Origin of the sequence: Nocardioides psychrotolerans, assembly GCF_900113685.1 — a bacterium.
Lineage (GTDB): Bacteria > Actinomycetota > Actinomycetes > Propionibacteriales > Nocardioidaceae > Nocardioides > Nocardioides psychrotolerans.
Map to the genome: position 1 here is coordinate 1 of NZ_FOQG01000018.1, position 56,024 is coordinate 56,024.

The 56,024-nt window shown below is 68.3% G+C and carries 55 protein-coding genes, 1 tRNA gene and 1 pseudogene (1 of these 57 running past the window's edge); 10 read left to right on the plus strand and 47 right to left on the minus strand.

Features of this window, described 5'->3' with window-relative positions:
• A pseudogene (locus BM204_RS18030) lies at window positions 1-692 on the minus strand (hypothetical protein); the annotation flags it as partial.
• A 562-nt stretch (window positions 693-1,254) separates the two neighbouring features.
• Window positions 1,255-1,512 (minus strand): hypothetical protein, encoded by a 258-nt coding sequence (locus tag BM204_RS22330; RefSeq protein WP_143099826.1) that lies wholly within the window; start codon window positions 1,510-1,512, stop codon window positions 1,255-1,257.
• A gap of 534 nt (window positions 1,513-2,046) precedes the next feature.
• On the opposite strand from BM204_RS22330, the gene BM204_RS18040 reads away from it, so the two are divergent.
• Together BM204_RS18040 and BM204_RS18045 are read left to right on the plus strand one after the other, a co-directional pair.
• Window positions 2,047-2,229 (plus strand): hypothetical protein, encoded by a 183-nt coding sequence (locus BM204_RS18040; protein WP_091116291.1) that lies wholly within the window; start codon window positions 2,047-2,049, stop codon window positions 2,227-2,229.
• A gap of 83 nt (window positions 2,230-2,312) precedes the next feature.
• Window positions 2,313-3,233, plus strand: coding sequence for a universal stress protein (locus BM204_RS18045; protein WP_170259241.1), 921 nt, complete (start codon window positions 2,313-2,315; stop codon window positions 3,231-3,233).
• 192 nt (window positions 3,234-3,425) lie between these two features.
• Here the strand turns inward: BM204_RS18045 and BM204_RS18055 are convergent, their stop codons facing one another.
• The 5 genes from BM204_RS18055 to BM204_RS18075 all read right to left on the minus strand — a co-directional run bounded on the left by BM204_RS18055 (window position 3,426) and on the right by BM204_RS18075 (window position 10,607).
• Window positions 3,426-4,277: a slipin family protein gene (locus BM204_RS18055; RefSeq protein ID WP_091116298.1), complete on the minus strand. Its 852-nt coding sequence runs from the start codon at window positions 4,275-4,277 to the stop codon at window positions 3,426-3,428.
• Window positions 4,278-4,376: 99 nt separating this feature from the next.
• Complete coding sequence (locus BM204_RS18060; RefSeq protein WP_091116299.1) at window positions 4,377-6,986, minus strand: cation-translocating P-type ATPase; 2,610 nt, start codon at window positions 6,984-6,986, stop codon at window positions 4,377-4,379.
• Window positions 6,983-7,981, minus strand: coding sequence for an ornithine carbamoyltransferase (gene argF, locus BM204_RS18065; RefSeq protein ID WP_091116301.1), 999 nt, complete (start codon window positions 7,979-7,981; stop codon window positions 6,983-6,985). The genes BM204_RS18060 and argF overlap by 4 nt, the downstream gene beginning before the upstream one ends.
• On the minus strand, window positions 7,981-9,207 hold the full coding sequence (locus BM204_RS18070; RefSeq protein WP_091116304.1) for an arginine deiminase: 1,227 nt from the start codon (window positions 9,205-9,207) through the stop codon (window positions 7,981-7,983). Before BM204_RS18070 ends, argF begins: the two co-directional genes overlap by 1 nt.
• Window positions 9,204-10,607 (minus strand): amino acid permease, encoded by a 1,404-nt coding sequence (locus tag BM204_RS18075; protein WP_091116306.1) that lies wholly within the window; start codon window positions 10,605-10,607, stop codon window positions 9,204-9,206. The genes BM204_RS18070 and BM204_RS18075 overlap by 4 nt, the downstream gene beginning before the upstream one ends.
• Window positions 10,608-10,778: 171 nt before the next feature.
• Between BM204_RS18075 and BM204_RS18080 the strand changes: the two genes are divergently transcribed.
• Window positions 10,779-11,279, plus strand: coding sequence for a glycosyltransferase family 2 protein (locus tag BM204_RS18080; protein WP_174813035.1), 501 nt, complete (start codon window positions 10,779-10,781; stop codon window positions 11,277-11,279).
• Window positions 11,276-11,455, plus strand: a complete 180-nt coding sequence (locus BM204_RS22800; protein ID WP_170259236.1) for a hypothetical protein — start codon at window positions 11,276-11,278, stop codon at window positions 11,453-11,455. Before BM204_RS18080 ends, BM204_RS22800 begins: the two co-directional genes overlap by 4 nt.
• Window positions 11,456-12,056: 601 nt before the next feature.
• On the opposite strand, the gene BM204_RS18090 is transcribed toward BM204_RS22800, so the two are convergent.
• Together BM204_RS18090 and BM204_RS18095 are read right to left on the minus strand one after the other, a co-directional pair.
• Window positions 12,057-12,551, minus strand: a complete 495-nt coding sequence (locus BM204_RS18090; protein WP_091116308.1) for an RNA polymerase sigma factor — start codon at window positions 12,549-12,551, stop codon at window positions 12,057-12,059.
• Window positions 12,548-13,147, minus strand: coding sequence for a hypothetical protein (locus BM204_RS18095; protein WP_091116311.1), 600 nt, complete (start codon window positions 13,145-13,147; stop codon window positions 12,548-12,550). Before BM204_RS18095 ends, BM204_RS18090 begins: the two co-directional genes overlap by 4 nt.
• 332 nt (window positions 13,148-13,479) lie before the next feature.
• On the opposite strand from BM204_RS18095, the gene BM204_RS18100 reads away from it, so the two are divergent.
• Complete coding sequence (locus BM204_RS18100) at window positions 13,480-14,406, plus strand: MerR family transcriptional regulator (protein ID WP_091116313.1); 927 nt, start codon at window positions 13,480-13,482, stop codon at window positions 14,404-14,406.
• A 134-nt stretch (window positions 14,407-14,540) separates the two neighbouring features.
• Here BM204_RS18100 and BM204_RS18105 read toward each other — a convergent pair whose 3' ends face one another.
• From BM204_RS18105 to BM204_RS18180, 16 genes are all read right to left on the minus strand, one after another.
• Window positions 14,541-15,317: a DinB family protein gene (locus BM204_RS18105; protein WP_091116316.1), complete on the minus strand. Its 777-nt coding sequence runs from the start codon at window positions 15,315-15,317 to the stop codon at window positions 14,541-14,543.
• 276 nt (window positions 15,318-15,593) lie between these two features.
• On the minus strand, window positions 15,594-17,036 hold the full coding sequence (locus BM204_RS18110; RefSeq protein WP_174813034.1) for an aldehyde dehydrogenase: 1,443 nt from the start codon (window positions 17,034-17,036) through the stop codon (window positions 15,594-15,596).
• A complete protein-coding gene (locus BM204_RS18115) occupies window positions 17,033-17,242 on the minus strand; it encodes a tautomerase family protein (RefSeq protein WP_091116319.1) in 210 nt (69 codons plus the stop codon). The genes BM204_RS18110 and BM204_RS18115 overlap by 4 nt, the downstream gene beginning before the upstream one ends.
• Before the next feature lie 4 nt (window positions 17,243-17,246).
• Window positions 17,247-18,065: a 2-keto-4-pentenoate hydratase gene (locus tag BM204_RS18120; protein WP_091116321.1), complete on the minus strand. Its 819-nt coding sequence runs from the start codon at window positions 18,063-18,065 to the stop codon at window positions 17,247-17,249.
• Complete coding sequence (gene dmpG, locus BM204_RS18125; RefSeq protein ID WP_246166421.1) at window positions 18,065-19,153, minus strand: 4-hydroxy-2-oxovalerate aldolase; 1,089 nt, start codon at window positions 19,151-19,153, stop codon at window positions 18,065-18,067. The genes BM204_RS18120 and dmpG overlap by 1 nt, the downstream gene beginning before the upstream one ends.
• Window positions 19,154-19,209: 56 nt before the next feature.
• Window positions 19,210-20,217 (minus strand): acetaldehyde dehydrogenase (acetylating), encoded by a 1,008-nt coding sequence (locus BM204_RS18130; RefSeq protein ID WP_281290207.1) that lies wholly within the window; start codon window positions 20,215-20,217, stop codon window positions 19,210-19,212.
• Window positions 20,214-21,017: a 2-keto-4-pentenoate hydratase gene (locus BM204_RS18135; RefSeq protein ID WP_091116327.1), complete on the minus strand. Its 804-nt coding sequence runs from the start codon at window positions 21,015-21,017 to the stop codon at window positions 20,214-20,216. The genes BM204_RS18130 and BM204_RS18135 overlap by 4 nt, the downstream gene beginning before the upstream one ends.
• Window positions 21,017-21,985 (minus strand): PDR/VanB family oxidoreductase, encoded by a 969-nt coding sequence (locus BM204_RS18140; protein WP_091116330.1) that lies wholly within the window; start codon window positions 21,983-21,985, stop codon window positions 21,017-21,019. Before BM204_RS18140 ends, BM204_RS18135 begins: the two co-directional genes overlap by 1 nt.
• Window positions 21,978-22,643 (minus strand): HAD-IA family hydrolase, encoded by a 666-nt coding sequence (locus BM204_RS18145; protein ID WP_091116331.1) that lies wholly within the window; start codon window positions 22,641-22,643, stop codon window positions 21,978-21,980. Before BM204_RS18145 ends, BM204_RS18140 begins: the two co-directional genes overlap by 8 nt.
• Window positions 22,643-22,939: a hypothetical protein gene (locus BM204_RS18150; protein WP_143099827.1), complete on the minus strand. Its 297-nt coding sequence runs from the start codon at window positions 22,937-22,939 to the stop codon at window positions 22,643-22,645. Before BM204_RS18150 ends, BM204_RS18145 begins: the two co-directional genes overlap by 1 nt.
• Entirely contained in the window at window positions 22,932-24,188 is a 1,257-nt protein-coding gene (locus tag BM204_RS18155) for an aromatic ring-hydroxylating oxygenase subunit alpha (RefSeq protein ID WP_091116335.1), read from the minus strand. The genes BM204_RS18150 and BM204_RS18155 overlap by 8 nt, the downstream gene beginning before the upstream one ends.
• 64 nt (window positions 24,189-24,252) lie before the next feature.
• Entirely contained in the window at window positions 24,253-26,064 is a 1,812-nt protein-coding gene (locus BM204_RS18160; protein ID WP_091116338.1) for a PEP-utilizing enzyme, read from the minus strand.
• A gap of 69 nt (window positions 26,065-26,133) precedes the next feature.
• On the minus strand, window positions 26,134-27,249 hold the full coding sequence (locus BM204_RS18165; RefSeq protein WP_091116340.1) for a PEP/pyruvate-binding domain-containing protein: 1,116 nt from the start codon (window positions 27,247-27,249) through the stop codon (window positions 26,134-26,136).
• A 5-nt stretch (window positions 27,250-27,254) separates the two neighbouring features.
• Window positions 27,255-28,313, minus strand: a complete 1,059-nt coding sequence (locus BM204_RS18170; RefSeq protein ID WP_091116342.1) for a histidine phosphatase family protein — start codon at window positions 28,311-28,313, stop codon at window positions 27,255-27,257.
• A gap of 9 nt (window positions 28,314-28,322) precedes the next feature.
• Complete coding sequence (locus BM204_RS18175; RefSeq protein WP_091116344.1) at window positions 28,323-29,234, minus strand: catechol 2,3-dioxygenase; 912 nt, start codon at window positions 29,232-29,234, stop codon at window positions 28,323-28,325.
• Window positions 29,234-30,325: a catechol 2,3-dioxygenase gene (locus BM204_RS18180; RefSeq protein ID WP_218153749.1), complete on the minus strand. Its 1,092-nt coding sequence runs from the start codon at window positions 30,323-30,325 to the stop codon at window positions 29,234-29,236. The genes BM204_RS18175 and BM204_RS18180 overlap by 1 nt, the downstream gene beginning before the upstream one ends.
• Before the next feature lie 99 nt (window positions 30,326-30,424).
• Here BM204_RS18180 and BM204_RS18185 point away from each other — a divergent pair, with 99 nt between their 5' ends.
• Genes BM204_RS18185 through BM204_RS18195 form a run of 3 tightly spaced genes read left to right on the plus strand, consistent with a single transcriptional unit; the run spans window position 30,425 to window position 33,089 of the window.
• Window positions 30,425-31,084 carry a hypothetical protein gene (locus BM204_RS18185; protein WP_143099828.1) on the plus strand — a complete coding sequence of 220 codons (660 nt, stop codon included), beginning with the start codon at window positions 30,425-30,427 and terminating at the stop codon, window positions 31,082-31,084.
• Window positions 31,081-31,860 (plus strand): IclR family transcriptional regulator, encoded by a 780-nt coding sequence (locus BM204_RS18190; RefSeq protein ID WP_091116348.1) that lies wholly within the window; start codon window positions 31,081-31,083, stop codon window positions 31,858-31,860. The genes BM204_RS18185 and BM204_RS18190 overlap by 4 nt, the downstream gene beginning before the upstream one ends.
• 5 nt (window positions 31,861-31,865) lie before the next feature.
• The gene (locus BM204_RS18195) at window positions 31,866-33,089 is read left to right on the plus strand and encodes an alpha/beta fold hydrolase (RefSeq protein WP_281290208.1); all 1,224 of its coding nucleotides are present in this window, start codon (window positions 31,866-31,868) and stop codon (window positions 33,087-33,089) included.
• Window positions 33,090-33,105: 16 nt separating this feature from the next.
• Here the strand turns inward: BM204_RS18195 and BM204_RS18200 are convergent, their stop codons facing one another.
• From BM204_RS18200 to BM204_RS18220, 5 genes are all read right to left on the minus strand, one after another.
• Window positions 33,106-33,633, minus strand: a complete 528-nt coding sequence (locus BM204_RS18200; protein ID WP_091116352.1) for a GNAT family N-acetyltransferase — start codon at window positions 33,631-33,633, stop codon at window positions 33,106-33,108.
• Window positions 33,634-33,689: 56 nt separating this feature from the next.
• A complete protein-coding gene (locus tag BM204_RS18205) occupies window positions 33,690-34,388 on the minus strand; it encodes a haloacid dehalogenase type II (protein WP_246166419.1) in 699 nt (232 codons plus the stop codon).
• A gap of 245 nt (window positions 34,389-34,633) precedes the next feature.
• Window positions 34,634-36,601: a M4 family metallopeptidase gene (locus tag BM204_RS18210; RefSeq protein ID WP_091116354.1), complete on the minus strand. Its 1,968-nt coding sequence runs from the start codon at window positions 36,599-36,601 to the stop codon at window positions 34,634-34,636.
• A 388-nt stretch (window positions 36,602-36,989) separates the two neighbouring features.
• The gene (locus tag BM204_RS18215; protein ID WP_091116357.1) at window positions 36,990-37,982 is read right to left on the minus strand and encodes a phytanoyl-CoA dioxygenase family protein; all 993 of its coding nucleotides are present in this window, start codon (window positions 37,980-37,982) and stop codon (window positions 36,990-36,992) included.
• The gene (locus tag BM204_RS18220) at window positions 37,973-38,785 is read right to left on the minus strand and encodes a class I SAM-dependent methyltransferase (RefSeq protein ID WP_143099829.1); all 813 of its coding nucleotides are present in this window, start codon (window positions 38,783-38,785) and stop codon (window positions 37,973-37,975) included. The genes BM204_RS18215 and BM204_RS18220 overlap by 10 nt, the downstream gene beginning before the upstream one ends.
• Window positions 38,786-38,904: 119 nt before the next feature.
• Here BM204_RS18220 and BM204_RS18225 point away from each other — a divergent pair, with 119 nt between their 5' ends.
• Complete coding sequence (locus tag BM204_RS18225; RefSeq protein ID WP_256215784.1) at window positions 38,905-39,714, plus strand: class I SAM-dependent methyltransferase; 810 nt, start codon at window positions 38,905-38,907, stop codon at window positions 39,712-39,714.
• A 12-nt stretch (window positions 39,715-39,726) separates the two neighbouring features.
• On the opposite strand, the gene BM204_RS18230 is transcribed toward BM204_RS18225, so the two are convergent.
• Window positions 39,727-40,032 carry a nucleotidyltransferase family protein gene (locus tag BM204_RS18230; RefSeq protein WP_174813033.1) on the minus strand — a complete coding sequence of 102 codons (306 nt, stop codon included), beginning with the start codon at window positions 40,030-40,032 and terminating at the stop codon, window positions 39,727-39,729.
• A 130-nt stretch (window positions 40,033-40,162) separates the two neighbouring features.
• Here BM204_RS18230 and BM204_RS18235 point away from each other — a divergent pair, with 130 nt between their 5' ends.
• On the plus strand, window positions 40,163-41,311 hold the full coding sequence (locus BM204_RS18235) for a tyrosine-type recombinase/integrase (protein WP_091116363.1): 1,149 nt from the start codon (window positions 40,163-40,165) through the stop codon (window positions 41,309-41,311).
• 519 nt (window positions 41,312-41,830) lie between these two features.
• On the opposite strand, the gene BM204_RS18245 is transcribed toward BM204_RS18235, so the two are convergent.
• The 16 genes from BM204_RS18245 to BM204_RS18320 all read right to left on the minus strand — a co-directional run.
• A complete protein-coding gene (locus tag BM204_RS18245; protein WP_170259238.1) occupies window positions 41,831-43,639 on the minus strand; it encodes a sensor histidine kinase in 1,809 nt (602 codons plus the stop codon).
• 834 nt (window positions 43,640-44,473) lie between these two features.
• Entirely contained in the window at window positions 44,474-45,184 is a 711-nt protein-coding gene (locus BM204_RS18250; RefSeq protein ID WP_091116457.1) for a prevent-host-death protein, read from the minus strand.
• Window positions 45,185-45,209: 25 nt separating this feature from the next.
• Complete coding sequence (locus tag BM204_RS18255; RefSeq protein WP_091116367.1) at window positions 45,210-46,226, minus strand: ArsR family transcriptional regulator; 1,017 nt, start codon at window positions 46,224-46,226, stop codon at window positions 45,210-45,212.
• 113 nt (window positions 46,227-46,339) lie between these two features.
• Complete coding sequence (locus tag BM204_RS22335; protein ID WP_143099830.1) at window positions 46,340-47,458, minus strand: hypothetical protein; 1,119 nt, start codon at window positions 47,456-47,458, stop codon at window positions 46,340-46,342.
• A gap of 408 nt (window positions 47,459-47,866) precedes the next feature.
• Window positions 47,867-47,940: transfer RNA gene (locus BM204_RS18270), tRNA-Pro, on the minus strand.
• 84 nt (window positions 47,941-48,024) lie between these two features.
• Entirely contained in the window at window positions 48,025-48,567 is a 543-nt protein-coding gene (locus tag BM204_RS18275; RefSeq protein ID WP_091116375.1) for a DinB family protein, read from the minus strand.
• Window positions 48,568-48,592: 25 nt separating this feature from the next.
• Complete coding sequence (locus tag BM204_RS18280; protein WP_091116378.1) at window positions 48,593-49,549, minus strand: hypothetical protein; 957 nt, start codon at window positions 49,547-49,549, stop codon at window positions 48,593-48,595.
• 19 nt (window positions 49,550-49,568) lie between these two features.
• A complete protein-coding gene (der, locus tag BM204_RS18285; protein ID WP_246166417.1) occupies window positions 49,569-50,924 on the minus strand; it encodes a ribosome biogenesis GTPase Der in 1,356 nt (451 codons plus the stop codon).
• Window positions 50,921-51,670, minus strand: a complete 750-nt coding sequence (locus BM204_RS18290; RefSeq protein WP_091116381.1) for a lysophospholipid acyltransferase family protein — start codon at window positions 51,668-51,670, stop codon at window positions 50,921-50,923. The genes der and BM204_RS18290 overlap by 4 nt, the downstream gene beginning before the upstream one ends.
• On the minus strand, window positions 51,667-52,311 hold the full coding sequence (cmk, locus tag BM204_RS18295; RefSeq protein WP_307725915.1) for a (d)CMP kinase: 645 nt from the start codon (window positions 52,309-52,311) through the stop codon (window positions 51,667-51,669). Before cmk ends, BM204_RS18290 begins: the two co-directional genes overlap by 4 nt.
• Before the next feature lie 41 nt (window positions 52,312-52,352).
• Window positions 52,353-53,429 carry a prephenate dehydrogenase gene (locus BM204_RS18300; RefSeq protein WP_091116386.1) on the minus strand — a complete coding sequence of 359 codons (1,077 nt, stop codon included), beginning with the start codon at window positions 53,427-53,429 and terminating at the stop codon, window positions 52,353-52,355.
• Window positions 53,422-53,805 (minus strand): chorismate mutase, encoded by a 384-nt coding sequence (gene aroH, locus BM204_RS18305; RefSeq protein WP_091116387.1) that lies wholly within the window; start codon window positions 53,803-53,805, stop codon window positions 53,422-53,424. The genes BM204_RS18300 and aroH overlap by 8 nt, the downstream gene beginning before the upstream one ends.
• Window positions 53,806-53,910: 105 nt before the next feature.
• Window positions 53,911-54,111 (minus strand): VOC family protein, encoded by a 201-nt coding sequence (locus BM204_RS22340; RefSeq protein WP_143099831.1) that lies wholly within the window; start codon window positions 54,109-54,111, stop codon window positions 53,911-53,913.
• A 21-nt stretch (window positions 54,112-54,132) separates the two neighbouring features.
• Window positions 54,133-54,897 (minus strand): pseudouridine synthase, encoded by a 765-nt coding sequence (locus BM204_RS18310; protein WP_091116390.1) that lies wholly within the window; start codon window positions 54,895-54,897, stop codon window positions 54,133-54,135.
• Window positions 54,894-55,670 (minus strand): SMC-Scp complex subunit ScpB, encoded by a 777-nt coding sequence (scpB, locus tag BM204_RS18315; protein WP_091116391.1) that lies wholly within the window; start codon window positions 55,668-55,670, stop codon window positions 54,894-54,896. Before scpB ends, BM204_RS18310 begins: the two co-directional genes overlap by 4 nt.
• Window positions 55,667-56,024, minus strand: the final stretch of a protein-coding gene (locus BM204_RS18320) for a segregation and condensation protein A (RefSeq protein WP_091116394.1). Its footprint extends 521 nt past the window's final position; 358 of the gene's 879 nt are visible here — the last part of the coding sequence; the start codon falls outside the window, past its right edge; its stop codon occupies window positions 55,667-55,669. Before BM204_RS18320 ends, scpB begins: the two co-directional genes overlap by 4 nt.

Sequence of the window (56,024 nt, forward strand, 5' to 3'; positions counted from 1 at the left end):
AGGTCGGCCCAGTCGGCGCGGATGGTCATCTCCGCGATCCCGGTATGACCGATCGACCTCTCATCGAGGGTGACGTGGCGGTGTTCGAGGGCTTCGAGGGATGCTGCCTCGACCTCTTCGGCGTGCAGGAGGAGCATCGCTTCGTCGATGAGGCGGTCGAGGGTGATCAACCCGGCGGTGCCGGCGACGGGGGCGATGGCACGGTCGACGTGGGCGATGACGTCTCTGGGTGCGCCGAGGACGGCGCCCGCGATGCGCCGGGCCCGCCACACCGCGACCTTCCCGGCCACCACCTTGGCGTAGACCCTGGGCATGCGGTGGCGGATCACGAGGCAGTCACGCAGGAACGCCTTCCCGGCTGCGGTGGACATCGCGTTAGCTGTGGCGAAGGGGGCGGCGGCGGACCAGGTGATGGGGGGGATCCCGAACCACTGCACCTCATCGAGGTCACCGGTGACCGGGGACCCGTCGCCCATCGGCTCACCCGGGACATAGGAAGCTCGTGGTGCCTTCCAGGACTGGTCGCCGGGGGTCTCGGGGTGGGCGTGGGCCCACGCGATCGCGAGGTGGAACATCCGCAACCCGGCAGCGTTCTCTGCTGCCTTCGCGGCGCGGACCTGGTCGATGAGGTCAGTGGGTGTGGGCGCATCGTCGTCGACCTCGTGGGGGTCGATGATGGCGCCGGCTGTCATGCATCTAGTGCAGTCGAAGAGACGTTCGCTTGACAAGCGCAAGTGCACAGGGTTCCCAACTTGGGCTCGACTGATTGTTGCGAGGAACCTCGCGTCGAGGGCGCCGGCTAGAGCCTGCGGCACGAGGGTCGTGCGGGGCCGGGTGCTCACCTTGCAGCGGGCACCAGACCGGCCGTCGACACCAGGTCCGGGTCGTGGAGAGCAAGTCGAGACCTTCGTGTGAGAGCTCCGGTTCTCCATGCGCTGTTTGTCGGACCTCCTCGCCGAGCGTGGAGCATCCCACTACATCGGCATGCGCCCATAGGTTGGCGAGGCCGCTCAGGGCGACACCGGCGACGAGTCCCTTGCCGTCGTCGAGCACCTCGGCGCTCACGGCGTAGGCATCAGCGGCCACCAGCACCTCGACACGCTCTGCTGCCGATTGACGGCCCACGTGCCCCGAACGGAGGCTGGACGACATGGTCATGGAGGTTGCGGGCGATCCGCTCCCGATCCTCAAGCGTGGAGGTCAGATGACCGAGGACCTGGTCGCGAACCTGGAGCGAGACCCCCAGGAAGCTTTTCATGGCCGGGTGGTGAGGAGGGAAGCCGACCGACCTGCTGTCGCCCTCCATCTTGGGATCCATGCCGTCATGGATGAACTCGTCCAGACCCCGTTGCTGCCCAGCGCCCCGATGGCGCCGTACTGCACGCCGACCTTCTCGACGGCAGCCTCCTCGATCTGGTGCAGCGCGGCGGAGAGATCGAGACGCTCCACGGCCAGGCGGTTTGCCTCGAGAAGACGTCGCAGACGCGTTGGGACGTCGGGCACGTCGGGCACGTCGTGGTCTGATCAGATCGCGGATCGTCCTTCTCCGTGGACCGTCCGTGGAGAGGTCGTTGCATGCAGAGCACTGCGGGCCCTCAAGGATGCGAAGAGCTCTCTGACAGCCCGTTCCGCAGCAGCCGGGATGAGAGGCCTCGGACACCCGCGTAGCTCCAGTGCGCGCGACCCGCACGACCGAGGCCATGACCTGTCCGGGCGGCAGCACATCGGCGTGCTCGCCGACCCGGCGCTGGTGCAGGCGGCGGGCGACGACGGCCCGCTGGAGGGCGAGGCGAGCTCCCGCGAGCTGAGCCTCGTCTCCACGCTCCCGTGCCCCGTGCCCCCGCGCCCCCGCGCCCCGTGCCCCCGCGCCCCCGCGCCCCCAGTGCCGAAAGTCCCGTGCCGGGCCGACGACCGGCCCTGTCGAGACCCGCCGCCTTCCGCGACGGTGATGCTGGAGGCACCAGGGTCGCGATCCCGCGCATCCGAGTCGAGGCATCTCGGGCTCCCTCCCCAGCAGAGGGGCTCCGCCATGACGGCCGACGTCTGATGTCCGACCCGAGACCCGCACCGCGCACCGTGGCGTCCTACACCGAGCGACACCGCGGTTGGTCCTTGACCGGCACCGTCCTGGGGCTCCTCCTCGCCGGGTCCGTCCTGGGCGGCGGAGCCGGGCTGGCGGCAACCCACGTCATCTCGCTGGCGCTGGACCAGATCAGCTCATCACCATGACCCGTCCCGGAGGTGCCGAAGGACCCGACGATGAAGGGACTTCGCCCATGGGCGGCGAAGGTCGCCACGACGATGGTGGACCCATGGACACACCAGACGTACCCGCAGGCAGCATCGTCGTCGGCATCGACGGCTCACCCTGGTCGGACGACGCCCTCGACTGGGCCATCGAGCAGGCCGCCCTCGAGCAGCGCACGCTCACGATCGTGCACGCCATCATGGCGATGGGCACTCAGGCGGTGGGCCTGTACGGCTCGAGCGGACTCGACTACGGCCGACTCCTAAACGACGCACGCGCCGATGCGCAGGCACTGCTCTCCGCCGCTGCCGCCCACGCCCACGAGCGCGACCCGCACCTGCGGGTGCATGACGTCCTGAGCGTGTCCGACCCACGGACCGTCCTGCTCGCCCTGGGCGAGCACGCCGCGATGGTCGTCGTCGGCTCGCGTGGCCGCGGACCCGTCGCCAGCCTGCTGCTGGGCTCTGTCAGCGTCTCGGTCTCCAAGCACGCCCCGTGCCCGGTCGTCGTACGTCGCGGCCGCGAGGCGGTCCGGTCCGAGCAGCGGATCGTGGTCGGCGTGGACGGGACGGAGGTCTCGCTGCCCGCCATCGAGTTCGCCTACCGCATTGCCTCGTTCCGAGGGTGCGCCCTGAGCGTTCTCCACTGCTACTCGATCGCCCCCCCGGTGGCACCCGCCCGCGGGGGTGAGCTCCTGCCCGACCTCGAGGCGGACCGCGCCCTCGTCTCGGAGTCTCTCGCGGGGATGGCCGAGAAGTTCCCCGACGTCGAGGTGACCGTGCAGCTGGTCTCCGGCTTCGCCGACCAACAGCTCCTAGCTCCCGCCCCCGACGTCGACCTCGTCGTCATCGGGCGTCGCCGCACCAGCCTCCTCGCCGACCTCGTCCATGACTCCGTGGCTCCGGCTGTCCTCGAGCATGCCCTCGTCGCTGTCGCGGTGGTGCCCGCTCCCGCACTCGGCCCACAGCTCCCGACCGCGGTGTGAGGTGCGGCCAGCACGCCGCGTCGGACGTGCCTCGTGCGGCCGACGCCTGGCCGTGGTTCGTCCAGATAGGGCAGTGCAGGGGGAGTCTCTACAGCTACGACCGGCTCGATCACCTGCTCGTCGTGCGGTTCCAGGCGGACTTCGTCTCGACGTTCCCCGGGTTGCTCGCCTACAACGACGCCCGCCACCTCGTCAGGTGGAGGAGCCACCGGGCTTGACGCCGTTGCTCACGAGCGGCGACACCTCGGGGAGGGGTGTGGCGGGCAGTGCCGCAGCCGCCTTCTCGCGGGCGAGGAACGACCCCAGCTCGGCAATCGTGGTCATCAGTGGCGCCGGGAAGACGACGGTCGTGTTCTTGTCGACGCCGATGTCCACCAGGCTCTGGAGGTTGCGGAGCTGCAGTGCGAGCGGGTGGGCCATCATGATGTCCGAGGCATCGCCGAGCGCGGCTGCCGCGAGGGACTCGCCCTCGGCGTTGATGATCTTGGCCCGCTTCTCGCGCTCGGCCTCGGCCTGCCGGGCCATGGCGCGCTTCATCGTCTCGGGAAGCTGGATGTCCTTGAGCTCGACGAGCGTGACCTCGACCCCCCACACGATGGTGGTGACGTCGAGGATCTCGCGGATGTCGAGGTTGATCCGGTCTGTTTCGGAGAGCGTCTCGTCCAGCGTGTGCTGGCCCACGACCTTGCGCAGGGTGGTCTGGGCGATCTGGTCGATGGCCGAGTAGACGTTCTCGATGGCCACGACCGACTTCACGGTGTCGACCACCCGGAAGTAGGCGACGGCCGAGACGTCGACGCTCACGTTGTCGCGGGTGATGATCCCCTGCGACTGGATCGGCATGGTCACGATCCGCCGCGACACCCGATGCATGACGTCGACGAGCGGGATGATCGCGCGCAGTCCCGGGTCAAGGGGACCACGGACCCGGCCCAGCCGGAACACCACGCCCTGCTCGTACTGCTTGACGACCTTGATGGCCATGAGCAGCCCGAGGACGACGAGGGCGAGCAGGACGACGAGCGTGGTTGCGAGGGTGGTCATGGGTGGCTCCTGCCGAGTTGTCTGTGGTTCCAGCGCACCACGCCTCGTGTCCGGAGGTCAGGGTCAGAGGTCCCGGCACTCGAGCCGAACGACCCCCCGTCAGGTCAGGTCGCCCTGGGTGACTCGCGTCCTGCGGGCATGGAGGAAACCCTTGTGTGCCGCGTCCACCACGGGGATCGTCACGAAGGCCAGGAGGCAGAACAGCCACCCGGTGACCGAGGGCCACGCCCCACCGAGCAGGTCGGCGACCCACGGGATGCCGAGGAACCCGACGAGGAGCAACGCCTCGACGGCGACGGCGCCGACGACGAAGGGGTTGCGGCGAGGATCGACGCGCCACGCCGGCCGGGTCTCGCTGCGGCACGCGAACGCGTTGGCGATCTGGGCGACCGCGATGACCGCGAACGCCGTGCCCGAGGCGACCGAGAGCAGGCCGACCGACGCGTCCTCGCCGTAGGTCCAGCCGCCCATCATCAGGACCGTGATGAACGCGCCCATCGAGAGCAGCGCCTCGGTAGGCCCCAGCACCAGCAGCGCGCGTCGCATCAGTCGAGCATCGACGACGTCGGTCGTCCGCCGGGGTCCGCTCATGGTGCGCTCGTTGGCGGGCTCGGCACCCAACGCGAGAGCAGGCAGCATGTCGGTGCCGATGTCGAGTGCGAGGACCTGCAGCACACCGATGGCGAGCGGGATCTCGCTGCCCGTCAAGGCCCACAGGACGAAGGGGACGAGCTCGGCGACGTTGTCGGTGAGGTGGAAGGTCAGGAAGCGGCGGATGTTCGCGAAGGTGCCGCGGCCGAGCTGGATGGCCTTGGGGATGGTGGCGAAGCTGTCGTCGAGGAGCACGAGGTCGGCCGCCTCCCTGGCCACGTCGCTCCCGGACCTGCCCATCGCCACGCCGACGTCGGCTTCTCGCAGGGCGGCGGCGTCGTTGACCCCGTCGCCCGTCATCGCGACGACGTGGCCGTGGGTGCGCAGGGCGCGGGCGATGCGCAGCTTGTCCGCGGGGGTCACGCGGGCCACCACCGCGCCGTCCTGACGGTCCAGGAGCTCGGCGATCTCGAGGTCGGTGCCAGGGAGGTCGGCACCCTCGACCACGACACCTGTGGGCCCGAGGAGGCCCACCTCGCTGGCGACCGCAGCAGCGGTGGCCGCACTGTCTCCGGTGATCATCGCCAGCCTGATGCCAGCGCGATGACACAGCGCCACGGCGTCCGCGACCTCGGCACGCGGAGGGTCCTGAATGCCCAGGAGAGCGAGAATCTCGAGGCCACCCGCCATGGCTGCCGCGAGCGTCTCCTCGGGGTCGTCGGCGCTCGCGGGTGAGGTCGTGCGCGACCGCGCCACTGCGATGACCCGGCGGCCTCGGCCGGACATCTCGGCCAGCTGCGCCCACTCGGTCCTGTCCGGGGAGGTCCCTGAGCACAGATCCAGCAGCACCTCCGGCGCCCCCATGACGTAGGCGGTCCCGTCGAGGACGGCCGCACTGGACCTGGCAGCGGCGGTGAACGGTCGACGCGCCCGGGGGGTCGCCTGCTCGCCCACCGCGAGTCGACGGGCGAACGCGTCGAGGGCAGCGTCCATGGGATCGCCCTCGGCGACCCAGCGACCGTCACGCAAGGCGCTCCGTCCGGTCGTGCACGCGAGAGCGCCGGTCGCTGCGAGGGTTGCGAGGACCAGCACGTCGGGCTCTGCTGCCACGTGACCTGCTGGCTCGTAGCCAGTGCCGGTGGAGCGGAAGGTCCCCGCCGGGGTCCATCCCTCGACGACCGACATCTCGTTGCGCGTCAGGGTCCCGGTCTTGTCGGTGCAGATGAAGGTCGTCGCCCCGAGCGTCTCGACGGCCTCCAGGCGACGGACCAACGCATTCTGGTCGGCCATTCGCTGGGCGCCCCGGGCCAGCGAGAGGGTCACGGTGGGCAGCAGTCCCTCGGGGACGAGAGCAACCATGACCCCGACACCGAGCAGCAGGGCAGCGGTCACCCCGGACCCCAGGAGCAGGGACGCCCCGGACACCAGGACCCCCACTGCCACAGCGATGACCGCGACGACGATGACCAGCTTGTGCAGCTGCACCGACAGCGGGCTGGGCGGGCGTCGGGCCTGGTCGGTGAGGGCGGCGATGCCGGCCAACCTGGTGCTCGTGCCGATGGCGACCACGATTCCGGTGCCGTCGCCCTGGACCGCGAAGGTCCCCGCGAAGACGTCACCACCGGCCTCCCGTGGAGCGGGCACGCTCTCGCCGGTCAGCATGGACTCGTCCATGGTGAGCTCGTGGGCCTCGAGGACGCGCAGGTCGGCTCCGACCCGATCGCCGGCCTCGAGCAGGACGACGTCGTCGAGCACCAGGTCCGCCACCGGGACGCTGAGCGTCTCACCGTCCCGACGCACGCGAGTGGTCGCAGGCATCATCGCGTTGAGCTCGTCCGCGGCCCGGTCGGCCTTGTGCTCCTGCACGAAGGCGAACACCCCGTTGAGGAGCACGATCACGCCGATGGCGCCGGCCAGGGTCGCCATCCCTGCGAGGAGCGCCAGCAGGGCTGCGCCCCACAGCATGCCTGCGAAGAAGTGGGTGAGCTGAGCCAGCAGGAGGCGCCAGGCCGGCGTACGACGTGGGGGCGGCACGGCGTTCGCGCCGTCCCTCTCGTGACGCAGGAGCGCCTCCGAAGCCGACAGACCCGCAGCCGCCGAGGCCTGGGCCACCGTCACTGCGACGCCAACGTGGCGACCAGGACCGCCTTGATCGTGTGCATCCTGTTCTCCGCCTGGTCGAAGACGATGGAGGCCGGTGACTCGAAGACCTCGTCGGTGACCTCGAGGGCGCTCAGGCCGGTCTTCTGGAACAGCTCCTCACCGACCTCCGTCCCCCGGTCGTGGAAGGCCGGCAGGCAGTGCATGAACTTCACGTCGGGGTTGCCGGTGCGCCGGAGCAGGTCTGCCGTGACCTGGTAGGGCGTGAGGACCTCGATCCGGTCAGCCCAGGCCTCGACGGGCTCGCCCATCGACACCCAGACATCGGTGTAGACGAAGTCCACCTCGGCGGTGCCGGAGGCGATGTCGCTGGTGCAGGTGATCCTGGCGCCGGTCGTCGCTGCGACTCCGCGTGCGGAACTGATGACGTCCTCGGGGTTGCCGAGCGACGCGGGGGCCACCATTCGGACGTCCATGCCGAGCATGGCCCCGGCGACGAGCAGCGAGTTGGCGGTGTTGTCACGGGCGTCACCGACGAAGGCGAACGAGATCTCGTGGTCTGGCTTGCCCGCGTGCTCGCGCATGGTGAGCATGTCGCAGAGCGACTGGGTGGGATGCCACTTGTCGGTGAGCCCGTTCCACACCGGGACACCGGAGAAGGTGGCCAGCGTCTCGGCCGTGGTCTGGCTGAAGCCGCGGTACTCGATGCCGTCGTACATGCGACCGAGCACCCGGGCGGAGTCCTTGGCCGACTCCTTGTGGCCGATGTGAGAGCCGGAGGGGTCGAGGTAGGTCACGGAGGCACCCTGGTCGTGCGCTGCCACCTCGAAGGCACATCGAGTGCGCGTGGAGGCCTTCTCGAAGATCAGGGCGATGTTCGCGCCGACCAGGCGTTGCACCTCGGTCCGACCCCGCTTGGCCTGCTTGAGATCCGCCGCCGAGGTCAACAGGGACCGCCACTCGTCGGGGGTGAAGTCGAGCTCCTTGAGGAAGCTGCGCCCGTGCAACCCCATCACGAGACCGCCTCGCGCTCGATGGGACAGGTCATGCACCGCGGCCCTCCGCGGCCCCGGCCGAGCTCCTCACCGACCACTGGCACCACTGTGATGCCTTCGTCGGTGAGGTATCGGTTGGTCGTGACGTTGCGTTCGTAGCCGAGGATGACGCCAGGAGCGACCGCCAGGAAGTTGTTGCCGTCGTCCCACTGCTCACGCTCGGCACCCCTCTTGTCGATCGGGGTCCGCAGGATCCGGAGGTCGTCGAAACCGAGCGCTTCGGCCACGACCGACCAGAGCTCGAAGTTCTCCTCGATCTTGAAGGCACCGCCGTCACCGACCGCCCTCAGCGTGAAGGAGCGAAGCGCGCTGGGCAGGAACGGATACACGCAGAACGCGTCGCGGTCGATCATGGTCATCACGGTGTCCAGGTGCATGAACGCGCGCTCCTTCGGCAGCTCGACCACGATGACCGTGTCGACGGTGCCGGCCTTGAAGAGGCTACGGGCGAGGAGCTCGACACCTTGGGGGGTGGACCGCTCCCCCATGCCGATCATGACGGCACGGTTGCCGATGACGGTGATGTCACCGCCCTCGATGGTGGCGGTGTCGTGCGCCAGGGAGTCGTTGCCGTAGAGGAAGTTCACCTCGGTCGCCGTGAACATCGGATGGAAGTTGTAGACGACCCGCGAGTTGATGGTCTCGCGCTGTCGGGCCGGCTTGGCCATCGGGTTCACCGACACGCCGTCGTACACCCAGGCCGAGTTGTCGCGCTGGAAGAGGTGATTCGGCAGCGGGCGCAGCAGGAAGTCGTCCGGGGCGAGGTACTCCATCAGCAGGCTCGGTGCACTGAGCAGCGACGCGACGTCGCTCTTCAGCAGCCCGCCGATCAGCAACTCGGCCAGCAGCGGGGCATCCGTGGACTCAACGAGCTCGTCCAGCGGCTCGTCCAGCGCCGGACCGAACCTGGTGGCGGTGGCGAGCCGGTCCTGGAGGAACTCGCGCGCTCCGGGCTGGTCGAGGGCCTCGGCCAGGAGCGTGGCGAACTCGTGCACCACGACACCTCGGGCCTCGAGCTGGACCACGAACGCGTCGTGCTCCTGCCGGGCGCGGTCGGCCCACATGACGTCGTCGAAGAGGAGCTCCTCGACGTTGGCGGGGGTGAGCCGGCTCAGCTCGAGGCCGGGTCGGTGGACGATCGCCTGCTTGAGCAGTCCGACCTCGGAGTCGACGTGGAAGCTCACCGGTACTCCCCCACGGGCTCGGCCTGCGTCATCGAGCCGCGCATCCGCAGGTAGACCGGGATGCCGAGAACGGATGCACCGCCGGCCATGAGGAACGGCCCCCACACGACGTACCAGGAGCTGCCGGTGTTGCGCGAGTAGTAGATGAAGGCGATCGAGACAGCGAGCGAGACTACTGCGACCGCGAGGTCGAGGTAGAAGCGCGGGGTGTGGCCACGCTGGTGGTCGTGCCAGCGCCAGCTGATCTGGGCGAGCGCCGAGAACGCGTAAGGGATGGCCGAGGTGATCCCGGTCATCAGGACCAGCGTCGTGAACACGGTCGCACCGCTGGTCCCGAGGTAGCTCAGGACGACGGCGAGGGACGCCAGGATGGTCGAGGAGATGATGCCGAAGGCGGGCACGCCTCGCGTCGACAGCTGACCGAACCTCTGCGGGAAGAGCCCGTCCTTGGCCGCGGCCAGGGGCATCTCCGCCACGATCATGGTCCATCCGTTCAGGGCTCCGATGCCGGAGACGATCACCGCGAGGGCGACCAGCGTGCCGGCCCAGGATCCGCTGCCGACGATCGCGTCCGCGGCCGCCGAGTAAGACGCCTTGTTGCCGTCGAGCGCCAGGGCGCTGGCCGGCAGGATGCCGAAGACGGCGACCAGGGACAGCATGTAGACCACACCGCTCGCGAGCGTCCCGTAGATCGTGGAGCGACCGACGTTGCGACGGGGGTCGCGCACCTTGGCGGCGGCGACCGACGCCGTCTCGACACCCAGGTAGCTGAAGAGGCAGATCGCCATCGCCCCGCCGATGGCGGAGATGTTGCTGTCGCCGCTGGTGTTCCAGGGCGTGAAGTTCGCGGTGGAGATGAAGAACAGCCCGACCGTCGACATCAGGGCCAACGGGATGAACTTGAGGACCGTGGTCCAGACCTGGAAGACGCCCATGTTGCGGATGCCGGTGAGGTTGACGGCGGCGGGGATCCACAGGCCGACCAGCGCGATCAGGATCGACCAGCCGACGGCGCTGCCCTTGTTGACGAAGGTCTCCACGTAGTACACCCAGCCCACCGCGATGGCGGCGTTCCCCGCCCAGGCGGTGATCCAGTAGGACCAGGCGTTGCTGAAGCCCAGGCCGTTGCCGAACGCGGCACGGGCGTAGGCGTAAGGGCCACCGTCTGCGGGGAGCCGACGCGACATCACCGCGAACATCACGGCGAGAGCGATGGCGCCCGCCGTCGCTATGCCCATGGCCACCAAGCTGATCGGTCCGTAGGACGCGATGGCATACGGGAGGCTGAAGATGCCGACCCCGATGATGCTGCCCATGACCAGCGCCGTCGACTGCGGCAGCCTCAAATGCTCCGTCTCATCGACCGACGTGGTCGCCTGGCCATCCTGCACGTGCGTCATGACGCCTCCTCCGGCGAAGGCGGGTGCTCCGTCCAACCTCACGGGACCACGCTCGCGGCCACGCGGGTCAGGGCCGAAGGTCACATCTGTCGACGTGTTGGTCCCACACCCCGATCCCGGACCTGCGGCGACACCATCGCCCTCACCGAGGACAACGAGCTCACCATCGCGTTGAAGTCGCTCGGCGCGTTGGTGGTCTCGCCCGCGCAGTGCACGGTCGTCACCGAGCTGATGCCCGGCTGGGGCTCCCTGTGGGCCCAACGCCTGCGCTGGCAGCGGGGTGCACTCGAGAACCACGGCACTGACGGGACGACACCGCAGACCTTCCGCCACTGGGCCCAGCAGCGCGGCATCGGCTACGGCGTCGTCGCGCTGGGCGCCTACCTGCTGCTCGTGCTCGTCATGGCCTTGTCGCTGGACAGGTGGGTCTGGTTCCCGTTCTGGTTCGGGGTCGGCTTGCTGTTCATGATCGAGCGGGTCCTGACCGTCTGGCGAGGGGGCTGGCGAGCGCGCCTTCTGGGCGCGACGCTGTTCCCTGAGCTGCTCTTCTCCGCGTTTCTCTGCACCGTCCACACCAGGGGGATCGTGGACATCTGGCTCGGACGAGAGGCCAGCCGGAGACACGCCCCGACACCGGTGGCCGAGCCGCTCGACCGGCCCGGCGCACCATGACGCCGTGGGGGATCTTGTTCCCGTCCTCGCTCCTGCGCTCCGACCTCTTCGGTGTGCTCGCGGCGTTCGTCGCCATCAACACGATGATGTACGCCGCCCTGGCCATCGCCAAGATGCTCCCGAAGCTGTACGTCGCCGACTGGTTCTCCCACAGGAATCGGGCTCCTTCAACCTGAGGTGCGTGTGAGTGAGTCCGTCGCCGATCAGCAGCATGCGCATCGATCGGGAATTCGCTGACGTGGTGCCAGACGTGCTCATCGACTCCAAGGCGCGTCACACCGGCGAACCGGGTCTCGTTCTCGGTCATGGTCTGCAGCAACGGTCGGATCGAGGTCCAGCCCGTGCTCCACGTCGTGCCGAGCTGGCGGGCGATCCCGGCGACCGAGCCGTGCTCGCGGCGGATCTGATTGATCGCCCACCAGCATGCCCGGTCGTGAGCAGCGCCCGCGGCTTGGCAACCTCGGGGTCTTGCTCGGTGAACGTCCCGACCGGACAGGACGGCTCGGCACAGCGCCAAGTCCGTTTCCGCCAGATCAGGTTGGCGGGCCGGTCAAAGCACGGGGCGTCGACCAGGCGAGCATCCCCGTCGCCCGTGGCTTTGCGCGACGACGCCGCATGTGCGGCATGCCATCACCGACGGCGGCGACTCGACCGACACTGTCAGTGCTCCGGTGTCCTGATCGCAATGAGCGTCGGTGACACGAAGGCCTTTGAGGCCGAGGAGCACGTCGCAGCGAGAGCATTGAGAAAGCCCGGTGGAATCCTGACCGGAAGGTCTCACGCCTTCTCGTCGACCAATGCATCCCGAAGTAGCTCCCGAGCCGCGGCGTAGCGGCTGCGTGCGGTGGACGGGTTCAAGCCGAGAATCTCAGCCGCTTCCACGATCGTGAACCCATCCCAGTGAATGAGCATCACCAACTCACGTTGGGCCTGGTGTAGTCGTAACACCGCATCACGCACCGCATAGGCGTTCTCCGGGGCCGGCGTGCTCGCCGCAGCATGATGGCGAAGTCTCTCCGTCAGCTCCAACCGTCGCGAGGCGGTTCGCCGATAGTTGCTGAGGGTGTGCGCTGCGATCACGAACAACCACATTCGCTGGCGCTCGGAGGCCTCCGGCATCTTTTGGATCTTCTTCCAAGCCGTCAGCATGACTTCGCCGTAGAGGTCAGCCGCATCCTCAGGCGACGTCACTCGACGGACGAAGTAGGCGAGCAGATCGCTTGAAGCTTCACGAAGCGCGGTGCGCGCCGTGGCCCGGTCCACGGCAGTCACCGATCGTCGCCATCACACGCGCTAGCCATCGACAGACTCACGGCCGTCACGGGAAGGTGCTGCTCGACGAGTTCAGCGTCGACGCGCCGCCCGACCTCTTCGTAGACGGCGTTCACCTCATGCTCATCGACCGTCATCGCTGGACCCGTCTCCGAGTCCACCGTCGAACGCGGAGACACCGCCCGCGTTGCCTGAGCGACGCTCAGTGTCGAAAGATCAAAGTCCTTCAGGTACTTCTCGGCAGCAGCCTTTGCCCGCGCCCTCACGGCATCGCTGACGGGAGCGGCCGGAACGTCCAGCTCCTTCACGCCGAACGTCAGGGTGCACCGAGCGTCCGTCGAGGTGGTCACGACACCGTGTAACGGCGCCGACTCAAACCACGGAACGAGCCCGGCTGCAGCTGCGGCGCCCCCGGCACCGAGTGCTCCCAGCGCGACCACGCTGCCGATCACCACGCTCCTGCTACGAAGCTTCCGCCGCGGCACGGCAGAGCCCTCGGCTTGTGCGATGACGCGGACGAACTCAGCATCGAGTTCCAGTGACCGAGCGGGAACGGGGGGCGAAGACAGCGCAAGCTGCTCGTCGAACGAAGACATCTCTACTCCTCAGGCTTGTGATCCGTTGCCCAGTACATGTACCGAGCGGGCCTGTTCGTCCATCGCCCCTCGAATCTTGCACCCAGAAGCGGACCGCGACGCCCCCTCTCCACGCCTTGATGTGCCCCGGGTTCCGTGGAGTCGGGGCACATCAGAGTGTCAACCAAACCTGGGGCAGTCCCCTCCCCTGCTGAGGTGTCGTCCTACCCCGGGTTCATCTCAGGACTGCGGCGCAGAGTTGACGCTCTGTTGCTGCCCAGCTCGGTGCAACCGCTACGTTCAGCACAGGTCCCATCTCTCGCCAGGGATCGCACCCGACGTCAGGAAGGCAGATGAGCACAGAACGCACCGGCGCCGCCGAGACCCCCTCAGACGGCCGGTTGCTCATCCACCGCGCCAGTGAGCTCCTGGGCGTGCCGGCTCCGACGCTGCGTTCGTGGGAACGTCGCTATGCCATGCCCCCCACCCTCAGGACCGCGGGCGGGCACCGGCGCTACGACGCCGCTGCACTCGTCCAGCTCGGTCTGATGCGCGACGAGATCGCTGGCGGGCGCACCCCGCAGGATGCTGCACGACGCGTCCGGATCCTCGTCGACGAGCTGAACCCAGCTCGAGCCTCGATTACGACGATCATGGCTGCGGCAGCAGCAAGGGACGGCGCCACGGTCCGCCACGTCCTCGACCAGGCTCTCGATGAGCGCGGATTGGGAGCGACCATCGACGAGGTGGTGATGCCGCTCATGCGACTGGTGGGTGTGTGGTGGGAGACGGGTCGCTGCGACGTCGGACAAGAACACTGGACCACCGCCATCGTGAGGTCTTGGCTCGCCAAGATCACTGTCCTGGCCCCGCCACCAACATCTCAGGGCCACGTGCTCCTAGCGGTCGGCCCCTACGACCGGCACACGCTCAGCATCGACGCATTCGCAGCCCTCCTGGCTGACCGAGGCACGGCGTCACGGACATTGGGGAGCCGCACCCCCGCCGACGTCATCGTCACCGCACTGCAGGAACCATCCGCCGCGGGGGTCGTGCTCGTCTGCCAGCTCGCGACACGCAGACGCCCAGCCGTGGAGTCGTTGCTCGCGGCAGCCGAGACCGGGCTCCCGGTCTTCTACGCCGGCACCGCGTTCCTGGTCTCCTCTGCACGCCACGGAGTTCCCGGCACCTACCTCGGCGAGAACCTCACCCACGCCGCCGCGCTGGTCCGTGCCCAGATGCCGGAGGCCGTGACCCCAGAGGTGGCCGCCGAGGTGTGACAGGTGCGCCGGTAGCCAGCGTGGTCGCGGCGGCAGCCACAACGCTGATGCTCAGCGTCAGCTGACCTCTGCCACTCCCGAGGCGGCACCGGGCCTGAACTCGAAGTCGACGGGATGAGGAGTCACGACCCGGCCTAGTGTGGACGCTGCTCAAGGATCGCGAGGTCGCGCTCGGCGTACGTCCGGTGCCACCATTCCTCGTTGAGCACGATCGACAGGCACTCCTTCACGGGGAAGGGGCGGGGCGGGGGCCAGCCGGCGTCGTCCGGCGGGGTGGTCTCGGCGGCGAGCGTCTCCTCGGTGAGCCCCTCGACCACGCGGCGTACGTCGGCCTGCCGAGTGCGGCGCAGCTCCAGGACCTCCTCCAGGGACGGCAGGGCCGCGCGGTCGCGCGGGAAGCCCTTGCCCTCGGGTGCCTCGTCCCAGGGCAGGTCGAGCGGGTGCCATGGGGCCGAGTCGCCGCCGATCGTGCGGTGGACCCACGAGGCGGTCGCGAACGAGAGGTGCCGCAGCGTCTCGATGAACGACCACTCCCCGTCGACCTGCTCGTGCAGCTGCGCCGGCTCAAGGCTTCGGGCCCGCTCGACGGTGCCGTCCCAGAGCTTCTCGAGCAGGTCCCAGGCCTCGCGGAAGCCGGCGGGGTCGTCGGGGTGCATCTTGGCCAGGTCGGGCTCGCGGCGTGCCACCTCCGCGTCGACGTATGCCGTCACGTCGACGCCGTTGATCCGCAGTCCCCTGACTTCGCCGCTGATGTCGACGTCCCAGAGCTCGACGCCGGTCATCTTCACGTGGTGCAGGTCGGTGCCACGGATCGTGACATTGCTGAGCGAGGCGGCTCGGAACGTCGACCCGCTGAGGTCGGTCCAGTCGAAGGTCGAGCCACTCAGGTCCTCCTCGCCGAACTCAGCCATGCCACAGCGCCGGATCTTCCGCCACCGGCCACCGGCCGGGCGGCAGGTCCTCGCCCACGCGGGAGTCGGAGTCGTCGACGGCGGCGTTGGTCGCGTTCAGTGTGGTCATGGGTCCAACCCTAGAACCAGTTCCGGACGATACGGCTCCGGAACCTGCTCGCCTCTGCCGGCGGGTCGGATGCTCGGTGCAGCAACTCAACACACTGGATCCATCACGCCGACGAATGCGCGATCGGTCAGGTCCAGCTCCATGTCATCACCTCACGAGGCAAGAGATCAGCGCCGGATCTGCATGACGATGGCCTTGGGCTCGGTGAAGAACTCGCGGCTGAAGTTGCCGCCCTCGCGTCCAACGCCGGAGTCACCGACCCCACCGAACGGCGTGCGCAGGTCCCGGATGAAGAAGCAGTTCACCCACACCGTGCCGGCTCGGAGCCGGGAAGCAACCCGATGAGCCCGTGAGAGGTTCTCGGTAAAGAGCATGGCGTTCAACCCGTAGCGGGTGTCGTTGGCGAGGCTGACGACCTCATCCTCGGACTCGAACCGGTTGACGACACACACCGGCCCGAAGATCTCGTCGCAGTACGCCGATGCGGTGAGCGGCAGGTCGGTGACGATGGTCGGTCGGACCAGCCAGCGGCCCTCGGTGTCGACTCCCCCGGTGAGGATCTTCCCTCCCTCCAGACCAACGCCTTCGACGTACGACGCCACCTTCTCGAAGTGCTTCTTGCTGGCGAGGCTGGAAAACCGGGTCTTCGGGTCGAAGGGGTCGCCGATGGTCAGCGCCTCCGCGGCTGCCACGAAGCGGTCCATGAACTCGTCGTACACGGCAGAGGCGACGAAGAGCCGTGAGCCTGCCAGGCAGATCTGCCCGGAGTTGCGGAAGATCGCTTCGACGGCCCAGTGAACGGCGTTGTCGAGATCGGCGTCCTCGAAGACGATGTTCGCGCCCTTCCCGCCGAGCTCCAAGGAGACCGGCGCGAGGTGGCTGGAGGCCGAGGCCATTACGGTCTTGCCCGTGGTCGAGGAGCCGGTGAAGGTCACCCGGTCCACCCGGTCGTCGGCCGTCAGCGAAGCGCCGGCGGGTGAGCCGTGGCCGTTGAGGACATTGAGCACGCCGGGCGGAAAGCCTGCTTCGGTCGCGAGCCTGCCCAGCAGGGTGACCGACGCAGGGGTGTCCTCGGATGGCTTGATGATGCAGGTGTTGCCCCAGGCGATGGCAGGGGCGATCTTCCAGGTCGCCATCATCAGTGGGAAATTCCATGGGCTGATAGCGGCCACGACGCCGGCCGGTCCGTACTCGCTGTAGGAGTGGTGGCCCGAGTCCATCGGGTAGACCTCGCCGCAGTGGTCGCGCTGGTGGTCGGCGAAGAAGCGGAAGTTCCAGATCGAGCGGGCAACGTCGTGCTGGGCTTGGGCGAATGGCTTGGCCATGTTGGTCGTGTCCAGCGTCGCCAAGTCATCTGCGCGCTCATCCATGAGGTCCGCAAGTCGGTGGATCGCTGCCGCCCGCTCGGCGCGCGCCATCCGTGGCCACGGCCCCTCGTCGAAGGCGCGGCGCGAGCTCGCGACGGCGAGGGCGGCATCGTCGGGCCCGCCCTCGGCGGCCTCGGCCCACACTTCCTGGGTCCAGGGGTTCCACACCTCGAACCTGGCCCCGTCGACCGAGGGCACCTCTTCGCCATCGATGATGTGCCCGAAGAAGTTCAGGTCGCTCATGTGGTGCCTTCTTCGCGCATCGTTCTCTCGGCGATCGTCACGTCTCCAGCAGCCCAGTGGGTCGGAGGGACTTCTCTGATGACCACACGGATGTTCCCCATGGGCGCGTCGACCGCGGCGGAGGCTGCCTGGGTGAGTCCGCTGATCAGGGCTCGCAACTGTTCGGGGCTGCGGCCCTCCACGAGCGTCACTTCGATGAATGGCATGACCTCAGGCCTTTCCGCCGTTGAGGAACACCGAACCCAGATGGGTGAAGTGCATCGCGATCGAGGCCCCAGGAGGCGCGAAGACTGCGTCGGTCATCCCGCCGGTCAGGACGATCCAGCCCGACTCGACCGCGTGGCCGCGCCTGGCCAGGTCATTGGCCGCCAGCGCGAGCGCCTCGCCAGGGTGGCCCTGTACGGCGGCGCCGGTGGCGGAGTCGACGACCACGCCGTTGACCTCGACCAGCACCGCTTCGAGGCTCAGATCGAGTTGTGCGGGGGGTAGTCCGATCGGCCCCGTGACGAAGGCGCCAGATGAGGCATTGTCGGCCGCGACGTCGCCGGCAGTGAATCGGAAGTTCTGGTAGCGGCTGTCGATGATCTCCGCGCCGCCCCATACCGACTCGACGGCGGCCATGGCCGTGGCACAGCTGACCCCGGGGCCTTCGAGCTTCTTGCCCATCACGAACACGATCTCCGGTTCGACCCGCGGGTGGATCAACCTCGACTGGGGCACCGGGTCGCCCACCGGAAGGATCATCGCGTCCGTCAGCCAGGCGACGAACGGGAAGTCCACGCCCATGCGCACCTGCTTCGCACGACTGGTCAGGCCGAGCTTGACTCCAACCAGCCTTTCGCCGCGCTCCAGGCGATGGCGCAGGTTGAGGTCCTGGATCGCGTAGCCGGTGTCGAGGTCCAGCTCGGGCCACTCATCGGTGAAGGCGGGCCTCTCGATCCGCGCGTCCTCGCACCGGAGCAGTTCTGCAGCGACCGTCTCGATGTCCCAGCCGCCCTTCGGTGCCGGGGCCGCGCCCACGGTCGCCATCAGCGCGCCCCCGCAGCAGCCAGGTTGCCGAGTGATCGTGTCTCGGCGAGTTCGAGGGCGATGTCAATGATCATGTCCTCCTGGCCCCCGACGTAGCCGTATTCGCCGACCTTCTGCAGGATCTCGTGGGCGGGCACGCCGTAGCGCTCCGCAGCCCGCTCGGCGTGCAGCAGGAACGATGAGTAGACCCCGGCGTACCCCTGGGTGATCGAGGACCGGTCCATCCAGGGCAGCCGTGGGATGAAGGGGCGCACCACCTCCTCGGCTGCCGAGAGCACCTCACCAAGATCGATGCCGGTGCGGATGCCCATCCGCTGGAAGGTGGCCGCGAGCACCTCGGTCGGGGAGTTTCCCGCACCCGCTCCGAGAGCGCACAACGCACCGTCGATCTGTTTCGCGCCTGCCTGATAGGCCAGCACGGAGTTGGCAATGCCCAGGCTGAGGTTCTGGTGGCCGTGGAACCCAACCTGGGCGCCGTCGCCTCCGATTTCATCGATGAGGGCCTGCACCCGCTCCTGGGCGTCGACGAGCACCAGCGCACCGGCCGAGTCGACGACGTACACGCACTGCGCGCCAGCGTCGACCATGGTCCTGGCGTTGCGCGCCAGCAGCTCCGGGGACGCACGGTGCGCGAGCATCAGGAAGCCGACGGTCTCCATGCCCAGTGCCCGGGCCTCCTCGAAGTGCTGGAGCGACACATCGGCCTCGGTGCAGTGGGTGGCAATCCGGGCCACCGAGGCGCCCACCGCGTGGGCCCGCTTGAGGTGCTTGACCGTGGCCAGCCCGGGGAGCATCAGGACCGCGATCTTCGCCTGCGTCGCCTCGTCCACCGCAGCCGCGATGAGGTCGAACTCATCCACCTTGCTGAATCCGTAGTTGAAGCTCGAGCCACCAAGCCCGTCCCCGTGGCTCACCTCGATCACCTGCACTCCAGCGCGGTCCAGCGCGGAGACCACGCCACGCACCTGCTCCTCGGTGAACTGGTGGCTCATCGCGTGAGAGCCGTCTCGCAGCGTGGAGTCGGTGATGCGCAGATCGCACTCGCCGCCGGCCGCCACCTGGTTCTCGAGGACCTCGGTCTCGGTCACCTCTCGACCCACGACAGGAATATCGTCGGGTCGGATCGTCATGTCACCCATGGGATTCAGACACCTGCTTCTTGTCGTACGCCGGTCAACGGGTCGGCGAGGTCACCCAGGTCAGCTGACGACTTCCACGTCGTCGCGACACCTAGCCGGTGCGCGACCATCAGGTCGCCGACGCGGGCGGCCGCCGCAGTGATGATGTCCAGGTTGCCTGCGTAGTCGGGCAAGTAGTCGCCTCGACCCCTGACCTCGATCGGGATGAACACCCGCGCCTGGCCGTTCCAGCCCTCGCGAGCCGGGTCGAACTGGGGGGCGGCGCGCAAGTGGTAGCCAGGGACGTACTCCTGAACGGTGCGCTCCATTGCGTGGATCGATTCCAACAACCGGTCCTGGAGATCACCCGGCTCCCCCGCCTCGGGCGGGATCGCACAGAACACCGTGTTGCGCATCATCAATGGCGGCTCGACCGGGTTGAGGATGATGATCGCCCTGCCTCGTTGGGCTCCGCCCACGACTTCTACCGCGGAGGCCGTGGTCTCGGTGAACTCGTCGATGTTCGCGCGGGTGCCCGGGCCTGCGGAGCGACTGGAGACGGAGGCGACGATCTCGGCGTACGGCACGGGGACGATCGAGGAAACCGCATGCACCATGGGCACGGTCGCCTGGCCGCCGCACGTGATCATGTTGACGTTGGCGGCTTCGAGGTTGAAGGACAGGTTGACCGGCGGGCACAGGTAGGGCCCGATCGCCGCCGGGGTCAAGTCGACCGCGAGGATGCCGGCGTCGGCGTACCGCTGGGCATGGGCCTGATGAGCCTTCGCGGAGGTGGCCTCGAAGACGATGTCGGGAAGTTCGTCCTGGGCGAGCAGCCAGTCCACCCCGTCTGAGGTCGTCTCCAACCCGAGCCGCTTGGCCCGAGCGAGCCCATCGGAGGTGGGGTCGACGCCGACCATGTAGCGCGGCTCGATGATGTCGCTGCGTCGCATCAGCTTGAACATCAGGTCGGTGCCGATGTTGCCGGGTCCGACGATGGCAGCACTGGCCTTGGTCACGCTCATGGAACTCATGCGGAATCCTCTTCATCGGGAGCGAACAGGGCAGTCACGCTGCCCAGTCCGGCGAATGTGGCGGTCACGCTGTCTCCGGCAGAGACGGGCACCATGGCGCACACCGAACCCGGCAGCACCACCTGCCCTTCTTCGAGCGTCACTCCGCGCGCACCCACCGTGTTGGCGAGCCAGACCAGGGACCGCAGTGGCGAACCGAGGACGGCGCCACCTGCGCCGGTGCCGACGACCGTGCCGTTCTGGGTCATCACCGTTCCAGCAAGTCGCAGGTCGACATCGGAGATTGCCGTCGGAGTCGAGCCGAGCACCACCGCGCCGGAGCTGGCGTTGTCGGCGATGGTGTCGAACAGCCCGATCTTCCAGTCCTCGATGCGACTATCCACGATCTCCAACGCTGGAAGCACAAAGTCGACGGCAGCGATCGCCTCGTGTGCGGTTACTCCAGGTCCGCGCAGCCGGCGCTTGAGGACGAAGGCCACCTCCGGCTCGATGCGGGGTTGGAGGAACCGTCCCATTGCGATCGGCTCATGCTCGAGGTGGAAGAAGTCGTCGAGCAGGTGGCCGTAGTCGGGCTGGTCCACGCCGAGCAGCCGCTGCATCGCAACGCTGGTCAGACCGACCTTGTGCCCCTTGACGCTGCGCCCCTGCTCGAGGAACCAGTCGATCTGCAACAGCTGGATGGCGTAGGCGTCCTCCAACGTCAGGTCGTCGTACGTCGACGTGAGCGGCGAGACCGGCTTGCCGTTCGAGTAGGCCTCGAACAACAGCTGTGCGGCGTCGGCGCGGGTCTTGTCGTCCATCACAGGTCGAGCTCCAGTCGGGCGCAGGTGGGCTTCGAGCAGCAGATCAGCATCTGGTTCATCGCGGCCTGCTCCTTCTTGGTCAGAACCAGGTCACGGTGGTCGACGGTGCCGGCCAGGACCGGGGTGATGCAGGATCCGCAGATGCCGTCACGGCAGTCGTTCTCGACGTCCACGCCCAACGCGAGCACGACGTCGAGGATGTTGGCTTCGGGGGCCAGTCGCAGGGTGTGCCCGGACCTCGCCAGCACGAGCTCGTAGTTGTCGGCGTCCAGTGAAGCCGCCTCGGCGGGCTCGACACCCACCCTGCTGAACAGCTCGAAGCGGACGATGTCCTGATCGGGGCCGTGCACCAGTTCGGCCGCAGCTTGCACTGCCCGCAGCAAGGCAAGCGGTCCGCAGACGTAGACCAGACCACCCTCGGGCAGTTGCCGCACGACCTCCTCGAGGTCGGGCCTGCCATCGCGGTCCTCGGCGAGCAGCTGCACTCGATCTCCGAGCCCGCCGAGTCGGGTGCGGAATGCCATCGAGTCCTCGGTGCGTCCGCCGTAGGTGAGCCGGAACGGCTGCGCTTCCCTGGCCAGGTGCTCGGCGAAAGCCAAGATCGGCGTGATGCCCACACCACCTGCGACCAGGGCATGGAACGGCGCCTCCTCCAGGGCGAAGCTCTGCTTGGGACGGGTGACCAGCAGCCGCTGACCCACCCGCAGCTCGTCATGGAGATACGCCGAGCCGCCACGGCCCTCGGGTTCGCGCAGCACCGCGATGTCGTACGACGACAGGTCGCGCGGGTCTCCGCACAGGGAGTACTGCCGGGTGGTGCCGTCGGAGACATAGACGTCGATGTGGGCACCGGGCTGCCACGGCGGAAGTGGGTCGTTGCTCTCGATCCGCGACAGCTTGATGGAGAGCACTCCTTCGGCCTCCCAGGTCATCGCCGTGACGCGGAGCTCGCGCTGCTCACCCATGCTGCGCTCCGTCGGGCGGAAGTCCGAGGAGCTGTCGCACCTCGGCGTACGACGTGTCCGGGTCCGTGACGTCGAACCACACCGAGGCGATGCCCAGTGCCTCGGCACCGCGGATGTTGGTGCGCTGGTCGTCAAGGAAGACCATCTCGGCGTACGACACGCCGAGCCGCTCGGCGAGCAACTCGTAGAGCCGCGGGTCGGGCTTGAGGTGGCCCTCGACGGAGCCATCGACGACAACGTCCATGTCACCCACGATCTCGATCCTCTCGATCCACTCCTCGGAGTGGAACGCTCGAAGGTCATTGGTGAGGATGCCGATCCGACGTCCGGCCTCACGCGCGTCCCTGACCAGGGCGCGAGCATGCTCGCGCACCAGCTCAGGCCGTGGCGGGTCGTAGAGATGCGCGATCATCGCCCGGATGTCCGGCTCCTCCCCACCCGACTCGTGCCACTGCTCGGCTCGTGCATCCCAATAGGCGCGCTCGGTGATCCGGCCGGCCTGCAGGTCCTCCCACACCTGGTCCGGCTGCTCCGCCGTGGCCAGCGGCCCTCGTTGGTGGAGCAGCTCGTACGCCGGGGTCCCGGGCTGGTCAGCGACGAGCTCGAAGGGAGTCAGCAGCACCGGGCCGCCGAAGTCGAGCACCAGGGCAGCAGACATCAGTGCTCCGGTTCCTCGATGATGGCCCGGTCGAAGAGCACCACGTTGCCGCTCCAGTGGCACTCCGCGCACCAGGTCAGGAAGATCCGGTCGGTGGCGCTCCACCACTCGGTGATCAGGCCACGGTCCAGGGACGCGGCGCAACCGGGGCAGAACTTGGGCTTGTCCAGGAGATGGTGGGCGGCGTCCGAGGCGAACCACTCGCCCGCCGGCGGGAGCCTGTGGGGGTCTGGAGGTAGCGCCGGCATCGGCCCGTGATAGGCCTCGCGTAGCGCTTCCTCGTTGAGATCAGGCACCGGAGCCGGCCTTATCGCGCGCTTCCGCTGCGGCGTGGTGCAGAGCGAGGAGCTCTTCACGGATCGGGCTGTAGCGCATCGACCCGCCGTTGATCCACGCGTCGACGAACTCGGTGCCGGCACCAAACTTGTCCTTCTCGCAGGGCAGGTGGATGACGTCGTGCTTCTCTCGTACGACGCCCGGGGGGTCCTCGCCGTCCTCCACCGCTGCCATGGCCTCCTTGAACATCTTGCGGAGCATCGCAACGCCCTGGTCGGAGCGCCCGAGGTGTTCTTGCGAGCGGTCAGTGATCGCGCCTTGCGAGACCCACGCCATCACGTCCTGGCCCTCGACGTAGTCAGTGATGAACCCGCCGTTCTCGTCGCGGAACGGGAACTCGTAGACCGCAGGCCGATCCTGCTTCTCCCACTCCCCACCCTCGGGGTGGTGCAGGGTGTAGAAAAGCTTCCAGGTCGTCGTGTCGTCGATCGGCACCCGGATCTGCATCTGGTCGATCCACTGGCCGCCGACGCGCATGCCGTAGGGGAACATCAGCGGGTGGCCGATGGCCCAGTCGTCGCTTTCCTCGCCGTGGCCCTCGAGCACGCGGCGCTTGATGATGCCGTACTCGAACTCTTCGAACGCGACCTTCATGTGCTTCTTCTGGAAGGACTTGGGCGCCTCGAAGCCCTGGGTCTCGCCCAGGAACTGGAAGTAGGCGCCGTGCAGCCACTCGACATGGTGCGGGTCGACGGAGTTCTCCATGATCTGCAGCCAGTTGCACGGCAAGGTCGCTGTGCCGACCTCGCGAATGCCGTCGAGCACGTAGACGTCGAACGGGGGCAGCTCGGGCACCGGACCGGGGCCGACGTACACCCAGACCATCCCGCCCATCGTCTGTGCGGAGCCGGCCTTGGCCTTGATCTTCTCGCGGAACGTGGTGTTGTCGTTCTCGGCCGGCTGCTCGACGCACTGTCCGTCGAAGTCGTATTTCCAACCGTGGTAACCGCAGCGGATGCCATCCTCGTGCACGATTCCGTAGGTCAGCGACGCGCGCCTGTGGGGGCAGGCCTCGCCGATGATCCCGTACTTGCCGGACGGGGTCTTGTAGAGCGTCCAGTTCTCGCCGAGCAACCGCACGGTCTTGCTGGGCTTGGTGTCGAAGTCCTGCTCGAACGCGATGGGGTACCAGTAGCGGCGGAGCAGTTCGCCCATCCGGGTGCCGGGTCCGACCTGGGTCATCTCTTCGTTCTGTTCAACGGTCAACATCGGTGTTGCTCCTTCTCGTCTGGTGGTTCGGGTCGCCGACGTCCCGGCTTGAGCGCGCTCGCTCTCAGTCCAGGACCGTGACCTTCCCGGTGTTGCCGTCGACCCGGAGCATCTGCCCGGTCTTGATGGTCTTGGTCCCGAAGGCGGTGCCCGTGACGGCAGGCAGGCCGTACTCGCGACAGACGATGGCGGCGTGGCTCATCATGCCGCCGACGTCGGTGACGGTTGCCTTGATCTTGCCGAAGATCGGCGCCCACGACGGCGCAGTCAGCGGCGCCACGAGGATCTCGCCGTCCTGGATCTCGCTGATCTGGTCGGCCGAGAAGATCACCCGCGCGGGGCCCTCGACCAGACCGGGGGACGCGGCGAAACCGCTGAGCACGCCCTCTTCCCCTTCCTCGCCCGAGCTGAGCCAGGCCGCGACCGAGTCCGACGTGATGCCCCAGAGCATGACCGTGAACGGCTCGGTGACCACCTCCGGCGGGATACCGAGAGCGGGAGGCGGCGACCAGCCCCTGAGCATCTCGTGGACGGCGTGCCGGCGCTCGATCTCCTTCGGCCAGTACGACGGCCCACGCGACGGAGCGCCGACCGACCAACCTGCGTAGAGGTCGAAGAGGACGTCGAAGAGCTCGGACCGACGGAACATGAAGACGTCGTCGGTCTCGGCGAGGAAGCCTGCTGCCTTGAGCACCTCGCCGAGCTCACGCATCTTGCGCCAGATCACCGAGTGCGCCCAGTGCTCGACGTAGAAGTTGTGGTTCTCGACGTAGGGGAAGACCGTCCGCGAGAGACCGAGCTTGGCGTCGAAGGTCTCGCGGTCCTCGTCGGAGGCGAGCAGCTCGCGGTACTCCGACACCACCCGGTCGCGCTCGGTGTGCAGCGCCTCGATCGGCCGATTGAGGTCCACTCCCTCCTTCACCTTGACGATGTAGTCGGTGATGTAGCCGAGCGGCACCTCGACGTTCTGGATCCAGATCTTGTCGGAGTGGTAGAAGCCCGAGCCGGTGGAGAAGTTGAACCACGGCTCTGCGGCCTTGTCCCACTCAGCGATCCACGCCTGGCCCTGCTCGTCGGTCGCGAGCGCGGCCCACACCTCCTTCGGGCTGGCGCCGTTGAACCGGTCATCCACGCCGCTGCTCACGGCCAGGCGGGCCAGGCTCTTGAGGTGGTCGTCGGGCTTGAAGAGGTCGACGTCGACACCCGCCACCATCTTGGCTATGGCCAGGTCTGGAATGGAAGGGAAGGCGGCCTTGCAGAACCCGAAGAAGTCGAGGTAGGCGGCGTAGCCGAGGTTGAGGAACTCGAAGTGGTACTGCCACAAGGTGAGCACGTGGTCCAGGAGCCGGTGGTAGGTCGAAAGCAGCCGGTCACCCGAACCGCGACCGGCTCCTGAGGTGATGACCTCCAGGTCCTCCATCTGCGGCAGCGGGCTGAAGTCGAGCTCGCTGATCTGCTGGACCAGGCAGCGGACCTTGACCAGCCAGTCGTCGTACAGCCTGTCCCAGTTGGCGAAGTAGAAGCCGGCCCGCTCCATGAAGTGCGGCACCCGGCCTTCGATGTCCGCCTCCGGAGCGGGCACAGGACTCAGGAAGACGTAGCCGTTGAGGATGCGGAAGTCGACTCCATAGGCCGGCGGGACAAGGTAGTGGCGGGTGTTGTACTGGCCCAGGGACGCGATGGCGACCTCGAACACGCCGGCGTCCCAGGGCGTGAGGGCCTCGGGCCAGTGAACCCCGTCGTGGAACCAGAAACCACCGTCCTCGTAGTCGCGACGCTCCTCGGAGAAGACAGCAGAGTAGGAGTAGAGGTTCTGCCATCCTTCGGCACCTGCTGGAGCCTCGATGTCGAAGGGGCTTGAGAAACGATCGGCCATGATAATTCGTCCTTGGGTCGGGGTCGGTGTCGAGTCAAACGTTTGCGCTCCGCGCTGTGCTGACCCGAGTCAGCCTCTTTCCGCCCCCTTTCTGGAGGACAGGGGGTTGACGAGGGTGTCGACGATCGAGGACACAAGGTCGGCCTTGGCGCCGACGGCGCGGTGCCGCTTGCTCCACACGGTTTCGGGCCGCGCCTGGAGCAGCACGGTGTCCTCGCCAGCCGGGAGGTCGTCGTCCACGGCCCATTCGATGTCCTGGGGGCAGCCGTAGTGTTTCTCCGCAGCCCGGGCAAGCCTGGCGATGGCGATGATCTCCTCGTCGGTCACCGAGGGGGCGTTGACCTGGTCCTCGGGAAGCTCGACCCGACTGACCTGCGGGCAATCGGCTCCTTCGACGTCGGTCAGCAGGTGGGCATGGGTCTTGGGGCTGATCGTGCGGCGGTTGATCGTCCACATCACCTTGTCGATCAGGAAGTTGTCGGGCGTGACGTCGCCCGAGACGACGCCTTCCCCGAAACCCCAGGCTGCGTCGATGCAGATGCCGGAACGGTCACCGTTTGTCGGGTCCAGGGTGAAGGCGACGCCGGCAGCGCGCGGACGCACCATCTTCTGCACGGCCACGGCCATGTCCACCTGGTTGTGGTCGTAGCCCAGCTCATGTCGATACATGATGGCGCGCCCGGTGTAGAGGCTCGCCCAGCAGCACCGGATCTTCTCCAGCACGTCGTCGATGCCGCAGACCCACAGGTAGGTGTCGTGCTCACCCGCGAACGACGCCTCGGGCGAGTCCTCGGCCGTGGACGAGGAACGAACCGCAACAGGCACGTCTTCCACACCCGACTGCGCGCAGAGGTCGGCGTACATCTGACGGATCATGGTCGCGTGCTCGACCGGGATCTCCCACGTCATCACCACTTCTCGTGCCTGCGCCGCGACCGACTCCAGCGCCTCCTGAGTGATGTCCGAGAGGGGGCCCAGTCCGCCGTCGACGATCTCGGTGATCCGGTGCTTCGAACCAGAAGCTTCCTTGGCGTCGACGAACACCCGGGTGGTCACCGCGAAGCCGGGTGGGACCGGGAGCCCGACCTGCATCATGGTGCCGAGCGAAGCGCACTTGCCGCCGACCTGGGGGTGGTACTCCGCGGCGAGGTTGCCGAACGGAATCGCACTGGGGCAGGCAGACATGGCGTTCACTCCTGGAAGCGGGGGTCGGAATTGGCGGGCAGGGCATCGAGGTCGGGGATCACGACCTCCTGGACGCGGTTGCGATAGAGCACGAGAGCGGTGGTCCCGCCGGCGACAATCCGCACCCGGACGAACTCGGTGTTGAACGGCTCGCCCGGGTCATAACCCATCGCAAGCGTCGCGAAGGCCCGGATCGGTCCGGAGTGCGTCGCGACCACGACGGTCTGGGCCGACGTCCTGGCATGGGCGTCGAGGATGCCGCGCCAGAATCGGCGTACGCAGGAGACGGGGGGCTCGAAATACATCATCGGCATGGTGAGCCAGTGGGTGATCGGGTCACCACCGCCCTGCTGGACTCCCCAGAAGCGGTCGACGTCGACAAGCCATCCGGGGCGCTCCCCCAAACCGACTCGCTCCAGCTTCTCGATCTCGCGGTGATAGAGCCGGAAGGCGCTGGTCACATCCCTGGGGCCCTCGGGCGTGGCAACCTCGAAGTTTCGGAAGTTGGGGTCGTCATGGAGTTCGCCGATGTCGGGCTGCCCGCGACCGTAGAGCTCGATGTTGTCGAGCAGGCCGCGGCGCAGGTGCTCAGCGGTCTGCCGGGCCCGGTTCGTTGGTGCGCACAGCAGCTCGACCTTCATGCCATCGGTGACCCGACGGGCGAGTTCCTGCCCGCGCCGGTGCGCCTGCCAGGAACCGAGCGGGGTGAGGCCCGACTCCGAGGAATAGCCCTGGGTCTCACCATGCCGCACGAGGTAGATGTCGCAGTCGATGTCGGCGACGTGCTCACGCCGCTCCGGGATGATCTCCTTCGTGCGGGTCACCTCCGCCCAGGCACGAGAGCTGCCGACGACGTTGCCGTCGTAGGTCACCGGTTCGCTGGTGTGACCACGATCGCGGAACTGACGCAGGTAGAGCGGGACCGACTCGTCCTGCTCGGCCGGCCCGGCCGGCGCCGGGCTGCGGCGCGACTGGTGCCGCGTGAGATAGGCGGGTGCGTCAGGGCGCTCCGTGCGTGGCAGCGGCGAAGTCGACGACGGCTTCACGGTGTTCTCAGTGGTCATTTCCCGGCCTCAGCTGTGCACCGTGAGGAACTGCTGGTTCACGACACCGTCGTAATAGAACATCGCCCGCCCCATCTCGGCCTCGGTCCAGGTGATCGGCTCCGAGCCGGGGTCGACCCAGTAGCCGCCGGTGAACATCTCGTTGCGGTTGCCCACCGGGTCGAAGAAGTAGAGGCACTGGCCGCGGGTCACCCCGTGCCGGGTGGGGTTCATCTCGATGTTGACACCGTGGTAGACGCAGGCGTCCGCTGCGTTGCGCAGGTCGTTCCACCCGTCCACCCAGAAGGCGAAGTGGTGGAACCCCTGGTTGGGCCCGGTGATGAAAGCGATGTCGTGCGAGCGGTGGGAGACCTCGAGCCAGCTGGCGATCTGGAAACCGTCGTCGCCGACGATCTGCTCGGTGAGCCGGAAGTCGAGGTGCTCGACAAGGAAGCGGGTGTTGGTGTCGACCTCTTCGGCGGTCAGGAAGAGGTGGTCCACCCGTGGCGGCGCGATGCCGACCAGACCCATCGGCCTGGGGGGCGGGTTCGTCTGCGGGAGCAAGTTGCCGACCTGCTGCATGCCGTAGACCAGCTCCATCTCGTGCCCGCTCGGCAGGGCGAAACGGATCGAGGTGCCGTGACCCGGCGCCCATTCGTCGGCGGCATAGCGGCGGACGGCGACACCGGCAGCCTCCAGTCGCTCCTGGTAGTGGTCGAGGTCATCGGCCTCGGTGACCTTGAATCCGAAATGGTTCAGGCCGTGGGTGGGCTCCATGGTCAGGACCACGCTGTGGTGCTGGTGCTCGTCCCAGCACTTGAAGAAGACCCGGGCGGAATCCCGCCCGGTCTCGATCATGCCGATGACCTCGGAGTAGTAGGCAGTGGCGAGCTCAAGATCGGGGACGCGGAGCTCGACGTGGGAAAGGCGCAGGATCGTCATCAGGTGTGCACTCTCATGAATCGTTCGTTGACCTGGCCCTCGTAGTAGAAGATGGCGCGACCGATGTTGTCCTCGGTCCAGGTCAGGGTCGGGAAGTCCGGATCTGGGCGATAACCCCCGGTGAAGACCTCGTTGCGGGTGCCGAGCGGATCGAAGAAGTAGATGGTCGAGCCGCGGGTGATGCCGTGCCGGGTGGGACCGACGTCGAGCTGGATCCCGTTGTAGGCCAGCACGTCCGCCGCATCCCGCACGTCGTCCCAGTCGTCGAGCCAGAAAGCGAAGTGGTGCAGGCCTCCGTTGGGTCCGTGCACGATCGCGAGGTCGTGCGGGGAGTTGGACCGCTCGAGCCAGCTGCCGAGCTGGTGCCCGTTGCCGTCAAGGAGTTGCTCGGTCATGCGGAAGCCGAGGACGTCCATGAAGAACTGCGTCGACTCGCCGACCTCTTCGGCGTTGATCAGCATGTGATCCAGCCGCGGCGGGCAGATCTTGTCCCGCGGGAACGGCTGGTCGTCGGTTGCCGGGTCAGGGGTACGGCGTCGCCCTGAGGCGCCCACCTTCTCGACGTCGGCGACCAGTTCCATCAGATGCCCGCTCGGGGTGGCGAAGCGGACGGATTCACCCTGGCCCAGGGTCTCGCCCTTGCTGATCCGCTCGACCGGGAAGCCGTAACGGGTGACCTTGTTCTCCAGGTCGGCCAGGTCGTCCTCGTGGTGGACCTTGAACGACATCAGGTCCATCCCCTGCCGCGGCGCATAGCGCAGGCGCAGGGAGTGGTGGTCCTCCTCGTCCCAGCACTTGAGGTAGACCGAGTCCTCGGTGCGTGCGGTGATCTCCATCCCCATGACGCCGGTGTAATACGCCGAGGCGAGGTCAAGGTCGGTGACCGTGGTGTCGACGTGGCCCAGGCGCAGGATCCCCTGCGGCCGGCGGGGCATCTTGCCTCGCTCGCCGTAGGCGTGAGCCTGCCGGGTGTCGGACGGGTCGAACCGGGCGCCGTCCGGCGGCGCGTCCGGTGCGAATTCGCGCCGCGTGCCTGCCGGAGTTCCCTCGGCTAGGTCCGCGTGCTCTGTGACGTCGTTCACATCAACCATGTGCCCATAGTTGGCCCCCATCCCGATCCCATACACGCGCCGTTCCGCCATACGGAACACAAGATAGATTTTTGGGTGCTGTCGGGTCAGGCTGTGGAGGTGAGCGAAACCCCTGCTTCAGCCCGCCCCGAAGCGATGCGTGATCTGGTCCGCGACTATGTCAGCGCATTGCACGCGACGTACCTCGACCACGTCCGGCACCTGCCGCCCGCCGAGCGCGGGGCGCTGCCACTGGTTGCTGCCCGCCAGTTGACTGTGATCGCCGCTGCGACGCAGCACCTGCACTTGCTCGCCACCACCGATTCGATGCCAGCGCTTCACGGGCAGGAGGTCGAGCTCACCGACACCTACGAGGGGGTCACGTGGACCGTGCGGTTCTACGACCCGTCAGTGCTGCCTGACCTCGGGCTTCTGGCTGACGACTCCCCCGAGGCCGTACGACGAGTCCTGGGTGTCTCGGACACCGTCTATCACCTCGCCGTGGCGGTCGGGGGTGGCTTGGGTGCCCACCACGCCCAGCACTCCGGGGTCGCGCTCGCCAACCAGCACGCCAAGACCATCCGGGACCTCGACAGGATCCGGAGGGCGCTGCCGCGTCAGGCCCAGATGGTCGACGAGCTCGGCTCGTGCGTCCGCAACGGGCTCGACCTGGCTGCTGGTCTGCTGGCGGCGGAGCTCACGGCACGTCGGATCGTCCCCATCCCGGGAGCACCTGCCGCGGAAAGCCTCCAGTCCGTGCTGGACGACGTCACCCGATGACCGAGCCGACCGCCCTTCGCGCCGAACGACTGTCCAGTGTCGCGGCCGCCGCGCGGATCCTGCGCGAGTTCGGCAAGCACAGCACCCAACTCGGAGTCAGTCAGCTCGCCCGCCGAGTCGAGGTGGGCAAGAGCACCGCTCATCGAATCATCTGGACGCTCGTCGCGGAGGGCCTGCTCGAGAAGGTCGAGGAGACAGGCCTGTTCCGGCTCACGACCACCATGGGCTCGCTCGGAGCGAGCGCCGAGACCTCCCAACGATTGCACGAGGCAGCGACCATCCCGCTCGACCAGCTGCGCAGGAAGACGAGAGGCACCCTGCACATCGCCATCCTCGACGGTGTCGACGTGCTTTACATCGAGCGACGCGAGGGACCGGGCGCCATCCCGCTCTTCCGCGCGGTCGGCAGCCGCAATGCGGCCCATGTGACCTCGAGCGGCAAAGTGCTCCTGGCCTTCCTCCCCTCCGACCGCCAGAAACGGCTCGTTCAGGAGATGCGGCTGACGCCCAAGACACCTCGAACGATCACCTCGAAGTCGGACTTCCTGACCGAGCTGGCGCGTGTCCGCCACCAGGGCTACGCCGAGAACCGCGGCGAGTCGCAGCCCGGCATGTGCTCCATCGCCGCACCGATCCGTGATCCCCTCGGTCAGGTAGTCGCGTCGGTGTCGGTGGTGGAAGACGTGGAGGAAGTGGACCGGGGCCTGCACCACCTGATCGGCCCGATCGTCGAGACGGCCGCCCGCATCTCCTCCGGCCTGGGGTGGACCCAGTGACCGGCGTGTGGGAGAGGGTCTGTCGGGTTGACGAGGTCAAGGCAACACGACCGGTCGGGAAGATTGTCGGGAATTCCGGCCAGGACCGGGATCGCGTGTGCGTCGTGCTCACGAACGATGCCGAACACGTGGCCATGCTGGATCGCTGCCCCCACCGAGATGTCGCCCTGTCGGGCGGGATCGTCAAGGAGGGCACGCTGGTCTGCCCCGGCCACTTCTGGCGCTTCGACCTCCCGACGGGCGAACGCACCGAGCTGCCGGATCGCGGCGCAACCGTCTATCCCACCCGGGTCGTCGATGGCTGGGTGGAGGCCCTGCTGCCGCCGTTGCAGCCACACCAGTCCATGCGCGAGTGGCTGCTCGCGCAGGCTCGAGAAGGCGGGCCTGCTGTGTCAGAGGCAGCTGCCGAGAGTCCGGAGATCGGCGAGAGCGTCTCCGTCGACGGGATCCTCACCAACTACCACGACCTGGGCTCGGGCGAGCCCGTGGTGCTGATCCACGGGTCAGGTCCGGGCGTCAGCGCGTGGGCCAACTGGCGTCTCACGCTTCCCGCCCTCGCCGAGAGCTTCCGCGTGATCGCCCCCGACGTCCTGGGCTTCGGCTACACCGAACGACCACCCGGCGCCCGTTACGACCTGAGCACCTGGACCGACCACCTGGTGGGCTTCCTCGACGCGCTCGGACTGGACCGCGTCTCACTCGTGGGCAACAGTTTCGGCGGCGCCCTCGCACTCAGCCTCGCCACCCGCCACCCTGAGCGCGTCGAACGGCTGGTCCTCATGGGCAGTGTCGGGGTGTCGTTCCCCATCACGGCCGGGCTGGACAAGGTCTGGGGTTTCGAGCCGTCGCTGGCGAACATGCGGGCACTCCTCGACGTCTTCGCCCACGATCACACCCTGGTCAACGACGACGTCGCCCGACTGCGGCTGGCCGCCGCCACGCGTCCCGGAGTGCAGGAGGCGTACGCCGCGATGTTCCCCGCGCCACAGCAGGCCCGTGTCGACGCCATGGCGCTCGACGAGGATCTCGTCCGCTCGATCGGGCACCCGACCCTGCTCGTCCACGGACGCGAGGACCGCGTGATCCCCCTGACCACCTCGCTGCGCCTGCACGAGTTGATCGACGACTCCCGACTGCACGTCTTCGACCGTTGTGGGCACTGGGTCCAGATCGAACACGCGACAGCGTTCAACCGTTTGCTCGCGGACTTCCTCGGATCGTGCGGGTGACCGGCTGGGCCCGGCCCTACTCCCTGATCGCGTTGGGAGCGAAGTCGAGGTTGAGCGATGCCAGACCTTCGACAGGCCTGAACCCGAGTTTCCGATAGAGGCCGAGCGCGGCTTGGTTGTCCACTTCCGTCGCGAGGGATAGCCGTGTTGCGCCTGCGGCGAGTGCTGCCTCTCGGACTGCGCCCACCAGAGCGGCTGCCGCTCCTTGGCGGCGAGACTCGGGGAGCACGTAGAGGTCGCGCAGCTGCCAGAACCGTCCCATGACCAGAGATGCGGGGATCGCATGGGCGGTGGCTAGGCCGATGGGAGGCATGTCCACCGACGAGTCCACGGATGCCGTGTAGACCGTGAGCATGCGCGACTGGACCATGTCGGCGAGCCAGCTGAGGGTGCGCCCGTCCCCATCCCCGTCCCCATCCCCGTCTGCCGGCTCGCCGTCATGGTGCCGGTACTGGTTGAACAGGCCGCTGGCCGCTGCGAGCGTCTCGTCGGTGTCGCACGTCGTGACCCGCAGCGTGTCCCTGGGGACTGAAATGTCGCTCATGTCTGCCTCTACTCCCCTGGTGTCGGATCGTGCCGATGGGCGCCCGAGTCAACGCCTCAGGTGATCGCCCGGGCCAGTTCCGGCAGCGATGTCACGGAAAGGTCCGGCCCTGTGAAGTACGCCGGGTACCTGGCCTCGGCGCGGTTGATCCAGGCTGTGCCGAGTCCGGCGCGCGCGGCCCCGTTGATGTCCCACGGGTGCACGGCGACCAACATGGCGTCTTCCGCGTCAACACCACACTCGGCCAGCGCATAGTCGTACGCGCCGGACGCTGGCTTCCAGAGGCCCGCTTCCTCTACCGAGAGGAGTCGTTCGAAGAGCGACCGGACGCCGGAATGCTCCAGGAGCGTCTCGGCCACCTGGGTGGATCCGTTGCTCAGGGTGACGAGCCGGACTCCCAGGTCGGCCAGCGCGTGCAGGCCATCGGCCACGTCGGGGTGAAGTGCTAGCCCCGCGAAACCTGACAGCACGTGCTCGACAGCCTCGTCGAGGCCACGGTCGAGGTCTTGGCTCTCTAGCTCCAGGCGCAGCGACTCGGCGGCGAGCCGAGCGAACGGTTCGGCCATGCCGGACACCGTCAGGGCGAACCCGTCACGCAGCAACCCGGCGAACCAGGTCTGCGCCAAGAGCCTCGGAGCCCCGACGTCCTCGAACCTGACGGCGAGTGGAGACATGTCAGACAGTGTTTCGTTGACGTCGAACACCACGAGGTCGGGACGTCGTGGTCCGTCCAGGATGCTCGGGTGGTCCTTCACTTCGTGCTCCTTCGCCGGGGTCGGTCTGAGCTTGCCACTGGCGCAGCATCTCGCATGAGGCGCAGCCTTCGCTGCCCGAAACAACGACGACGTCGACCGCCGTGACGTCGTCGGCGGGGACTGCCACGGCGTAGGGCCGGAAGCGGTGCTTCCGGCCCTACGCTGATCATCTTTTTCGCGGGGTTTGCGCCCGACCCGGAATCAGGTCGTGGCCGGCCACCACGTGGACTCAGTGGACGACCGCGCTAGCAGGGCTCCACTGCGTCAACGGTGAATCCCGGCGCCGTAACCGCGGCGTCGGAGGTGAACTGCACCGATCCGGTCGAGGTCGTGATGCACGGGCTGGTCATCGGCCCGGCCACCGTGGCGTCCCCGTGGTAGGTCGCCAGGATCGTGCCCGCAGCGTCCCTGACGTAGACGTAGTCGTAGTCGGCCTCCGTGCTGAGCTGGCTGAAGTGGAGCCTGAAGCCGGCGGTGCTGTTGTCGTAGGTCCACGTGCAGTCACCGTTGTTGCCGTACGGGTTCGGGGTCCCGAACGGCAGCGAGGCGCTCGCGTCGCCCACACACGGCGGCGGCGGCGGGGTGCCGCCGGCGCAGCTCTCGTGCACGCCCACGGCGTCCCAGGCGGCTCTCACCTGCTTGTAGGTCTTGCCCATGGTGTCGCCGTCGGCTTTCGAGGTCGCCTTGGCGACGGCCACGGTCGCGTTGCGGGCGTCGCAGTAATTGGCGTACTCCGGGAGGCTGGTGAAGCCCGCGTAGTAGACCTGAGCCGCCTTGTCCACGCCCAAGCCGTCGACCACGATGCTGCAGTCCTTGGCCGCGGGGCCGGTGAGCAGGACACCGTGGTACTGGTTCGCGACGCAGCTAGCGTTGCGGCCGCCGTTGATCGTCAGGTAGTAGGCGTGGTTGGGGATGCCACTGTTGGTGTGCACCCCGCCGTTGTCCGCTTCGCCGGTGTAGGCCTGGGAGAGGTGGCTCGGGTCGCCGTCCTGCTTGGGGTCGGCCATGTTGCGGAAACCGGGGGTCGGGTCGCCCGGCGTGTTGATGACGTCCTCGCCGATCAGCCAGTCGGGCTCCGCGGCCGGGTCGAGCCCGTTCTTGTCGGCGTAGAACTCGATGGTGTTGCCCATGATGTCGCTGAAGGACTCGTTGAGCGCACCGGAGGCGTTTTCGTAGATGAGGCCCGAGGTGTACTCGGTGACGCCGTGGGTCAGCTCGTGGCCGTCCACGTCGAGGCCGCCGGCCAGTGACTTGCAGGTGGTGCCGTTGCCGTCGCCGTAGGTCATGTAGGCGCCGTTCCAGAAGGCGTTGCAGTAGGCCTGGCCGAAGTGGGTCACCGAGACGATCTGCATCCCGTTGTCGTCGATGCTGTCGCGGCCGAACGTGTCGGCGTAGAAGTCGTCGACCACGCCTGCGTAGTAGTGCGCGTCGACGCCGGCGGCTTGCCCGGGGCTGATGTTGCCCGGCAGGTCCCACACGTCGTCCGCGTCCGTCATCGTCGCGGCCCGGAAGGGGACGCCGTTCTGGCCGGTGTTAAACGCGTCCAGGGTGCGCTGGCGGTTGTCCTGCGACTGCAGCCGGTAGTCACCGGTAGCAGGCTTGGTGGTGCTGATCGTCTTCCGGTCACCCTTCACCCCGATGCCCTCACCCTCGGCGAGCGCGTTGAACGCCTTGAGGGTCTCGCCGGTGGCCGCATCGACCCAGCGGACCGGGCGGCTGGTGTCGCGGATGCTCTGCACCTCGTAGAAGTACGTGTCGGTGCGCGGGTCGATCCGCAGCTCGGCGCTGAAGTCACCGCGCTCGCCGATCGCACCCTTGACCTGGCCCAAGGCCTGGGCCTTGGTGAGCTTCGTCGTGTTGGAGGGCTGCAGATCGGGGAAGTAGGCGCCGATGACTGCCGTCGTGACGCCGTCTGCGCCCTTGATCACCGTGATCTGCCCCCCGAAGACGGTCGCAGCGCGCACCATCTGCTGGTAGCGGGTCGCGGTCGTGCCGTCGGGAAGCGTCTGGGTATGCATCTTCGTCATGTGCGGCGGCAGCACGAAGTCGGCTGCCTTCTGGTCGGTCAGCGTGAACGAGCCGGCCGGGGTCGAGATCGCGCTTGTTGCCTCGCCTGGTGACGGCAGCGCCGACGACGATCCTGTGGCTGCGACGGTGGTCGCCGCGGCCAAGGCCGTAGCGGCCGAGATCGCGAATAGCGAGCGAAAACTCATGGGGGTTCCCTCCGAGATGGGCTGGGCGACTGGGGGGTCGCTGTGTGAATCACGTCACGTTAGGCCCGAACTGACGGGTTGCCAAACCGACGCAGCGTCAGCGCCGAAGCCATCTGGTCGCCAGCCTCCCGAGGCGACGCCCACTGATTCAGTACCTGCGGAGGTGTCATTGAGTCGCGCCGGAACCTAGTCCTGTCTGCCTGCTCAGCACCGTGGGGCTTGCTCCTGACCCGGTCCAGACACGATGTCCACAAACGGATCCCGCTGCGGGCCGCGCCAGATGAGCAACGCGGAGTACTCGAGACTACGGGAGCAGCCCATCGCAGAAAGACGCACTCCGACGACCCCGTCGAGTACGAGACCATCATGACCGCACCAGCCGCTCAGCTCAGGTGTGGGCTCGTCCTACGAGCGGGTTGAGCTCGGAGACCGCGAGACCGCCCGGCTGCACCCCTGGCAAGAAGTCGCGCCACGTCCCGCTGATGAGCGTTGGAGACTCCACGACGCGGGCGCCGTCGGCGAAGTAGGTGGTCGCCAGTGCGCGCCGCGGCTGGGTGGTCAGGTTCGGTCCCGCGGTGTGGAAGCAGAGCGCGGAGTGGAAGGAGACGTCGCCCACGGCGAACGGCCCGGCCTCCACGGAGACGTCACGTTCAGCGAACCGGTGGGCGACCGCCTCGTCGTAGGACGTGCCCACCTTGTCGAACTCCAGGTCGGCTACCTCCTCGCGCACCCCGCGTCCGCGGGCGAACGACAGGGGGCCCATCCGACCGGGGATGGCCGACATCGGCATCCACGCGGTGACCGCCTGCACCGTCTGCAGTGGGAAGTGCTCCGCGTCGTGGTGCCAGGGGGTCCGGCCGCAGCCGGGCTCCTTGGACAGGGCGTTGTCGTGGTAGAGCCGCACCCCTGGCTCGCCGAGCAGCCCGGCGGCCAGTCCGCCGATCCGGGGCGAGAGGGCGACGGCTCTCATCAGGTCGTCGTGGAGCCACATCTGCTCCAGCGCGGTGAACCGGCCGGCCACGTGATTCCCGTGCTCGGCCTGCAGCAGCACCTCGAGACGGTCCGCGAGCCGGCGTACGACGGCGGGGGAGAGCACGCCGGGCAGCTTGACGAACGCCTCGCGACCGAACGCCTCGATCGACACCGCGTGGAGGACGTAGGGCTCCGCCAGCTCGCGCGCGAGCTGGTCGTCCGAGGCCGGGGCGACATCGGGCAGGCCCGGGCCGTCGACGAGGTCGGTGGGGGTCTGCTCATTCACCGCGAGGGTGACGTACCAGTCCCACCAGTCCTGGTCGTTGCCTGCCCAGTCCTGCTCCAGCCCGCCGGCTCGGTTTCCCTCGGGCAGCTTCTCGTTCCCCGTGATGCCGGACGTCACAGCCACAGCAGTGCCGCCTCGTGGGAGAAGGTGTACGAGCCGTCCGACGCACGACAGGAGGCGAGGTAGTCGCCCAGGACCGGCGCCGACTCCATCTCCGCCAGCGACACCGAGTCGTCGAAGGCGCAGCGCTGCAGGAAGCCCTCGACGACAGCCCGGTCGCTGGTGCCCGTGCGGTACGCGACGCGCTGGTCACGCACATCGGCGCCGGCGCGAACCAGGGCGTCGCGGACCTGCTCGGCGGTCGTGTACGGCGTGGCGTCGCGCACCCCGGCCCGGAAGGCGTCGTAGAAGACGAGGTAGTGGGAGGCCGCGGTGGCCTGGGCGACGAGGCCGAGGCCACCGGGGGCCAGTGCGGCGACGAGGCGCTCCGCAGCGAGGTCGAGCTCCGCAGGCGGCAGCGCGTAGAGGGCGTGGGTCGCCCACACGACGTCGTAGCCGGCGTACGCGTCGGGCAGGTCCTGCAGCGTCATCACCAGGTCGTGGCGGGCGACGAAGGGGGCAGCCAGCACGGCGCGGGTCTCGTCGACCGAGAAGGCCGAGGGGTCCAGCAGGTCGTAGGCGACGTCGGGCACCTCGCCGAGATCGGCGTAGGTCCGCAGCGCGGTCGGGAACTTCCCGCTGCCGCAGGCGACGTCGAGCAGCGACCAGCCGTCGCGGGCGCGCTGACCGAGCAGGTGGGCCCAGTCAGCGGCCAGCGCGAGCTGGCGGTAGTCCTCGGTGGCAAGCGCGTAGAACGCCTCCATCCCGGTGCGGCCGGCCTCGCTCCAGTGCTCGAGGCTGCGCTCCGCTGTATCTCCTGTGCTCACGACGCTCCTTCAGGGGCCACCGACAGTCGACCCTGTTGTCTCCGCATGCTTGAATCCCCCAAGTGTCCAACCTAGCCAGGCCATCCTCACCCTCCGAGACCCTTGGGCTGCTGGACGCTGTGATCTCGGCCCGTGCCGTCGCTGGTGTACTCCCGGGCCTTGCCCCGGCCACCTACGCCCGCGACCATGCCTGTTTCGAAACCCGGTCGGACCAGCGCCGGCTGATTGCCGACCACCTCGTCACCGTGCTGGCGGACCGCAGGATCGGTCCGATCTCGATGCTCTCCGTGGGCTGCGGCGACGGGGCCCTGGACGCGAGGCTCGCGGCGACCCTGGCCGACGTGCTGCCGACCAGGCCGGTCCGTTACGTCGGCATCGACCCGTACGCCGGGAGCGCGGCCGCGTTCGTCGCCGCTCTGTCCGACCTGGACCGGGAGTCGCTGGAGACCCAGGTGCACGTCGCCACCTTCGACGAGGCCCCGGTCGCGGGACCCTTCGACGTGATCACCTTCGTGCACTCGATGTACTACGTGCCCCGGGTCGCCGAGACGCTCCGGGCGGCGTTCGACCTGCTCGGTCCGGGTGGTGAGCTGATCGTGGTCAACGCGCCCCGCGGAGTGCTGAACGCCCTGGTCGGCGTTCTCGCTCCCCCTCTCGAGGGCCACCGGCAGTGGTTCAGCGACGACGTCGTGGCCGGTTTCGCCGAGGCCGGTCAGCAGCTCGAGGAGATCGTCACCCTCGAGGGCCGCCTGGACCTGGCCGTCGCGAGCGACGCTGTCCTCGACTTCACCGTACAAGCACGACTGACCCCCGAGCTCAGGCCGCTGGTACGTGCCTACCTGCACGCGGTCTCGGTGCCCGACGCTTCTGGCGAGATGCGGGTCCCGCACCCGGTGGACGTGTTCTGCGTCAAACGCAGCGACCTCTAGGCGCCGTCGCCCTCAGGCTGCATACAGCTCTCGACTCGTGCTGGCGACCGACTCCGCGAAGTACGGGTTCTCCAGGGCAGCCACCGAGGCGAGGTCAACCGGGCGGCCGAAGAGTGCCTCAAGATCTTCCTTGAGACCGAAGTAGGCATCGAAGCGGCTCACAGGTGCGTCGTCGAACTCGACCAGGAAGTCGATGTCGCTGGTCGCTTCGTCGAAGCGATCCGTACCGGCGGAGCCGAACAGCAGGAGGCGACGCACGGCGTACTTCAGACACAGGGCCTCGATCGCGTGGCGATCGATCACCAACGGTCCCGTCATGGCTGCCTCCTGTCGCATCGTCGAGCCTTCGTTAACAGTCTCACCGATGAGCCGCGAAGGAAGCGACTGACTGTCCACAACTCGTCGTCAATCGGCTTCGCCGAGGTCAACGGGTCATACGCTGTGGCGCATGGCCACGCCAACTCGACGCGCCAACGGCGAAGGATCTCGACCTGTTCAGCGCAAGGACGGTCGCGGGCAGATCCTGATCCGCCACACCGACGCGGACGGCGTCCGCAAGCGCGCGACGGTCACCGGACGAACCGCCAAGGAAACCCGTCAGAAGGCCGAGGGGGTCCGGGCCAGGCTGAAGAAGGAGCTGCCGGCCCGCGACACCCGACAGCTCGTCGACCAGTACGCCGCGGCCTGGATCAAGACCACCATGGCGAACTCGGACCGCAAGACGAGCACCAAGACGATGTACGCCGCCGTGGCCCGCCACCACATCATCGGCAGCCGGCTCGGCGCGACGCCCATGCACAGGGTGCGGCCGAGCGCGGTCGACGGGTGGCTGGCCGAGCTCCGCCGCAAGGGGCTCAGCGACTCGACAAGACGCAACGCCTACACGATCCTGCGCGCCGTCGTCGACGCCGCGGTCAAGGACCGCGAGCTCGCCGAAAACCCCGTGGCCGCGATCACCCGCCCGCGCGTCGAGGTCAAGGAGGCGGAGTACCTCACTCCTGACCAGGTGAAGATCCTGCTCGAAGCAGCCCGCGGCACCCGTTACGGCCCGCTCTTCGAGTTCCTGGTCAACACCGGCCTCCGCCGCGGCGAGGCGCTCGCGCTCAAGTGGCGCAGCCACGTCAAGGAGGACGACGGCTGGCTCAAGATCCGCGGCACCTTGACGAGAGAGAACGGCGAGCTCGTCACGACCAGCACGAAGACGGCGAAGTCCCAACGCGAGGTGCCCATCACCGACCGCACGGCCGAGATCCTCCAGCGGCTCCGGGCTCGCCAGGCAGCCGAGCGCGATCGGGCGGGCTCCCAGTGGAACGAAACCGGCTACGTCTTCACCACGTCCTTCGGCGAACCCTGCGACCCACGCAACGCGCTCCGGGCGCTCAAGGTGGCCGCCGACCAGGCCGGCCTGCCCAGCATCGGCCTCCACACCCTCCGGCACTCCGCCTCCAGCACCATGCTCGCCAACGGCGTCCCACTCAAGGTGGTCTCGGAGATCCTGGGCCACTCCTCGATCAGCATCACTGGCGACATCTACGGCCACGTCTCCCCAGACATCAGCGTCTCCGCGATGCAGGTGCTGAGCGATGCCCTTCGGTGAGACCGGTGGAATCTCCGAGTCCGCCACCGGTGGTGTTCAAGACCTCAGCAGGCGGGGCGCCCTCCGCGCCCCTGGCACTCGCCCGCTGCCCACCCGCGTCTATGGCGGTGGACTGGGCGCATCGCCGGAAGCAGTTCCGGTCAGGGATCGCTTCCCGGCGACACCACTGCCAACGGAGTCGAGTGCCTGACCCGCCACCTCGAGCAGCACGTCGCGCGGGGGGGGAGGGGGGGAGCTCTCGGTGACCATCGTCGACATTGGCGAGGCCACCCGGATCGACGCCACCGGCCCGGCGTACGACGCAGCGCGCGCGGCCTTCGCGGAGGCCTGGGACGGCACTAAGCCGGTCGACATGCGAGTCGGTGGGTCGATCCCGTTCATCGCGGAGTTCCTCGAGGCGCTCCCGCGGGCCAGTGTGCTGGTCACCGGCGTCGAGGACCCCGACACCCGCGCCCACGGCGCCAGCGAGGGCCTGCACTTCGCGGAGTTCGAGCGGGTGGTGCTCGCAGGCGGCGTGACTCAGGCGGCGGGGACGGTGACCGTGAACGTGCTGCCGCGGCCGAGCTCGGAGGAGACCTCGATCCGGCCGCCGTGCCGCCCTACGATCCGCTTGACGATTGTCAGACCCAGGCCGGTGCCGGGCTCGGCCACCGCCTGTGGGTTGGTGGAGCGGAAAAACTCCTGGAACAGCTTGGCGCGGTCCCCCTCGGAGATCCCGATGCCCTGGTCGGCGCAGCGGAAGACGACGCCGTCGTCGGTGTGCATCAGGGTGAGCGTGACAGTGCGTCCGTCCGCGGTGTACTTGACGGCGTTGCTGATCAGGTTGGCGAGCACGCGGTGCAGCTCGTCGGGGTCGCCGCTCGCGACGATCGGGGTGTCGGGTGCCTCCGTGACGAAGGTGAGGCCCTTGCGGGCGGCGGCGACCGACGACAGGTCGAGCACCTCCTCGAGGGTACGACGGACGTCGACGGGCACCGTGATGATCGGGTAGTGGGGGTCGCCCACCTTGGAGAGCAGGAGCAGGTCGTCGATCACCTTGGCGAGCCGTCTGGCACCGCGGTCCATCGCCCGCAACGACGCCTGCACGGTGCCGGACAGGTCGGGTGCACCCTCGAGCATCTCGAGGTGCCCGGTGATGGCTGTGAGCGGGTTCTTCAGCTCGTGGGAGACCGTCGCGATCAGCTGGCTCTTGTAGGTGTCGAGAGCCTGCAACTCTTCGACGAGGTGGTGCTCGCGCTCGAAGGTGCGGGCGTTGAGGATCGCCCGGCCGAGGTCGTGCCCGATGTCGAGGGCGGCCGCGGCCTCGTGGTCGGTCCAGTCCCGCTGGCCGGCGGCCCGGGTGAGCACGAGGTTGCCGAGGCACTCCGGGCCGGCACCGAGGGGCGTGAAGAGGATCGACGTGATCCCGATGCTCGCGAGGAAGCCCAGGATGCCGTCGCCCTGCTCGGCGGTGATCGTGGGCCCGAAGGGCCGGTCCCGGCTGACGATCTCGACCCGTTGCAGGGACCAGGCCCGCCGCGCGGAGGTCTCGGCCACCGTCACGAGCTCAGCGGGCAGCTCGACCTTCGTGCCGTCGGAGGAGTAGATCGCGCGGGTGCCCTGGCCGTCCTCGTCGAAGGTCTGCAGCCACATGCCCTGTGCCTCGAAGCCCTCGACCAGAGCCTGCTGGCTGTCGGCGAGGATGCGGTCCATGCTCAGCTGGGCGCTGGCGGCGCGGACGATGGCGCGGGCGGCCTCCGCCAACCGCACCTGCTCACCCAGTGCCTCGCGCTCCAGTGCGGTGACGACCGCGCGGCCGGCCTGCTCGGCGTACGTCTGGAGGACCTCGCGCTGCTGGGCGCCCGGACGGCGGCCGTCGAGCGGGAGGTCCATCGCGAGGGTGCCGCGCAGCTTGCCCGTGTCGTCGTACAGAGGGGCGACCAGCATGTCGAGCGGGTGCCAGGCGTCCGCAGCGTCGCTCGGAACCAGGCTGGTGGGGTCGGGCACCCACCCCCAGGCCTCCTCGCCCGTTCCGAGGTCGAGCCGTTCGTGCGGGATGAACTTCAACAACCCCCAGTCGTCGGCCTTCTCGAGCTCCTTCATCAAGCTGGCCACGGGAGTACGACGTCCCCGGACAGTCTGCGCGGCCTCGTCGTCGCCTGCGATCGCGATCAGCTCGAGCTTGCCGTCGTCACGCACCACGCTGATGGCTGCGATGCCGAACCCGGCGAGGTCGGTCACGCCCTCGGCGATCAGCTCGAGCGCGTCGCGCGAAGGCCCCGCCGACATCGGGGGCGCGGGGTCGCCCGGGTGCGCGGGGGGCTCGGTGGCCTGCGTGTCCGGGGACATGTGGTGGCGTGGGCTCCTCTGGCTGGTGATGACCATGCTACTTGTGCCACGGGGTAGCGCCAGTATGTCGCTCATCCACGTTGGTCATGGGCTCCCCTACAGCTTCGCGGTGCAAGTGACTCCAGAATCTCGGCGGTCACGGGATTCACCTTCTCGTCCGGTTCGATGTAGTGCTGCTTGGTGATCTGAGCCAACGAGTCACCGAGCATTTGGGCTGCCAGATCGGCTCCTCCAGCCGAATGGGCGCATGGCCGGACAGCAGTTCCGGTCAGGGAACCTCAATCGGCGACGGCCCTTTGTTGGGACGGCAGAGAAACGCCATGTCCCGCAACACCTGTCCGGCAACCGTCCCGGGACAGGCGTCTGCTCCGGGTGCGTGTATCTGGGCGCTAAGACACACCTCCCGGGGGGTAAGGGGGGTAGACCTGTCTGGCCGCTGTCAGCTGCCAGCACCCCCTCGACGGCATCAACTCCTCAAATGCCCGCGCGCAATCCCCGGTCACGTCCTCGACCGCTGACTACGGCCCCGTCGGTCGCTGAGAAAGGTGTGCGAAAAAGGTGTGCAACCTTCGCCTGGCATGGCGAGAGGCCGCCTCCCTGGTTCGGGAAACGGCCTCTGACCTGCGGTTTTCTTCGGTCGGGCTGACAGGATTTGAACCTGCGACCCCTTGGAGGGATCGGGCCTACTTTTTCAAGGACTCTGATTCCGGAAAATTTGCGGATTCCCTCGTGATTTCAAGGGATTGAGCAACCTGCTTGCCCTCATCGTAGCGGATCGTTTGGGGTCATTTGCCGATGGTTTCTGGAGAGTAAATGGAGAGTTCTCAAGTCTCGTCACTGCTCCCGAGTTGAGGCTGCGATCAGGAGCTCGGCGACAAGGGCGAGGTCGTCGAGGGTGATCTCGCCACCGCCAACTCCATGGATCGAGCGGAGCACGAGGTCGCGCCGGCGGACGAACCACAGGTCGACGTGAAGCGCGATATCAGCCGCCACGGGTGTTGCGACCGCGCCGATCTGGCGTAGCGCGATGGGTCGCGCACCCGCATCGAGCATCAGCCGCACGATGTCGAGAAGGTCAGTTCCTTGCTTCGCGACTGATCGGTTCATCACCGCTTGGAGTTTCATCGCGATCAGCGGGCCAGGCTCCGCGACAGGGGTCGTGACTTCGATCCGCTCACCGTTGGATCGGACCACGTCGGTGGCCGTGTCGTTCGCCCACGCATGGGCGGACGCGTGTAGGCGGTCACCCGGGTCGTCACTTGGTTCGTCCAGTTCGACCTGCCGCACTTCGAGGACATCGACCTTGACCTGCCCGTAGGGCGTCGGCAGCAACACCGCTGCCGGCTCAACCGACTCCGCATCACCTGACGCTCGGAGCACTTCGAGGTGAGGAACGTTGCCGGAGAGGCGGTCGACGATGTCGAGATCAACGGTTGCCCTGTAGGGGATCGACAGTCTGGCTAGCACGGCAAGTCCGCCGACGATGACGGGCGGCTCGCCGAGCAACCTCCGCACTTCGCTGACTCCTTGGACGACCGCGGCCATCGCGTCACCCACAAACGTGACTCGATCACCAGACACGTGCCCACCTCGCTTCCGGAGTCCAGGCCTCGAGGATTTCGCGACCTCGCCCGATGTCTTGAGCGAGGTCGAGGGCAACGAAGAGCGGGTGCGCGAGCGGCCATTCGGTCGGATTGGTGTCGACGTCCACCCTGAGTGAGCAGACCGCCGGGACGGGGGCAACCCTCACCGAGCAGCGGGCCTGGGAGCCGGGGGCGACCGCGCCCAGCAGCGTGACCGCTCGACGGACGATCGATTCGTCGGGTACGAAGAAGTCCTGGAGCTGTCCTGACTGGACGGCCATCGGTGCGCCATAGACCGCAGCCGCAACGGAGTCGGTCAAAGCCCAACCCGTTTCGTTGCCAACATCGAAACGGTTAAGCCCGAGCGGCTGGAGCGGATCGTTGTCCGTTCCCGGGTTCGGCATCGACGCCAGATATGTACGTGGACTCCCCCAACGTTCGGCGACCTGCCAAAACAGTTCGCTGCCGTGAACAACGTTGTCGGAATCCAGCAGGCCCGCGTTCCGGAGCGCAGCCAAGACGTCCGAGACGGTACTCGCTGAGCGGCCGAGCTCTCGGGCCAATTCACGCACCGCGCCCGCGCGATTGGGGTCCATGAGAAGTGCCGTTGCCACCTCCAGCCCCACCTTGCCGGCCAGCGCTTGACTCCGCTCGCTGCGTCCCTTGATTGGTTCGACCTCAGCATCGATCACGATCCGATCGGTCCGTAGTCCCAGCCGTCCACGCAGGTCGTAGTAACCCCCACCACGGGCCGTCAGAAGTCGCCGCGCAGCGCCGGTGACCCGATCACCGACCACGAAGAGGTGAGCATCGGCAGGCACGGGCTCCCTTATGAGTCGCTCAGCGACCTCATCCGTCACCAAAGCCCGGCGCTTGACCTGAAGGACCGTGCGAACCCCGACCAAGTCAAGTACGACATCGACACCGTCGGAAGCGCCTGCGGGTCGCTGGGCATCGATCTCCAGTTGGGCGAAGGCGTCGACGACAAGTGCTTCGAGGTTCATGGCTTCATTGTTTCAAGTGTTCGGCGTTCGGTCAATACCGAACACCGAACGCCGATCGATTCACTCGCCGCGTGGCTTCGGCCAAAGACGGTCGGTGCCGACGCAGCCAGCCGCTACTTCGCTGGCCACAGCTCCCAGCGGTTCGCGCGACCGCGCCGGACCTCGGCATCCGGGTGCTGCACCTGAAGTTCTTGGAGGCGCTGCACGACCTCCGTGATCGGGAGCCCAGACGGCACGATGGCGAGAGGCTCGGGCTTCGGCGCGGGAGTCGCTTCAGATCCTTCGGCGTCGCGGCGACGCTGGAAAGACTCGAAAAGTTTCATCGTCTTCTCGTGGATCGCCCTTTGCCCCGGCCAGGCGGGGCAGGGAAAGTCGAAAGGCGGGCTCACGTAGCCGTGCTTGTTGGCAGGGGTGGCGCAATCGGCACACATGTCCTCCGCCTCAAGTCGAGGAACGGCCAGCAGTTTCTCGAGACGCCACTTCTTGATGTCTCGCTCGGTGCGCAACTTGGAGCGCTCGGCCTTGTCGACTGTCGCTTTGAGTTGTGTTTCAAGTTCCGACAGCCGCTCGCGAATCTCTTGCACCTCGGTGATGCGGCGCTCGCGGTAGAAGTAGAAGGTCGAGTGCCGGCGATCTCGTGGCAGATAGCCGTGCTGATCGGGCACGTCCTCGGGATCACCCACGACTGGGGTGAGCCGATCGACGGCCGCTCGATGGCGTTCGATATCCCTGTCCAGTTCGGCCACCTGTTCGGCGCGCCGGTTGGCAGGCATTGCAGGGAAGCGATCACCACTCCTGAGCCGGGCAACTTCCTCCAGTTTGTGCGTGAGCACGCACTGCTGCTCGAGCAGTTCGAGGCGGGCCTGCTCGCGAGCTGGATCGAAGCGTTTCAGATGTTCCTGCCGGTCAAGCTCGCGACGCTCCTGCTTGCGTTGGAAGTCCCGATCCCAGCGCGCCATCTGCGCATCAAGCTGACGTTTGGTCTTGCATTTGAAGTTGGGCTCGGCGCGCTCCCACTCCTGCATCACCCGCTGAGTTCGCTCCAACTCGGCGGCTTGCTCTTCGAACCGCCAGGGATTCCAGAACTCATCCTGGTGTAGATCGATGAACAACGCCCGCGCCGCGACGTTCTCCTCGAACGTGGACGTTGCACCCGGCTTTGCGCGCCACAAGCGTTCACCGTCGCTGAAGACGCCGTCCGCCAGCACCTGCGTATCCAACTCGGTGGCCATGTCTCGATGCTCGATTCGTCGCCACGCGGCGGCAACGGGCGCAAGGTGAACCTTGCGTGACGATCCGAACGCACCCAGTCGTACTTCTTGCGGTGACTTTCGCTGGGGAGCCAGCGTCTGCTCGCGATGACGATGCCCCTCGGATGTGGTCGTCGGGCATCTGATCGGATTGCCCCATGTCACACAGGGACGTCAATCATCGCCAGCGAGCGATCCTCACTTGGATCGCCGACGGATGCCCTGAGCGAGACTGGCCTGACGAGACACACAAACATTCGGCCCGCGCCCTGGCCAACCGGGGGCTTGAGGTTCGCGCCACGCCGGAGGTTTGACACCCCGTTGACACCCCGGGCGGTCTAAGGAGGTGTGGCCCTATGGACCACACCCCCTCTGACCTGCGTCTTTCGGTCGGGCTGACAGGATTTGAACCTGCGACCCCTTGACCCCCAGTCAAGTGCGCTACCAAGCTGCGCCACAGCCCGAACGCCCGGTCGAGGCCGGTCAGACCGGCCGTTTCCCAAGCGCGTGAACCCTACAACAGGGCAGCACGCACCCGGGAATCGGGCTCACCCCATCGACTTCTGACCGTCGATGCTCTCGCGCAGGATGTCGGCGTGGCCAGCGTGCTGGGCGGTCTCCGCGACCAGGTGCAGGAAGACGCGGCGCGCTGACCAGCTGGCGCCGGGCTCGAACCACGGGGCCGCGGGCAGCGGCTGGCGGCCGTCGAGGTCCGCGGTGCGCACGAGCTCGTCGGTGGCGGCAGCGCTCTCGTCGTACGCCGCCAGAACGCCCGCGAGGGTCTCGCCCTCCAGCATCCTGAAGCCGTCCTGGTAGGCCTGGAACTCCGGCGGCGGGTTGCTCCAGTCGACGGCGTCCTGCTCGACCGGCCCCTCGAGCACGAACGTGGCCCACTCGCGCTCGGTGGAGGTCACGTGCTTGACCAGGCCACCCAGGCACAGGCTGCTGGCGGTGGGGCTCAGGCCCGCCTGCTCGTCGCTCAGGCCCTGCACGGTGTGCCGGAAGAGGCCGCGGTGCTTGTGGAGGGAGTCGAGCAGGTCGGCCCGCTCGCCCGTCGTCGTCGCGGCCGTGGTCTCGGTGTTCGTCGTCATGCGTCGACCCTAGGGATGAATGCGGTCAGTTCCTGTCCTGAATGGCGCCCGAGTTCTCCGACACCTGCAGCGAGGAGATGTCGACGGCGACGAAGGCGGAGGCCGGGATCGTCTTCAGGTCCTCGATCAGCTCCTCGGGCCAAGCGGCGTGCTGCTCGCCCTGGAAGAACCACGGCGAGCCGTTGTCGGCGAGCACCAGGCCGTAGGTCTTCATCGCGCCCACCACCCTCCGGGCGTAAGACGACAGGCCGGCCGCCGACCAGCTCGCGCGGAGGCGGAACCGGGCGCCCATGGGCGGGTAGGCCAGGCTGGTGCGGGAGCCGGCGTCGTGGCGCGCCGGCCACAGGTGGTGCGTGCTGGTGACGTCGGTCGTGAAGCGGATCGCGTGGTCGATGTCGTCGTCGCGGACCTCGTTCCACCGCAGGAGCCCCGGGAGGATCGGCAGGCCCGCGGCGTCGGCCGACGTCCAGCCGTCCGGACGCAAGGCGTTGCTGCGCAACGACCACACGGCCCCGGACCCGGCTCGCCACCGTCCGTCGCGCAGCCGGGTGTCATACGTCTCGTAGAGCCGGCAGCGGCCGCGGTCGACGATGATCGCGTGCCGGTCGCCATCGGAGGACCGGCCCCCCTCGATGCGGGTGTCCGGGCCCAGCGGGTAGCGCACTCGGTCGGACTCGGCGGCGTACGTGAACCGCACGGGCACCGTGGCGTGGCTCGACCGGACGACGGTGATCGGGATGCCGTAGTCCGGACCGTCGCCGAAGGACGGGCCGAAGTCCGGGTGCAGGTCCGAGGCGGTGGACATGTGCGAGAGCCACTGCTGGCTCCGCGCGTGCACCGGCAGCGACGAGACGTCGGCGTGCCACCAGTTGTCGGCAGGGAGCTCCGAGCACGCCGTCGAGGCGATCGGGGTGGCGGCCGCCGACGGCACGAGCGCCACGAGGGCGAGCACCCCCACAGCCGTGGCGATCCGGACCCTCATGACGCACTCCCGTCGGGGACTACCGCTTGCGCTTCTCGCGGGGCCGCTGCTGCAGGATGATCGGCGTGCCGGCGAAGCCGAACTCCTCGCGCAGCCGCCGCTCGATGTAGCGCTCGTAGCCCGCATCCAGCTTGCCGCTCGTGAACAGGATGAAGGTTGGCGGCGCCGTTGTCGCCTGGGTGCCGAAAAGGATCTTGGGCTGCTTGCCGCTGCGCACCGGGTGCGGGTGCTCGGCGACCAGGCGACCCAGGAACGCGTTGAGCGTGCCGGTGGAGATGCGGGTCTCCCAGCCGGCCAGCGCCTTCTCGATCGCGGGGACCAGTCGGTCGACGTGCCAGCCGGTGCGCGCGGTGATGTTGATCCGCGGTGCCCACTGCACCTGCACGAGGTCACGCTCGATCTCGCGCTCGAGGTAGTAGCGGCGCTCCTCATCGACCAGGTCCCACTTGTTGAACGCGATGACCAGCGCGCGACCGGCGTCACGGATGGTCTGGATGATCCGGATGTCCTGCTCGGACAACGACTGCCCACCGTCGACGACGAGGACCGCGAGCTCCGCGCGGTCGATGGCGGTCGTCGTGCGGAGGGAGGCGTAGTACTCGTGGCCCGACGCCTCCTTGACCCGCTTGCGGATGCCGGCGGTGTCGATGAAGCGCCAGGTCTGGCCGCCGAGCTCGATCAGCTCGTCGACGGGGTCGACGGTGGTGCCGGCAACGTTGTCGACGACCACGCGGTTCTCCCCGGCCAGGCGGTTGAGCAGCGAGGACTTGCCGACGTTGGGCTTGCCGACGATCGCGATGCGCCGCGGGCCACCCATCTCGCCGATGCGCTCGGGCGGGGGCTCCGGCAGCGCCGCGAGGACGGCGTCGAGCATGTCGCCCGACCCGCGCCCGTGCAGCGCGGAAACGGGGTAGGGCTCGCCGAGCCCGAGGTTCCAGAGCCCGTAGGCCTCGGCCTCGGTGCGCTGGTCGTCGACCTTGTTGGCGGCCAGCACGACCGGCTTGCCGGACTTGCGCAGGATCTTGACGACCGCCTCGTCGGAGTCGGTGATGCCGACCCCGGCGTCGACGACGAAGAGGACCGCGTCGGCCAGGGTCACGGCGATCTCGGCCTGGGCGGAGATGCTGAGCGCCAGGCCCTTGGCGTCGGGATCCCAGCCGCCGGTGTCGACCACCGTGAAGGCGCGACCGTTCCAGTTGGCGTCGTAGGAGACGCGGTCGCGGGTCACGCCCGGCACGTCCTCCACGACCGCCTCGCGGCGGCCGATGATCCGGTTGACCAGGGTCGACTTGCCCACGTTGGGCCGGCCCACCACCGCCAGGATGGGCACCGGCCCGTCCGTCGTCGTCTCGTCGGGCTCCAGCGTCTCGCTCACGTCGTCGTTCCTGTCACGCCACCGGAGGGGTCGGGCAGCTGCTCGCCGGCTGGGAGCGGGCCCGGGAGGCTGCGGCCGGTGGCCGCCAGCGCCTCACGTAGATCATGGAGCATGCGCTCGCGCAGCTCGAGGGAGGCCTGCTCGACGTCGTCGCGTCGGCGGGGCCAGGGGGTCGGGTCGAAGGAGTACGGCGCCGCGAAGACCAGCTCCAGGCAGCGACCGCGCGGCGGGATCGAGCCGGTGTGGCCGCCCGGATCGCGGGTGCCGATCATGCTGACCGGGACGATCGGCGCGCCGGTGACCAGCGCGAGGTAGGCCGCACCCCGGTGGAAGCGCTCGAGCTCGCCGGCGCCGCGGTGGCCCTCGGGGAAGATCCCGACGGCTCCTCCGTCGCGCAGCACCCGCAGGGCCAGCTTCACCGCGCGCGGGTCGGTCGAGTCCCGGTCGAGGGGGATCTGGCCGGTGTGTCGCAGGAACCAGCCGAGCCGTCCGGAGAACATCTCGATCTTGGTCAGCGCGTGCAACGTCCTCGGGGCGTAGACCGCGAGCAGCGGTCCGTCGATCACGCCGATGTGGTTGGCGGCGAAGATCACCGGACCCGTGGCCGGGACCCACTCGGCGCCGTGCACCTGCACGTCGTACCGACGACGGATGAGCCAGCGCGACAACGGCCGCAGGCGGTTCAGCATCCAGGTCGGCGGGTAGGGCGTCGTGGTCGTGCGCGGCAGGGCGTCGTGGACGTTCATGGCCCGGCCTCGAGGACCAGTCCGACGACGAGGTCGATGACCTCCTCGAGGGAGTACGGCGTGGTGTCGACGTGGACGGCACCGTCGGCCCTGACCAGGGGGGCGGTGGTGCGCCCGGAGTCGATGCGGTCGCGCTCGGCGAGGACCTGCGCGGTGGCGGCCACGTCGGAGCCACCCTGCTCAGCGGCGCGACGCAGGGCGCGGGCCTCGGTGTCGGCGGTGAGGTAGAGCTTGATCTCGGCCTGGGGCCACACGACCGAGCCGATGTCGCGGCCCTCGACGACGATGCCGCCGCCGTCGATGATGCCTCGCTGGAGCTCCAACAGGCGCGCCCGGACAGCCGAGACGGTGCTCACGGGCGAGACGTTGCGGGTGACCTCGTCGCTGCGGATCGCGACGGCCACGTCGACGCCGTCGATCTGGATCGTGGGACCGGTCGGGTCGGTGCCGGAGAGGATCGGAGCCTCGTCACAACGGGCAGCGACGGCCTCGGCGTCGTGGACGTCGACACCCTCGCGCAGCAGCCACCAGGTGATCGCGCGGAACTGGGCGCCGGTGTCGAGGTAGCGCAGACCCAAACGGGTCGCGACGCCGCGGCAGGTGCTCGACTTGCCTGACCCGGAGGTCCCGTCGACAGCCACCACCACACGAGACCCAGCACTGCTCACCACGGGAGGGGACCCTACCGGTGAGTCACCCATCCCCGGGATTCGAGAGAGGCGAGCAGGTGGTCGATCCGGTCCACGTCGACGACCAGCTCGACCAGCCCGACGCGTCGGCCGGGGTCGTGGTCGATGCGGACGTCCTCGATGTTGACCTCGCTGGCGCCGGCGTCGGCGAAGAGCCGCGCGAGCTCGCCCGGGTGGTCGGGCACCGCGACGAAGACCCTGCCGCTGGGCAGGGCCGGGCCGCCGTGCTTGCCCGGGATCGCCTGCGTGCCGGCCACGCCCTGGCTCAGGACGGCCTCGAGACCGCTCCGGTCACCCGCACCGAGCGCCTCGATCAGCGTGTCCAGCCTCCCGCGCACACTGGTGAGCAGTGCTGCGACCGCGGTGGCGTTGGCCGACACGATCTGGCCGTAGAGGCGGGGGTCGCCCGCGGCGACCCGAGTGACGTCGCGCACGCCCTGCCCGGAGAGGGCGAGGTGGTCGCTCGGGGCGTCGAGAAGGGCGCCTGCGGCGAGCGCGGCCATCAGGTGCGGGAGGTGGGAGGTGCGGGCGACGGCCTTGTCGTGCTCGTCGGGGGTGAGTCGGACGGGTACGGCGCCGCAGAGTGCTGCCAGGGCCTCCACGAGGTCCACCGCTCGTGGGTCGGCAGTGGCGTGGGCGGTGACCGCCCAGGGGCGCCCGTCGAAGAGCGATGCGCTGGCGGCCAGGGGGCCGGAGCGTTCGCTGCCCGCCATCGGGTGCCCTCCGACGTACCGCTCGACGGTGCGGTGGTCGGCGACCGCCGCCAGTGGGCCGGCCTTGACGCTGCCGACGTCGGTGACGAAGGCGCCGGAGTCGAGGGCCCGGGCGATCTGCGCGCCCAGGTGGTCGGGGGGTACGGCGACCACGACGAGCTGAGGTCGGTCTGCCGGAGTGCTGACGCGGCCGGCTCCCAGCCCCGAGGCGGTGCGTAGGTGGTCGTCGGAGGGATCGGTCAGCAGCACCTCGAGGCCCGCGCGGCGGCAGGCCAGGCCGATGGAGGTGCCGATCAGGCCGACCCCGACGATCTCGACCGGCCCGACGAGCGACTCCCTCACCGGGGTGTCACTCATCCGGGACGGACCTGACCCGGGTGAGGTCGGAGCGCAGCGCGGCCGCGCCGTGGAGGTAGACGTGGGTGATGTCCGCGCGCGGCAGGTCGGTCTCGACGTGGGCCATCATCCGGACCACGCGGGGCATGGAGCCCTCGATCTCGAGCTCGCGCGCGCAGATCAGCGGCACCTCGCCGAAGCCCAGTCCGCGGGCGGCGTAGGCGGGGAACTCGGAGACCAGGTCACTGGTGGCGGTGAAGATCACCGAGATGAAGTCGTCGACCTCGAGGCCGTTGGAGGTCATCACGTCCGTGACCATCTCGGCCACCCGCTCGAGCATCTGCTCGCGCACGTCCTCGTCGAGCTGGGTCGCTCCCCGCACCGCTCGCACTGCCACGTCTGTTCCTCGTCTCGCATCCTCGGGCCGTCTCGGGCCATGTCGGGCCATCTGGGGTCGCGGGCAAGGCTAGTGCCCGGGCAGGGATCGCTGGGAAGGGCGCCGTCAGGCGGGCTGGTAGTCGCCGAAGGACCCGTGGTCGCCCTCGAGATCGGCGACGCCGCCGCCCCGACCGCCGTAGTCCTGGTCGACCAGGCCGCCCTGCATCGCGGCGCCGGCGACGTCGGCCCAGCAGCACCCGATACGTCGTAGGCCGTCAGGCTCGCGACGTAAGGCCGCAGCGCGGGAGCACGAGCCCGGAGGCACCCACGACCGCTGCAGCCCGGATCAGAGCTGGGCGTTGTCGAGCAGCTCGCCGAGCTCGTCGTTCGTGAGGTCGCGCAGGCCGCCGCTGGGCAGCTGAGCCAGCTGGACCGGGCCGATGGCGGTGCGGGTCAGCCGGCGCACGGGGTGACCGAGCAGCTCGAGCAGGCGGCGCACGATGCGGTTGCGGCCCTCGTGGATGACCAGCTCGACGATCGACTTCGCGCCGCGACCGCGCCCGGAGACGCTGATGACCCTGGCCGCGGTCACGGTCACGGGGCCGTCGTCGAGCGTGACGCCATCGAGCAGCTCGGCCACGGTCGCCTTGGTGACCTCGCCGTCGACCTCGGCGACGTAGGTCTTGTCGACCTCGTAGGACGGGTGGGCCATGCGTTGCGCGAAGTCGCCGTCGTTGGTGAGCAGCAGCAGGCCGGAGGTGTCGGTGTCGAGCCGGCCAACGTGGAAGAGCCGCTCGGACCGGTGAGCTACGACGTCGGTGATCGTGCGCCGCCCCTCGGGGTCGGACATCGTCGACACGACGCCCCGGGGCTTGTTGAGCACGAGGTAGACCAGCTCGGAGATCGGCGGCAGACGCTTGCCACCGACGCGGATCACCGCGGTGCGGGGATCGACCTTGGTGCCGAGGCGGGTGATGGTCTCGCCGTCGACGACGACCTCACCGTCGAGCATCAGCTCCTCGCACTTGCGACGCGACGCGACGCCCGACTGCGCGAGCAGCTTCTGCAAGCGGATCAGGCCGTCCTCGTCGGTGGCGATCTCACGGCTCATGGCTGGTCCTCGGTCACAGCGCCATCCTCCGGCACCGCCGAGTCGGCAGGCGCAGCGGCCTCGACTGAAGCGAGCCCAACGGCCGCAGCCTCGCCGGCCGCAGCCTCGCCGGCCGCAGCCTCGCCGGCGGAGCCCGCCGCGCTCTCGTGCGGCATCTGGGAGGCGGCCATCTCCGCGAGCTCGTCCTCGAGGTCGTCGAGGTCGGGCAGGTAGGGCGCGAGCTCGGGCAGGTCCTGGAGCGAGGTCACGCCGATCCGCTCGAGGAAGTAGGTCGACGTGCGGAACAGGTTGGCCCCCGTCTCGCCGTCCTGCCCGGCCTCCTCGACCAGGCCACGCGAGATCAGCGTGCGCATGACGCCATCGACGTTGACGCCCCGGATCGCAGAGACCCGGGCGCGCGAGACCGGCTGCTTGTAGGCCACGACCGCGAGGGTCTCCAGCGCCGCATGGGTGAGCCGCGCCTGCTGACCCTCGAGCACGAACGCCTCCACCACAGCGGCGTAGGCGTCGCGCGAGTAGAACCGCCACCCGCCCCCGACGTTGCGCAGCTCGAAGCCTCGGCCCTGCTCGGTGTACTCCGCGGCCAGCGCGTGCAGCGCCGCGGTCACCTCGTCGGCGGGATATCCCACGGCCGAGGCAAGGCTGACGTCGTCGAGCGCCTGGTCGGAGATCATCAGCACCGCCTCGAGCGAGGGCCGCAGCTCCGCCACGGGTACGGCGAGCAGCTCGCCGTCGTCAGTGGTGTCCGTCGGGTCAGACGTGGGCTCGGTCATGGGGTCTCCTCGTCGTCGGGCCCGTCTGGCACGTCGGGCGTCTCAGCAGGGGTGTCGGCCTCGGGCGTCGCGCCGTCGAACTCGTCGCTGATCTCGATCTCGTCGTCGCTGCCGGTCCAGCGGATGGTCAGCTCGCCCAGCGCGGTGACCTGTTCGAAGGAGACTGCCCCCTCGCGGAAGAGCTCGAGCAGCGACAGGAAGCGGGCCACCGTGGTGAGCCGGTCGGGCGAGTCTCCGCACAGGGACCGGAAGGTGAGGGTGCCGGAGCGCCGCAGCCGGTCCATGACGATCGCGCCCTGCTCGCGCACGCTGACCTTGGCGGCGTGGATGTGCTGGAGCGACACCTCGAGCACC

What these genes read in the sequence shown, in the direction of transcription:
- BM204_RS18040 (WP_091116291.1), top strand. Translation starts at nt 2,047, where the DNA reads ATGTCCGACCCGAGACCCGCACCGCGCACCGTGGCGTCCTACACCGAG.
- BM204_RS18045 (WP_170259241.1), top strand. Translation starts at nt 2,313, where the DNA reads ATGGACACACCAGACGTACCCGCAGGCAGCATCGTCGTCGGCATCGAC.
- BM204_RS18055 (WP_091116298.1), bottom strand. Translation starts at nt 4,277, where the DNA reads ATGACCACCCTCGCAACCACGCTCGTCGTCCTGCTCGCCCTCGTCGTC.
- argF (WP_091116301.1), bottom strand. Translation starts at nt 7,981, where the DNA reads ATGGGGTTGCACGGGCGCAGCTTCCTCAAGGAGCTCGACTTCACCCCC.
- BM204_RS18075 (WP_091116306.1), bottom strand. Translation starts at nt 10,607, where the DNA reads ATGACGCACGTGCAGGATGGCCAGGCGACCACGTCGGTCGATGAGACG.
- BM204_RS22800 (WP_170259236.1), top strand. Translation starts at nt 11,276, where the DNA reads ATGACGCCGTGGGGGATCTTGTTCCCGTCCTCGCTCCTGCGCTCCGAC.
- BM204_RS18095 (WP_091116311.1), bottom strand. Translation starts at nt 13,147, where the DNA reads ATGTCTTCGTTCGACGAGCAGCTTGCGCTGTCTTCGCCCCCCGTTCCC.
- BM204_RS18100 (WP_091116313.1), top strand. Translation starts at nt 13,480, where the DNA reads ATGAGCACAGAACGCACCGGCGCCGCCGAGACCCCCTCAGACGGCCGG.
- BM204_RS18105 (WP_091116316.1), bottom strand. Translation starts at nt 15,317, where the DNA reads ATGGCTGAGTTCGGCGAGGAGGACCTGAGTGGCTCGACCTTCGACTGG.
- BM204_RS18110 (WP_174813034.1), bottom strand. Translation starts at nt 17,036, where the DNA reads ATGAGCGACCTGAACTTCTTCGGGCACATCATCGATGGCGAAGAGGTG.
- BM204_RS18115 (WP_091116319.1), bottom strand. Translation starts at nt 17,242, where the DNA reads ATGCCATTCATCGAAGTGACGCTCGTGGAGGGCCGCAGCCCCGAACAG.
- BM204_RS18120 (WP_091116321.1), bottom strand. Translation starts at nt 18,065, where the DNA reads ATGGCGACCGTGGGCGCGGCCCCGGCACCGAAGGGCGGCTGGGACATC.
- BM204_RS18130 (WP_281290207.1), bottom strand. Translation starts at nt 20,217, where the DNA reads ATGAGTTCCATGAGCGTGACCAAGGCCAGTGCTGCCATCGTCGGACCC.
- BM204_RS18135 (WP_091116327.1), bottom strand. Translation starts at nt 21,017, where the DNA reads ATGGACGACAAGACCCGCGCCGACGCCGCACAGCTGTTGTTCGAGGCC.
- BM204_RS18140 (WP_091116330.1), bottom strand. Translation starts at nt 21,985, where the DNA reads ATGGGTGAGCAGCGCGAGCTCCGCGTCACGGCGATGACCTGGGAGGCC.
- BM204_RS18145 (WP_091116331.1), bottom strand. Translation starts at nt 22,643, where the DNA reads ATGTCTGCTGCCCTGGTGCTCGACTTCGGCGGCCCGGTGCTGCTGACT.
- BM204_RS18155 (WP_091116335.1), bottom strand. Translation starts at nt 24,188, where the DNA reads ATGTTGACCGTTGAACAGAACGAAGAGATGACCCAGGTCGGACCCGGC.
- BM204_RS18160 (WP_091116338.1), bottom strand. Translation starts at nt 26,064, where the DNA reads ATGGCCGATCGTTTCTCAAGCCCCTTCGACATCGAGGCTCCAGCAGGT.
- BM204_RS18165 (WP_091116340.1), bottom strand. Translation starts at nt 27,249, where the DNA reads ATGTCTGCCTGCCCCAGTGCGATTCCGTTCGGCAACCTCGCCGCGGAG.
- BM204_RS18170 (WP_091116342.1), bottom strand. Translation starts at nt 28,313, where the DNA reads ATGACCACTGAGAACACCGTGAAGCCGTCGTCGACTTCGCCGCTGCCA.
- BM204_RS18175 (WP_091116344.1), bottom strand. Translation starts at nt 29,234, where the DNA reads ATGACGATCCTGCGCCTTTCCCACGTCGAGCTCCGCGTCCCCGATCTT.
- BM204_RS18180 (WP_218153749.1), bottom strand. Translation starts at nt 30,325, where the DNA reads ATGGTTGATGTGAACGACGTCACAGAGCACGCGGACCTAGCCGAGGGA.
- BM204_RS18190 (WP_091116348.1), top strand. Translation starts at nt 31,081, where the DNA reads ATGACCGAGCCGACCGCCCTTCGCGCCGAACGACTGTCCAGTGTCGCG.
- BM204_RS18200 (WP_091116352.1), bottom strand. Translation starts at nt 33,633, where the DNA reads ATGAGCGACATTTCAGTCCCCAGGGACACGCTGCGGGTCACGACGTGC.
- BM204_RS18210 (WP_091116354.1), bottom strand. Translation starts at nt 36,601, where the DNA reads ATGAGTTTTCGCTCGCTATTCGCGATCTCGGCCGCTACGGCCTTGGCC.
- BM204_RS18230 (WP_174813033.1), bottom strand. Translation starts at nt 40,032, where the DNA reads ATGACGGGACCGTTGGTGATCGATCGCCACGCGATCGAGGCCCTGTGT.
- BM204_RS18235 (WP_091116363.1), top strand. Translation starts at nt 40,163, where the DNA reads ATGGCCACGCCAACTCGACGCGCCAACGGCGAAGGATCTCGACCTGTT.
- BM204_RS18245 (WP_170259238.1), bottom strand. Translation starts at nt 43,639, where the DNA reads ATGTCCCCGGACACGCAGGCCACCGAGCCCCCCGCGCACCCGGGCGAC.
- BM204_RS18250 (WP_091116457.1), bottom strand. Translation starts at nt 45,184, where the DNA reads ATGGCCGCGGTCGTCCAAGGAGTCAGCGAAGTGCGGAGGTTGCTCGGC.
- BM204_RS18255 (WP_091116367.1), bottom strand. Translation starts at nt 46,226, where the DNA reads ATGAACCTCGAAGCACTTGTCGTCGACGCCTTCGCCCAACTGGAGATC.
- BM204_RS22335 (WP_143099830.1), bottom strand. Translation starts at nt 47,458, where the DNA reads ATGGCCACCGAGTTGGATACGCAGGTGCTGGCGGACGGCGTCTTCAGC.
- BM204_RS18275 (WP_091116375.1), bottom strand. Translation starts at nt 48,567, where the DNA reads ATGACGACGAACACCGAGACCACGGCCGCGACGACGACGGGCGAGCGG.
- BM204_RS18280 (WP_091116378.1), bottom strand. Translation starts at nt 49,549, where the DNA reads ATGAGGGTCCGGATCGCCACGGCTGTGGGGGTGCTCGCCCTCGTGGCG.
- BM204_RS18290 (WP_091116381.1), bottom strand. Translation starts at nt 51,670, where the DNA reads ATGAACGTCCACGACGCCCTGCCGCGCACGACCACGACGCCCTACCCG.
- BM204_RS18300 (WP_091116386.1), bottom strand. Translation starts at nt 53,429, where the DNA reads ATGAGTGACACCCCGGTGAGGGAGTCGCTCGTCGGGCCGGTCGAGATC.
- BM204_RS18310 (WP_091116390.1), bottom strand. Translation starts at nt 54,897, where the DNA reads ATGAGCCGTGAGATCGCCACCGACGAGGACGGCCTGATCCGCTTGCAG.
- scpB (WP_091116391.1), bottom strand. Translation starts at nt 55,670, where the DNA reads ATGACCGAGCCCACGTCTGACCCGACGGACACCACTGACGACGGCGAG.